At 67.1% G+C, this 56010-nt stretch carries 54 protein-coding genes and 1 tRNA gene (1 of these 55 running past the window's edge); 30 read left to right on the forward strand and 25 right to left on the reverse strand.

Annotated elements, in window-relative coordinates; genetic code table 11:
- The 10 genes from ASE66_RS09555 to ASE66_RS09600 form a co-directional block, all read right to left on the reverse strand.
- Window positions 1-390 carry the start of a 2-hydroxyacid dehydrogenase gene (locus tag ASE66_RS09555; RefSeq protein ID WP_057189390.1) on the reverse strand. Its footprint begins 555 nt before the window's first position, so the window shows 390 of its 945 coding nt (coding positions 1-390); it begins with the start codon at window positions 388-390; its stop codon lies beyond the left edge, outside the window.
- A complete protein-coding gene (gene deoA / locus ASE66_RS09560; RefSeq protein WP_057189391.1) occupies window positions 387-1712 on the reverse strand; it encodes a thymidine phosphorylase in 1326 nt (441 codons plus the stop codon). The genes ASE66_RS09555 and deoA overlap by 4 nt, the downstream gene beginning before the upstream one ends.
- Window positions 1712-2473 carry a deoxyribose-phosphate aldolase gene (gene deoC / locus ASE66_RS09565; protein ID WP_057189392.1) on the reverse strand — a complete coding sequence of 254 codons (762 nt, stop codon included), beginning with the start codon at window positions 2471-2473 and terminating at the stop codon, window positions 1712-1714. Before deoC ends, deoA begins: the two co-directional genes overlap by 1 nt.
- Window positions 2474-2477: 4 nt before the next feature.
- Window positions 2478-3290: a purine-nucleoside phosphorylase gene (locus tag ASE66_RS09570; RefSeq protein ID WP_082613317.1), complete on the reverse strand. Its 813-nt coding sequence runs from the start codon at window positions 3288-3290 to the stop codon at window positions 2478-2480.
- A 61-nt stretch (window positions 3291-3351) separates the two neighbouring features.
- Window positions 3352-3762: a cytidine deaminase gene (locus tag ASE66_RS09575; protein WP_057189393.1), complete on the reverse strand. Its 411-nt coding sequence runs from the start codon at window positions 3760-3762 to the stop codon at window positions 3352-3354.
- Between the two features lie 3 nt (window positions 3763-3765).
- On the reverse strand, window positions 3766-4737 hold the full coding sequence (locus ASE66_RS09580) for an ABC transporter permease (RefSeq protein ID WP_057189394.1): 972 nt from the start codon (window positions 4735-4737) through the stop codon (window positions 3766-3768).
- A gap of 3 nt (window positions 4738-4740) precedes the next feature.
- The gene (locus ASE66_RS09585) at window positions 4741-5841 is read right to left on the reverse strand and encodes an ABC transporter permease (protein WP_057189395.1); all 1101 of its coding nucleotides are present in this window, start codon (window positions 5839-5841) and stop codon (window positions 4741-4743) included.
- On the reverse strand, window positions 5838-7370 hold the full coding sequence (locus ASE66_RS09590) for an ABC transporter ATP-binding protein (protein ID WP_057189396.1): 1533 nt from the start codon (window positions 7368-7370) through the stop codon (window positions 5838-5840). Before ASE66_RS09590 ends, ASE66_RS09585 begins: the two co-directional genes overlap by 4 nt.
- A gap of 13 nt (window positions 7371-7383) precedes the next feature.
- Entirely contained in the window at window positions 7384-8385 is a 1002-nt protein-coding gene (locus ASE66_RS09595) for a BMP family lipoprotein (RefSeq protein ID WP_082613318.1), read from the reverse strand.
- 132 nt (window positions 8386-8517) lie between these two features.
- Complete coding sequence (locus ASE66_RS09600) at window positions 8518-9288, reverse strand: SDR family oxidoreductase (RefSeq protein WP_057189397.1); 771 nt, start codon at window positions 9286-9288, stop codon at window positions 8518-8520.
- 127 nt (window positions 9289-9415) lie between these two features.
- Between ASE66_RS09600 and ASE66_RS09605 the strand changes: the two genes are divergently transcribed.
- The gene (locus ASE66_RS09605; RefSeq protein WP_057189398.1) at window positions 9416-10204 is read left to right on the forward strand and encodes a HesA/MoeB/ThiF family protein; all 789 of its coding nucleotides are present in this window, start codon (window positions 9416-9418) and stop codon (window positions 10202-10204) included.
- Here ASE66_RS09605 and gshB read toward each other — a convergent pair whose 3' ends face one another.
- From gshB to rsmI, 3 genes are all read right to left on the reverse strand, one after another.
- On the reverse strand, window positions 10205-11152 hold the full coding sequence (gene gshB, locus ASE66_RS09610) for a glutathione synthase (protein WP_057189399.1): 948 nt from the start codon (window positions 11150-11152) through the stop codon (window positions 10205-10207).
- Window positions 11153-11223: 71 nt separating this feature from the next.
- A complete protein-coding gene (locus ASE66_RS09615) occupies window positions 11224-11604 on the reverse strand; it encodes a YraN family protein (protein WP_057189400.1) in 381 nt (126 codons plus the stop codon).
- On the reverse strand, window positions 11601-12512 hold the full coding sequence (gene rsmI, locus ASE66_RS09620) for a 16S rRNA (cytidine(1402)-2'-O)-methyltransferase (protein WP_413814256.1): 912 nt from the start codon (window positions 12510-12512) through the stop codon (window positions 11601-11603). The genes ASE66_RS09615 and rsmI overlap by 4 nt, the downstream gene beginning before the upstream one ends.
- Window positions 12513-12704: 192 nt before the next feature.
- Here rsmI and ASE66_RS09625 point away from each other — a divergent pair, with 192 nt between their 5' ends.
- A complete protein-coding gene (locus ASE66_RS09625; protein ID WP_156412085.1) occupies window positions 12705-13913 on the forward strand; it encodes a penicillin-binding protein activator in 1209 nt (402 codons plus the stop codon).
- A gap of 131 nt (window positions 13914-14044) precedes the next feature.
- Here the strand turns inward: ASE66_RS09625 and ASE66_RS09630 are convergent, their stop codons facing one another.
- Together ASE66_RS09630 and ASE66_RS09635 are read right to left on the reverse strand one after the other, a co-directional pair.
- Window positions 14045-16333 (reverse strand): NADP-dependent malic enzyme, encoded by a 2289-nt coding sequence (locus ASE66_RS09630; RefSeq protein WP_057189452.1) that lies wholly within the window; start codon window positions 16331-16333, stop codon window positions 14045-14047.
- Between the two features lie 132 nt (window positions 16334-16465).
- A complete protein-coding gene (locus tag ASE66_RS09635) occupies window positions 16466-18292 on the reverse strand; it encodes a methyl-accepting chemotaxis protein (RefSeq protein ID WP_057189403.1) in 1827 nt (608 codons plus the stop codon).
- A gap of 105 nt (window positions 18293-18397) precedes the next feature.
- On the opposite strand from ASE66_RS09635, the gene mutS reads away from it, so the two are divergent.
- Window positions 18398-21124, forward strand: coding sequence for a DNA mismatch repair protein MutS (mutS, locus tag ASE66_RS09640; protein WP_057189404.1), 2727 nt, complete (start codon window positions 18398-18400; stop codon window positions 21122-21124).
- A gap of 95 nt (window positions 21125-21219) precedes the next feature.
- On the opposite strand, the gene ASE66_RS09645 is transcribed toward mutS, so the two are convergent.
- Together ASE66_RS09645 and ASE66_RS09650 are read right to left on the reverse strand one after the other, a co-directional pair.
- Window positions 21220-22452 (reverse strand): NAD(P)/FAD-dependent oxidoreductase, encoded by a 1233-nt coding sequence (locus ASE66_RS09645; RefSeq protein ID WP_057189405.1) that lies wholly within the window; start codon window positions 22450-22452, stop codon window positions 21220-21222.
- The gene (locus ASE66_RS09650) at window positions 22449-23492 is read right to left on the reverse strand and encodes a GMP reductase (RefSeq protein WP_057189406.1); all 1044 of its coding nucleotides are present in this window, start codon (window positions 23490-23492) and stop codon (window positions 22449-22451) included. The genes ASE66_RS09645 and ASE66_RS09650 overlap by 4 nt, the downstream gene beginning before the upstream one ends.
- Window positions 23493-23682: 190 nt before the next feature.
- On the opposite strand from ASE66_RS09650, the gene ASE66_RS09655 reads away from it, so the two are divergent.
- The 3 genes from ASE66_RS09655 (at window position 23683) to ASE66_RS09665 (ending at window position 25246) form a co-directional block, all read left to right on the forward strand.
- A complete protein-coding gene (locus tag ASE66_RS09655; protein WP_057189407.1) occupies window positions 23683-24036 on the forward strand; it encodes an ArsR/SmtB family transcription factor in 354 nt (117 codons plus the stop codon).
- Window positions 24033-24506 (forward strand): SRPBCC family protein, encoded by a 474-nt coding sequence (locus ASE66_RS09660; protein WP_057189408.1) that lies wholly within the window; start codon window positions 24033-24035, stop codon window positions 24504-24506. The genes ASE66_RS09655 and ASE66_RS09660 overlap by 4 nt, the downstream gene beginning before the upstream one ends.
- A gap of 65 nt (window positions 24507-24571) precedes the next feature.
- Window positions 24572-25246, forward strand: a complete 675-nt coding sequence (locus ASE66_RS09665) for a glutathione S-transferase family protein (protein WP_057189409.1) — start codon at window positions 24572-24574, stop codon at window positions 25244-25246.
- A gap of 1 nt (window position 25247) precedes the next feature.
- Here ASE66_RS09665 and ASE66_RS09670 read toward each other — a convergent pair whose 3' ends face one another.
- Entirely contained in the window at window positions 25248-25766 is a 519-nt protein-coding gene (locus tag ASE66_RS09670; RefSeq protein ID WP_057189410.1) for a winged helix-turn-helix transcriptional regulator, read from the reverse strand.
- Window positions 25767-25876: 110 nt separating this feature from the next.
- On the opposite strand from ASE66_RS09670, the gene ASE66_RS09675 reads away from it, so the two are divergent.
- From ASE66_RS09675 to phoB, 14 genes are all read left to right on the forward strand, one after another.
- Window positions 25877-26353 carry an SRPBCC family protein gene (locus ASE66_RS09675; protein WP_057189411.1) on the forward strand — a complete coding sequence of 159 codons (477 nt, stop codon included), beginning with the start codon at window positions 25877-25879 and terminating at the stop codon, window positions 26351-26353.
- Window positions 26354-26498: 145 nt separating this feature from the next.
- Window positions 26499-28292 carry an ABC transporter ATP-binding protein/permease gene (locus ASE66_RS09680; protein ID WP_057189412.1) on the forward strand — a complete coding sequence of 598 codons (1794 nt, stop codon included), beginning with the start codon at window positions 26499-26501 and terminating at the stop codon, window positions 28290-28292.
- A gap of 69 nt (window positions 28293-28361) precedes the next feature.
- Window positions 28362-28925, forward strand: coding sequence for a hypothetical protein (locus ASE66_RS09685; protein WP_200964571.1), 564 nt, complete (start codon window positions 28362-28364; stop codon window positions 28923-28925).
- A 44-nt stretch (window positions 28926-28969) separates the two neighbouring features.
- A complete protein-coding gene (locus ASE66_RS31310) occupies window positions 28970-29839 on the forward strand; it encodes a phosphotransferase (protein WP_210178639.1) in 870 nt (289 codons plus the stop codon).
- 299 nt (window positions 29840-30138) lie between these two features.
- A complete protein-coding gene (locus ASE66_RS09700) occupies window positions 30139-31662 on the forward strand; it encodes an ABC-F family ATP-binding cassette domain-containing protein (RefSeq protein WP_057189415.1) in 1524 nt (507 codons plus the stop codon).
- A 340-nt stretch (window positions 31663-32002) separates the two neighbouring features.
- Entirely contained in the window at window positions 32003-32950 is a 948-nt protein-coding gene (locus ASE66_RS09705) for a lysylphosphatidylglycerol synthase domain-containing protein (protein ID WP_057189416.1), read from the forward strand.
- Window positions 32951-33068: 118 nt separating this feature from the next.
- Entirely contained in the window at window positions 33069-34184 is a 1116-nt protein-coding gene (locus ASE66_RS09710) for a helix-turn-helix transcriptional regulator (RefSeq protein ID WP_057189417.1), read from the forward strand.
- A gap of 99 nt (window positions 34185-34283) precedes the next feature.
- Window positions 34284-35336 (forward strand): ATP-binding protein, encoded by a 1053-nt coding sequence (locus ASE66_RS09715; protein ID WP_057189418.1) that lies wholly within the window; start codon window positions 34284-34286, stop codon window positions 35334-35336.
- Between the two features lie 108 nt (window positions 35337-35444).
- Window positions 35445-36470: a phosphate ABC transporter substrate-binding protein PstS gene (gene pstS / locus ASE66_RS09720; protein WP_057189419.1), complete on the forward strand. Its 1026-nt coding sequence runs from the start codon at window positions 35445-35447 to the stop codon at window positions 36468-36470.
- 110 nt (window positions 36471-36580) lie between these two features.
- Window positions 36581-37549 carry a phosphate ABC transporter permease subunit PstC gene (gene pstC / locus ASE66_RS09725; RefSeq protein ID WP_057189420.1) on the forward strand — a complete coding sequence of 323 codons (969 nt, stop codon included), beginning with the start codon at window positions 36581-36583 and terminating at the stop codon, window positions 37547-37549.
- 15 nt (window positions 37550-37564) lie between these two features.
- Complete coding sequence (pstA, locus tag ASE66_RS09730; protein ID WP_082613324.1) at window positions 37565-38455, forward strand: phosphate ABC transporter permease PstA; 891 nt, start codon at window positions 37565-37567, stop codon at window positions 38453-38455.
- 22 nt (window positions 38456-38477) lie between these two features.
- Window positions 38478-39284, forward strand: a complete 807-nt coding sequence (gene pstB / locus ASE66_RS09735) for a phosphate ABC transporter ATP-binding protein PstB (protein WP_057189421.1) — start codon at window positions 38478-38480, stop codon at window positions 39282-39284.
- A 39-nt stretch (window positions 39285-39323) separates the two neighbouring features.
- Complete coding sequence (gene phoU, locus ASE66_RS09740) at window positions 39324-40046, forward strand: phosphate signaling complex protein PhoU (RefSeq protein WP_057189422.1); 723 nt, start codon at window positions 39324-39326, stop codon at window positions 40044-40046.
- A 28-nt stretch (window positions 40047-40074) separates the two neighbouring features.
- On the forward strand, window positions 40075-40773 hold the full coding sequence (phoB, locus tag ASE66_RS09745) for a phosphate regulon transcriptional regulator PhoB (protein WP_057189423.1): 699 nt from the start codon (window positions 40075-40077) through the stop codon (window positions 40771-40773).
- 9 nt (window positions 40774-40782) lie between these two features.
- Here the strand turns inward: phoB and ASE66_RS09750 are convergent, their stop codons facing one another.
- The 3 genes from ASE66_RS09750 to ASE66_RS09760 form a co-directional block, all read right to left on the reverse strand.
- The gene (locus tag ASE66_RS09750) at window positions 40783-41103 is read right to left on the reverse strand and encodes a YnfA family protein (RefSeq protein ID WP_057189424.1); all 321 of its coding nucleotides are present in this window, start codon (window positions 41101-41103) and stop codon (window positions 40783-40785) included.
- A 13-nt stretch (window positions 41104-41116) separates the two neighbouring features.
- The gene (locus ASE66_RS09755; protein WP_082613325.1) at window positions 41117-41557 is read right to left on the reverse strand and encodes an NUDIX hydrolase; all 441 of its coding nucleotides are present in this window, start codon (window positions 41555-41557) and stop codon (window positions 41117-41119) included.
- 86 nt (window positions 41558-41643) lie between these two features.
- Window positions 41644-42192, reverse strand: a complete 549-nt coding sequence (locus ASE66_RS09760; RefSeq protein ID WP_057189425.1) for a GcrA family cell cycle regulator — start codon at window positions 42190-42192, stop codon at window positions 41644-41646.
- Window positions 42193-42736: 544 nt separating this feature from the next.
- Here ASE66_RS09760 and ASE66_RS09765 point away from each other — a divergent pair.
- From ASE66_RS09765 to ASE66_RS09775, 3 genes are read left to right on the forward strand one after another with little or no spacing between them, the layout of a single operon-like run.
- The gene (locus tag ASE66_RS09765) at window positions 42737-43957 is read left to right on the forward strand and encodes an aspartate aminotransferase family protein (RefSeq protein ID WP_057189426.1); all 1221 of its coding nucleotides are present in this window, start codon (window positions 42737-42739) and stop codon (window positions 43955-43957) included.
- Between the two features lie 2 nt (window positions 43958-43959).
- Window positions 43960-44889 (forward strand): ornithine carbamoyltransferase, encoded by a 930-nt coding sequence (gene argF, locus ASE66_RS09770; protein WP_057189427.1) that lies wholly within the window; start codon window positions 43960-43962, stop codon window positions 44887-44889.
- Complete coding sequence (locus ASE66_RS09775) at window positions 44889-45887, forward strand: Hsp33 family molecular chaperone (RefSeq protein WP_057189455.1); 999 nt, start codon at window positions 44889-44891, stop codon at window positions 45885-45887. Before argF ends, ASE66_RS09775 begins: the two co-directional genes overlap by 1 nt.
- Before the next feature lie 112 nt (window positions 45888-45999).
- Here ASE66_RS09775 and argE read toward each other — a convergent pair whose 3' ends face one another.
- Together argE and apaG are read right to left on the reverse strand one after the other, a co-directional pair.
- The gene (gene argE, locus ASE66_RS09780; protein ID WP_274532946.1) at window positions 46000-47175 is read right to left on the reverse strand and encodes an acetylornithine deacetylase; all 1176 of its coding nucleotides are present in this window, start codon (window positions 47173-47175) and stop codon (window positions 46000-46002) included.
- Window positions 47172-47564 carry a Co2+/Mg2+ efflux protein ApaG gene (gene apaG / locus ASE66_RS09785; protein WP_057189428.1) on the reverse strand — a complete coding sequence of 131 codons (393 nt, stop codon included), beginning with the start codon at window positions 47562-47564 and terminating at the stop codon, window positions 47172-47174. Before apaG ends, argE begins: the two co-directional genes overlap by 4 nt.
- A gap of 227 nt (window positions 47565-47791) precedes the next feature.
- Here apaG and ASE66_RS09790 point away from each other — a divergent pair, with 227 nt between their 5' ends.
- The 3 genes from ASE66_RS09790 (at window position 47792) to ASE66_RS09800 (ending at window position 49726) form a co-directional block, all read left to right on the forward strand.
- Window positions 47792-48955, forward strand: coding sequence for a 2'-deoxycytidine 5'-triphosphate deaminase (locus ASE66_RS09790; protein ID WP_082613326.1), 1164 nt, complete (start codon window positions 47792-47794; stop codon window positions 48953-48955).
- A gap of 261 nt (window positions 48956-49216) precedes the next feature.
- On the forward strand, window positions 49217-49522 hold the full coding sequence (locus ASE66_RS09795) for a hypothetical protein (protein ID WP_057189429.1): 306 nt from the start codon (window positions 49217-49219) through the stop codon (window positions 49520-49522).
- A 129-nt stretch (window positions 49523-49651) separates the two neighbouring features.
- A tRNA-Gly gene (locus ASE66_RS09800) sits at window positions 49652-49726 on the forward strand.
- A gap of 251 nt (window positions 49727-49977) precedes the next feature.
- Here ASE66_RS09800 and ASE66_RS09805 read toward each other — a convergent pair.
- Window positions 49978-50901: a class I SAM-dependent methyltransferase gene (locus tag ASE66_RS09805; protein ID WP_057189430.1), complete on the reverse strand. Its 924-nt coding sequence runs from the start codon at window positions 50899-50901 to the stop codon at window positions 49978-49980.
- A 302-nt stretch (window positions 50902-51203) separates the two neighbouring features.
- Window positions 51204-52088, reverse strand: coding sequence for a LysR substrate-binding domain-containing protein (locus ASE66_RS09810; RefSeq protein WP_057189431.1), 885 nt, complete (start codon window positions 52086-52088; stop codon window positions 51204-51206).
- A 109-nt stretch (window positions 52089-52197) separates the two neighbouring features.
- Here ASE66_RS09810 and psrA point away from each other — a divergent pair, with 109 nt between their 5' ends.
- The 4 genes from psrA to phnE all read left to right on the forward strand — a co-directional run bounded on the left by psrA (window position 52198) and on the right by phnE (window position 55899).
- Window positions 52198-53286: an iron-containing alcohol dehydrogenase PsrA gene (gene psrA / locus ASE66_RS09815; protein WP_057189458.1), complete on the forward strand. Its 1089-nt coding sequence runs from the start codon at window positions 52198-52200 to the stop codon at window positions 53284-53286.
- 78 nt (window positions 53287-53364) lie between these two features.
- Window positions 53365-54240, forward strand: a complete 876-nt coding sequence (phnD, locus tag ASE66_RS09820) for a phosphonate ABC transporter substrate-binding protein (protein ID WP_057189432.1) — start codon at window positions 53365-53367, stop codon at window positions 54238-54240.
- Between the two features lie 30 nt (window positions 54241-54270).
- The gene (gene phnC / locus ASE66_RS09825; protein WP_057189433.1) at window positions 54271-55080 is read left to right on the forward strand and encodes a phosphonate ABC transporter ATP-binding protein; all 810 of its coding nucleotides are present in this window, start codon (window positions 54271-54273) and stop codon (window positions 55078-55080) included.
- Window positions 55081-55095: 15 nt separating this feature from the next.
- The gene (gene phnE / locus ASE66_RS09830) at window positions 55096-55899 is read left to right on the forward strand and encodes a phosphonate ABC transporter, permease protein PhnE (protein ID WP_057189434.1); all 804 of its coding nucleotides are present in this window, start codon (window positions 55096-55098) and stop codon (window positions 55897-55899) included.
- Window positions 55900-56010 lie beyond the last annotated feature (111 nt).

Genomic DNA, 56010 nt, shown 5'->3' on the forward strand with positions numbered 1-56010 from the left:
CGCCGGCTGGTGGCGATCGTCGTCCCAGAGCTTCTCGCGCTGCTGCCGGTCGTAGCGGCGTTGCTGGCGCAGCTGCATCAGGCAGTGCATGACGACATATTCGCTCATCCGCGTCGTCAGGTCGGGATCGATCACCCGGGCGATCGGCGCCTGCGGCAGCCGGCTGTCGGTGAAGAGATGGTCGACGCCGGCGCCGAGCGAGAAGATCGCGGCGAGATTGGGCAGGCCGGCAAGGCTCCCCTCGGGATGCTTCCAGCTCGCGACATAATGCACGGCGCGCCGGTCGAAGGGCTCGCCGAGCGTGACGATCGGTAATTCCGGCAGCAGTGCTGCGAAGCGCTTGCGCCAGCTCTCGACATGCCAGCCGGTGATCGCCAGAAGCAGGCTCATGGGCGAATACCTTCCGAAGCAGGGATGATCAGGGGCCCACGCGTAACAGCGGTGTCGCCGCGGCGATAGGCGCTCTTCAGGCGGATGCGGGCGGCGTCGAAGCCGGCCTCGCTGCGGGCATGGATGATGCCGAGCGGCCGGTCCGGTCCGACCCGCTCGCCGAGCCCGGCGAGCTCGGTGATCCCCACGGCATGGTCGATTTCGTCCTGCGGGCGGGTGCGGCCGCCGCCGAGCGCGACCACGGCGAGGCCGATGCCGCGCGTGTCGATCGCCTCGACCAGCCCGGCCCGGTCGGAGAAGACCGGCCGGACGATCGGTGCGCGGGCGAAGTGCCGCTCGGGATGCTCCAGCAGGTCGGCAGGGCCACCCAGCGCCGCGATCATGTGGATGAAGCGCTCCGCCGCCGCGCCGCTGGCGAAGGCGTCCTCGATCCGGGCGACAGCCTCCTCGCGCGTCGCCGCCAGCCGGCCGAGCAGCAGCATCTCGGCGGAGAGCGCCACCGTGACCTCGTGGAAACGCGGCTCGCGCCGGCGCCCGGTCAGATGGTCGAGCGCATAGGCGACCTCGAGCGCATTGCCGGCGGCCGAAGCCAGCGGCTCGCTCATATCGGTGAGCAGGGCCCGCGTCGGCAGGCCGGCTCCGTTGCCGACATCGGACAGGCTCTGCGCCAGTGCCTTGGCTCTATCGAAATCGGGCAGGAAGGCGCCGGAGCCGAATTTGACGTCCATGGCCAGCCCATGCAGCCCCGCGGCGAGCTTCTTCGACAGGATCGAGGAGACCAGCAGTGGGATCGTCTCCACGGTCGCGGTCACGTCCCGGATCGCATAGAGCCGCTTGTCGGCCGGTGCGAGGTCGGCGGTCTGGCCGATGATGGCGCAGCCGACCTCGCGCACGACGTGGCGGAAGAGGTCGATCCCCGGCTGGGTGACATAGCCCGGCACCGCGTCGAGCTTGTCGAGCGTGCCGCCGGTATGGCCGAGGCCGCGGCCCGAGATCATCGGGACATAGCCGCCGCAGGCCGCGACCGCCGCGGCGAGCGGCAGCGAGACCGTGTCGCCGACGCCGCCGGTCGAGTGCTTGTCCAGCGCCGGACCCGGCAGGTCGCGCCAGTCCAGTACCGTGCCGGAATCGCGCATGGCGAGCGTCAGCGCGACGCGCTCCTCGGCATCCATGTCGCGGAAGAAGATCGCCATGGCGAAGGCGGCCGCCTGGCCCTCGCTGACCGAGCCGTCGGTCAGCCCCGCGATCATCTGGCGGATATCCTGGGCATTGAGGCGCTCGCCGTCGCGCTTGGCGGCGATGATCTCCTGCGGCAGGCGCATCAATAGGCTCCGTCGGTCCGTTCGGCCGGGGCGGTGCCGGCGATGATGTCGGCGAGCACGCCGTAGAGGCCGCTGGCGCCGAAGCGGAAGGTCTTCTGCGTCGCCCAGCCCGGACCCATCAGCTCGCCGGCGAGGTCGAGATAGCTCTTCGCATCGGCGAGCGTGCGCAGGCCGCCGGACGGCTTCAGGCCGACCGGCCTGCCCGAGGCTTTTATCGCCTCCAGCATGGTGCGAGCGGCCTCCGGCGTGGCCGAGGTTTTGGTCTTGCCGGTCGATGTCTTGATGAAGTCGGCGCCGGCCGCGATGGCGAGTTCGGACGCGGCGCGGACGGAAGCCCGATCCGGATATTCGCCGGTTTCAAGGATGACCTTGAGCGGCTTGTCACCGCAACTGCCGCGCGCCTCGGCGACCATCTCGCGGGCGATCTCGACATCGCCGGCGAGCAAGGCGCGCCAGGGCAGCACGAGGTCGATTTCGTCGGCGCCGTCGGCGATCGCCTCGTTGATATCGCTGCCGATCAGGCTGCAATTGCTATTGCCGGCCGGGAAGTTGATCACGGTCGCGATCCTGACCGGGGAAGCCTTCAGCGTCTGGCGCGCCAGCTTGACGAATTGCGGCCAGATGCAGATCGCCGCGACCGGGCCGGGCGCTGCGACGGCGCGAGCACAGAGCTGCAGCGTGCCGGTCTCGCTGGCTTGGTCGGACAGATCCGTCAGGTCGAGCAGGCGCAGCGCGCGCAAAGCGAGGTCGGCATCCGTCATGATCTCAAAGCTCCGTCAGGAAGGAGCGTAGCACGCGCCGCAGCGCGGTGGTCGCTGTCGCGGCGACGTCGCGCGTCTCGCCATGGCTAGGGGCGCCACCGAGAATGCCGGCACCCATATTGGTGACGATCGAGATGCCGGCGACGCGCAGGCCGTAACGCCGCGCCAGGATCACCTCCGGCACGGTCGACATCCCCACGAGATCGGCGCCCAGCATCTTGGCCATCTTGACCTCGGCCGGCGTCTCGAAGCTCGGGCCCGAGAACCACATATAGACGCCCTCGCCCATATTGGCGCCGCTGGCGGCGGCGGCCTTTTTCAGGCGGGCGCGCAGATGCGGGTCATAGGCGTCGATCATCGGCACGAAGCGGCCATCCCCGACATCGCCGACCAGCGGGTTCGGGCCGTTGTAGTTGATGTGGTCGGTGATCAGCGCGAGGCTGCCTGGCCTGAGATCGGGCCTGAGCGAGCCGGCGGCGTTGGTCAGCACCAGCGGCGGCGAGCCGAAGGCGGCGAGCATGCCGAGCGGCACGCGCATGATGGCGGGGTCGCCGGTCTCGTAGAAATGCGCGCGGCCCTCGAAGACCAGCACGCGCTTGCCGTGCAGCACGCCATAGCTGAGCCGCTTGGCATGGCCGGAGACCGAGCCCTTCGGAAAGCCGGGGATTTCCTCGAACGGGACCGAGATCGGATCGACCATGTCGTCGATGATGCGGCCGAGCCCGGTACCGAGCACGATGGCGCAGTCGATGCCGCCATCGATGCCGCGATCGATCAGTGTCGATGCCGCTTGGTCGAAAAGCGCATCCGCCGCCATGTTGTCTGCTCCATCGGCGCGTTTTCCGCGCTCATCGGACTGCCATACTGGCGCCCGCAAATCAGGTCGGCAAATTGGCTGGTCCGAACGAGGCTGGCAACAGCTCGGCCAATGAAAAGCGCGCGCGGATGCCGTCGGGTCCGGCGATGACGATCGGTGTCTCCGGCGCGGCGAACTCGCGGATGCGCTGGCGGCAGGCGCCGCAGGGCGTCACCAGCTCGGCCCCGTCGCCGATGACGAGGAGCGCCCGGATCGCGCGCGCGCCGCCCGCGATCATCGCCGAGATCGCGCCGGCCTCGGCGCAGGCTCCGACCGGATAGGCGGCGTTCTCGACATTGCAGCCGGGATAGACCTTGCCGTCATCGGCCAGGATGGCGGCGCCGACCTTGAAGCGCGAATAGGGCGCATAGGCTCGGCTCTGCGCCGCCTGAGCCCCGGCGAAGAGCGCGTCGAGATCGGGTTCGGCGGGCACCTCTCAGCGCTCCTTCACATAAGGCAGGCCCGAGGCCTTCGGCGGCGTCGCCTTGCCGATGAAGCCGGCGAGCAGCACGACCGTCATCACATAGGGCAGGGCCTGGATCGCCTGCACCGGCACCAAGCCGATGCCGGGCAGGCTGACGCCTTGCAGTCTTATCGCGACCGCGTCGAGCAGGCCGAAGAGCAGGCAGGCGAACAGAGCCGGCCAGGGCCGCCAATTGGCGAAGATCACGGCAGCGAGCGCGATGAAGCCCTTGCCGGCCGTCATCTGCGGCAGGAAGCCGGCCGATTGCGAAACGGCGAGATAGGTGCCGCCCAGCCCGCAAAGCGCCCCGCAGATGATCACCGCGGCGTAGCGCAGTCCGGCGACGGAGACGCCGGCGGTGTCGACCGCGGCCGGATTCTCGCCGACGGCGCGCAGGCGCAGGCCGAAGCGCGTGTGCTTCAGCGTCAGCGCCGTCAGCACGAGGGCGAGCACCGCGAGATAGACCGGCGCGGCATGGCCGGAGATCGCGATGTCGTAGATCGGGCCGAAGACCGGGATGTCCTTGAAGGTCCCGACCAGAGGCAGGTCGAGTTCCGGGAAGCGTGCTGGTCCTTCAAGGTTAGGGGTGCGCCCGCCCTGACCATACCACGCATTGCCGAGAATGGCGGTGAGTCCGACCGCCAGCATGTTGATCGCGACGCCGGAGACGATCTGGTTGCCGCGCCAGGTGATCGCAGCAAAGCCGTGCACCAGCGACAATGCGATGGCGGCAAGCATGCCGGCGCCGAGGCCCGCCCAGGCCGAGCCGCTCTGGTAGGCGACGACGGCCGAGGCGAAGGCGGCGATCAGCATCTTGCCTTCGAGGCCGATGTCGACGACGCCGGAGCGCTCTGACCACAACCCGGCGAGCGCGGCGCAGAGCAGCGGGATTGATAGCCGGATCGTCGAATCGAGGATGACGGCGAGGGTCTGGACGATCTCCATCGCCTAGCCTCCGCGCCCGAGATTGAGCACGCCGGCGACAAGCCGCCGGAACAAGCCGTCGAGCGCGCCGGCGAAGAGGATGACGATGCCGCCGATCACCACGACCATGTCGCGGGTGATGGTCGGCTTGTCGAAGGAGAGCTCCGCCCCGCCCTGGTAGAGCACGCCGAAGAGCAGCGCCGCGAGTCCGACGCCGACCGGGTGGCCGCGGCCCATCAGCGCCACCGCGATGCCGACGAAGCCGTAGCCGGCGGTGAAGTCGAGCACCAGCCGGTGCTGCACGCCCATGGCTTCGTTGACGGCGAGCCCGCCGGCGAGAGCACCCGAGATTGCCATCGCGACCATGGTGATCCGGGCGGGCGAGATGCCGGCATAGGCCGCCGCACGCGGATTGGCGCCGACGGTGCGGATCGCATAGCCGAGCCGCGAGCGGTAGATCAGCGCCCAAACCGCGACGAGGGACGCGAGCGCCAGCAGGAACGAGGTGTTGAGGGGGGTGGAGGGCAACTTCAATCCGAAGGCGCCGAGCAGTTCGTGGATCGGCGTCAGCACCGCCTGCTTCGGGAAATCCGGGGTTTCCGGCTGCATCGAGCCTGTCTTCCCCATCACCTCGACCAGGAGGTAGACGATCAGGGTCGCGGCGATGAAGTTGAACATGATCGTGGTGATCACGACATGGCTGCCGCGCGTCGCCTGGAGGTAGCCGGGAATGAAGGCCCAGAGCGCCCCGCCCGCGGCTGCGGCGAGAATGGTGAGCGGCACCAGGAGGATGCCGGGCAGCGGCGCGAGCCAGAGGCAGGCGAGCGCGGCGAAGATGCCGGCGACCGTGGCCTGGCCCTCGCCGCCGATATTGAACAGCCCGGCATGGAAGGCGACCGCGACGGCGAGGCCGGTGAAGATGAAATTCGTGGTGTAGTAGAGCGTGAAGCCGAGGCTCTCCAGGCTGCCGAGCGAGCCCTTCAGCAAGAGCGCCGTCGCCTCCAGCGGGCTTTCGCCGATCGAGAGCACGACGAGCCCGGCAACGACGAGTGCCGCCGTGACCGAGACCAGCGGCACCAGCGCCGTATCGGCCCAGCGCGGCAGGTCGAGCGGGGCGGCGCTCATGCCGCGCGCTCGCTCACACCCGCCATCAGCAGGCCGAGATCGCGCTCGTCGGTCGTGGTTGCCTCGCGCTCGCCGGTGATCTGGCCGCCGCAGAGCGCCAGGATCCGGTCGGAGAGCGCCATCACCTCCTCGAGCTCGACCGAGACGAGCAGGATGGCGACGCCGGCGTCGCGCAGGGCGATCAGGCGGCGATGGATGAACTCGATCGCGCCGATATCGACGCCGCGCGTCGGCTGGCCGACCAGCAACACCTTCGGCGCCCGCTCGATCTCGCGTGCGAGCACGATCTTCTGCTGGTTGCCGCCGGAGAACTTGGCCGTCTTCAGGGCGGGGTCGACCGGGCGGACGTCGTAATCCTGCATGCCGGCGCGCGCATGCTTCTCGACCAGGCTTGGCGACAGGAAGGGGCCGGGTCCAAAGGCCGGATCGTCATGATAACCGAGGATGGCGTTCTCGGCCGCGGCGAAGGCGGTGACGAGGCCGGTCCGCAAGCGATCCTCGGGGATGTGCATCAGGCCGAGCCGGCGCAGATTGGCCGGGTTGCGGTCGGCGGCATTGAGGATTGTCCCGTCGAGCCGGATCACCCCGCGCGCCGGTTGGGTCAGGCCCGCGAGCACGTCGAGCAATTCGCTCTGGCCGTTGCCGGCGACGCCGGCGATGCCGACGATCTCGCCTTCGTGGAGGGTGAGCGACCCATCGCGCAAGGTCTCGTGGCCGCGTTCGTCGATCACGGAGAGGCCGGCCGCTTCGAGCACCGGCGCGCCGCGCTTTCGCGGGCTCTTCTCGACGCGCAGCAGCACGCGCCGGCCGACCATCGCCTCCGCGAGTTCTGCCGGCGAGGTCCTGTCCGTCTCGACATGGGCGACCATCTCGCCGCGCCGCATCACAGAGACGCGATCGGTCACCGCCATGATCTCGCGCAGCTTGTGGGTGATCAGGATCACCGTCTTGCCCTGCGCCTTCAGCGCCCGCAGCAATTCAAAGAGTTGGTCCGCTTCGGCCGGGGTCAGCACCGCGGTCGGCTCGTCGAGGATCAGGACCTCGGCGCCGCGATAGAGCGCCTTCAGGATCTCGACGCGCTGCTGCAGGCCGACAGAGAGCGTACCGACGATCGCGTCGGGATCGATGGCGAGGCCGTATTCCTCGGAAAGCCGCGCCAGCTCCGCCCGTGCCTTGGCGATGCCGCGCTTGAGCAACGCGCCGCCCTCGGCGCCGAGCACGATGTTCTCGACCACGCTGAGCGGCTCGACCAGCATGAAATGCTGGTGGACCATGCCGATCCCTGCACCGATCGCATCCGAGGAGGAGCGGATGCGCCGCGCTTCGCCACGGACCCGGATCTCGCCGGAATCGGCCTCGTAGAAACCGTAGAGGATCGACATCAGCGTCGACTTGCCGGCGCCATTCTCGCCGACGATGCCGTGGATCGAGCTGGCGGCGACCGACAGCGAGACGTCCTTGTTGGCCTTGACCGGGCCGAAGCTCTTGCTGATCCCGGTCAGTGCGATGGCTGGGGGCGTGCTCGTCACCGGCTGGGCCGGCTCACATCGTGCACTTGGAATCCGACATGTAGTCGTGGACCTTGACCGTGCCGGCGATGATGTCGGCCCGCGCCTTGTCGGCGGTCGCCTTCATCTCGGGCGTAATCAGCGCCTTGTTATTGTCGTCGAGCGCCCAGCCGACGCCGTCCTCCTTCAGCCCGAGCACGGAGACGCCTGGCTTCCAGGTGCCGTCGCGCGCTTCCTTGAACGAGCTGTAGGCGGCGACGTCGACGCGCTTCAGCATCGAGGTCAGCACCTTGCCGGGATGCAGCATGTTCTGGTTGGAGTCGACGCCGATGCCGAGCTTGCCGGCGTCGGCCGCGGCGCGTAGCACGCCGATGCCGGTGCCGCCGGCGGCGTGATAGATCACGTCGGCGCCGCGGTCGATCTGCGACTTGGCGAGCTCGCCGCCCTTGACCGGGTCGTTCCAGGCTGCCGGGGTCGAGCCGGTCATGTTCTGGAAGATCTCGGCGTCCTTCTTGCCGGCCTTGACGCCCTGGACGTAGCCGCAGGCGAATTTGCGGATCAGCGGGATGTCCATGCCGCCGACGAAGCCGACCTTGCCGGACTTCGAGGCGAGGCTGGCGATGAGCCCGACGAGATAGGAGGCTTCATGCTCCTTGAACACGACAGACTGCACGTTCGGCAGCTCGACCACCATGTCGATGATCGTGAACTTCAGGTTCGGGAACTCGGCAGCGACCTTCTGCAGTGCGGTCGCCTGCGAGAAGCCGACGGCGATGATCGGCGAATGGCCGTCGCGGGCGAAGCGGCGTAGCGCCTGCTCGATCTGCGCGTCGTTTGTCGGCTCGAAATCGCGGAACTCGACGCCGGTCTCGGCCTTGAACTTCTCGGCCCCGACGAAGACGCCCTCGTTGAAGGATTTGTCGAACTTGCCGCCCTTGTCATAGACGATCGCCGGCTTGATCGCGGTCTGGGCCATGGCGGCCATGGCCGAAAGGGCGACGCCCGCCAGAGCGAGCGCGAGAGATTTCAGTTGCATCGAGCCGTTCCCCTGTCACGCGCGGAATGGTTGCCCCATCCCTGCCTGCGGTCACGATGGCACGGCTTTCGGGCGGGGCCAAGCGGGCTTGAAGGCCCGCTTGGCGATATATGTCACATATGAACGGTTCGCTCAGCCGCGCTGGATCGAGACGCCGCCATCGGCGAGGAACGCCGTGCCGGTGACGAAGCTCGACGCGTCGGAAGCGAGGAACAGCGCGGCGCGGGCGATCTCCTCGGGCTGCGCCATGCGCTTCAACGCATGGATACCCTCGACGAAAGCGGTGACCTCGGGACCGGAGGCCGGATCGTTGGTGATGCTCGCCGGCGTGTCGGTGCCGCCCGGCAGCAGCGCATTGACCCGGATGCGCTTGCCGCCGAGTTCGGCTGCGAGTGCTTTCACAAGGCCGATCTGCCCGGCCTTGCTGGCGGCATAGGCCGACATGCCGGCGAGCCCGGCGGTGTAGCCGACGAAACTCGCGGTGAAGATCAGCGAGCCGCCGCCGCGGGTCTCGAGCGCTGGCGCCTGATACTTCGCGCCGAGGAAGGCGCTGGTCAGGTTGGTTTCGATCAGATTGCGCCAGCTCTCGCTCGCCATCTGCCCGATCGGCCCGAGCTCGCCGACGATACCGGCATTGTTGAAGCCGATATCGAGCTCGCCGAAGCGCTCGGTCGCGATCTCCACCAGCCGCTGCGCCAGCGCCTCCTCGCGGATGTCGCCGGCGATTGCGACCGCCACACCGCCCTCGGCCTCGATCTCCCCCACCAACGCGTCGAGCTCGGCCTGTCGCCGTGCGGTGACGACGAGCTTGGCGCCCTCGGCCGCGAACAGCTTCGCCGCTGCCCGGCCGATGCCGGAGCTCGCGCCGGTGACGATCGCGACCTTGTCCTTGAGTGCCGTCATGTCCCGTTCCTCCGTGCAGACGATGAGGCACGGGTGATCGCAGGCGCATGGACGGTGCAGACACCCGCTTCCTGTCACGGCATCGCACCCGATTGCTGGTGCGAGCAGATCAGCCTAGCTTGCCGCCATGACGCTGAACGACGCCGAGATCGAGCGCTATGCCCGCCATCTGGTGCTGCCGGAGATCGGCGGCCCCGGCCAGGCGAAGCTGAAGCGCGCCCGCGTTCTGGTGATCGGCGCGGGCGGCCTGGGCGCGCCGCTGATCCCCTATCTTGCGGCGGCTGGCGTTGGCACGATCGGCATCGTCGACGACGACCATGTCTCGCTCTCGAACCTGCAGCGGCAGATCATCTTCGGGGCGGAGGATATCGGGGCGCGCAAGGTGGTCGCGGCCGCCAATTTCGTCACGCGGCTCAACCCGCGGGTCGAGATCGAGGAATACGTCACGCGGATCGACCCGCATAATGCGCGCGCGCTCGTCGCCTTCTACGATGTGGTCGCCGACGGCTCGGACAATTTCGCGACGCGCTATGCCGTCTCGGATGCCTGCTTCCACGAGAAGAAGCCGCTGGTGACGGCGGCGCTCGGCCGCTTCGACGGCTCGCTGACCACGATCAGGGCGCATGAGAAGGCCTCGGACGGGCGGCCCAATCCGACCTATCGCTGCCTGTTCCCGCAGGAGCCGCCGGCCGGCACGGTCGCGCCTTGCGCCGAGGCCGGCGTGCTGGGTGCGCTCGCCGGCGTGATGGGCTCGATGATGGCGCTGGAGGTGATCCGCGCGATCACCGGCTTCGGCGAGCCGCTGGTCGGCAAGCTCCTGCTCGTCGACGCGATGGCGATGCGCTTCGAGACGATGAAATACGGCTGGGACCCGGATAATCCGCTGAACGGGACCGCGGCCGGCGTCGCCGCCTAGCTATTTCCCCGCGCGTTTCGTCTCGATCACATCGAAGAGCTGCGCGGCCAGATCCGGCCCGCCGAGCTTCTTGATGGCGCGTACGCCGGTGGGCGCGGTGACGTTGATCTCGGTCAGCTTGCCACCGATCACGTCGATGCCGACCAGCAGCAGGCCGCGCTCCCTCAAAGCCGGGCCGATGCGCTCGCAGATTTCGAGCTCGCGCTTGGAGAGATCTGTTGGCTTCGCCGCGCCGCCGCGCACCATATTGGCGCGCAGATCGCCCACCGCCGGCACGCGGTTGACCGCGCCTGCCGCCTTGCCATCGATCAGGATGATGCGCTTGTCACCTTCCGAGACCTCCTTCAGGAAGGCCTGGACCACCCAGGGCTCGCGGAAGAGGTTGGAAAACAGGTCGTAGAGCGAGCCGAAATTCGGGTCGCCCTTGCCGGTCTTGAACACGGTCGCGCCGCCATGGCCGTAGAGCGGCTTCATGACGATCTCGCCGAACTCCTCACGGAAGGCCTCGATCTCGGCGCGGTCGCGCGTGATCAGCGTCGGCGGCATCAGGTCCGGGAAATGCGTGACGAAGAGCTTTTCCGGCGCGTTGCGGACCTCCGCGGGATCGTTGACCACCAGCGTCTTCGGATGGATGCGCTCGAGCATATGCGTCGAGGAGACATAGGCCATGTCGAAGGGCGGGTCCTGGCGCAGCAGCACCACGTCCAGCGTCGAGAGGTCGGTGCGCTCAGGCTTGCCGAGGGTGAAGTGATCGCCCTCGACATCGCGCACCTCGACCGGATTGATCACGGCCGTGACCTTGCCGTCGCGCAGGGTCAGCTTGTCGGGGGTATAGGTGAAGAGCCGGTGCCCGCGCGCCTGCGCTTCCAGCATCAGCGAAAAGCCGGTGTCGCCGGCGATGCGGACCTTCTCGATCGGGTCCATCTGGATGGCGACGTTCAGCTTCATGGGCGTAAGCTCCGGTTGCGGCCGTTATATCGGCTGCGTGACCATCGCGGCGCAAGAGGGCTGGCCTTGCGTCAGAGCACGAGCTCGAACACGCGGGGCACATGGCGGGGCAGGCGCCAGGGCGCGAGGAAGACGGCGTCGGCGCGAAGGTTGCGCTGCATCGCCCAGGAATTGCGCGCCAGCCATTGCCGGATGCGGGCTTCGATCAGCCGGCGCTTGTCCGGCGTGATCGCGGTCGCCGCATCGTCGAGCGTGGCGCGCGCCTTGACCTCGACGAAGACGATGTCGTCGCCACGGGCCATGATCAGGTCGATCTCGCCGCCCTTGCCGCCGAAGCGGCGCTGCAGCAGGCGGTAGCCCTTGAGGGTGAGGAAGACGACGGCGAGCCATTCGCCGCGGCGGCCGGCAAGGCCTGACAGGCGCGCGCGCCGGCTGCGTAGCGCCTCGCTCATGGCGTGCGGGTCAATTCGAGGGCGCGGGCATAGACGACGCGGCGCGGCTGCCCGCTCGCGGCCGTGACCTGTGCGACCGCCTCCTTGAGCGAGACCTTTTCGAGTGCCATCCGCAGCGCCTCGTCGAGCGTGTCGCCTTGCACGGCTTGGGCCGAGGCATCGGGCGGGCCGATCACCACCACGATCTCGCCGCGCGCCTCCTCGGCTTCGGCATAGTGGGCGGCAAGATCGGGCAGGGGGCCGCGGCGGACATTCTCGTAATACTTGGTCAGTTCACGCGCGACCGCCCCAGCCCGCGCACCCAGCACCACGGCGGCGTCGGACAGCATTTCCGCGAGCCGGCGCGGCGATTCGAAGAAGACGAGCGTGCCCGGAATGGCGGCAAGCTCGGTCAACCGCGCTTTACGACCGGCGCTCTTCGGCGGCAAAAAGCCTTCGAAGAAGAAGCGGTCGGTCGGCAGCCCCGCCAGCACCAGCGCTGCCAGCACGGCCGAGGCACCGGGAATGCCGGTGACCGGCAAACCTTCCGCGACGACCTCGGCGACGAGCTTGTAGCCGGGATCGGAGACCAAAGGCGTGCCGGCATCCGAGATCAGCGCGAGCTTGCCGCCCTGGCGCAGCTTGTCCAGGATCTTCGGGCGCATCTGCGCGGCGTTGTGCTCGTGATAGGGCAGGAGCGGCGTCGCGATGCCGTAATGCGCCAGCAGCGTCTTCGAGGTCCTGGTGTCCTCGGCCAGCACGACATCGGCGGCGGCGAGCGTCGACAGCGCCCGGAACGAGATGTCCTTGAGGTTGCCGATCGGCGTCGCGACGATATGGAGGCCGGGCGAGAGCGGTTCGGCCTCGGCCCGGAGCCCGAAGGCCGCATAGCTTGGGGCGCGGCCGGGGGCGGGCGGGGCGGAAGACATGCCTGACATGGCGGCGAAACTGCCACACCGGCCGAGAAGATGCCACCATTCCCCGACGTTTCGCCCGGGAACCTAGAGTTAACAACTTGAAAATAGCCTTGCTGACTGGCAGGACTTGTCCACGGTTCGGGACAAGACATTCAGCTGGTGTGAGCTTGCCTTGCGCCTCGCCGAGGACTGGAGACGAAAACCGTGTCGCGTCACTTGAAGCTCCTCGTCCCGCCGAGCCGCCGACTGATCCTGCTATCCGGCGTTGGCGCCGTGCTATCTGCCTGCAGCGGCGGAACCGGTGGCTTGCCCGGCTTCGACAGCACGGCGACGCCGCAGGGCGGCAGTGCTCAGCCGAGCGGCCCGACCATCGGCGCCGGCTCGGTCAAGGTCGGCCTGATCCTGCCGCTGACCGCCGAAGGCCAGGGCGCGACCATCGGCAACTCGCTCAAGAATGCTGCCGAGATGGCGCTCGCCGAATTCCCCGGGGCCGATCTCACCTTGCTGGTCAAGGATGATCGCGGCACACCGGACGGCGCCCAGGCCGCGACGCAGGAAGCCCTTCGCGAAGGCGCCGAGCTGATCATCGGTCCGCTCTTCGCGCCGTCGGTGCAGGCCGTCGGCCAGGTCGCCCGCGGTGCCGGCAAGCCGGTGATCGCCTTCTCCAGCGACAGCAATGTCGCCTCGCGCGGCATCTACCTGCTCTCCTTCCCGCCCGAGAACGACGTCAACCGCGTCATCGCCTATGCCTCGGCGCAGGGGCGTAAATCCTTCGCGGCGCTGGTGCCCGAGACCGCCTATGGCAAGGTCGTCGAAGGGGCGTTCCAGCAGGCCGTGGCCAATCACGGCGCCCGTGTCGTGGTGATCGAGCGCTTCGGTTCCGACCAGAACAGCATGCGCGCTGCCGCCACCCGCCTCGTGCCGGCGCTGCAGCAGGCGGATGCGCTGTTCGTGCCGGCCGATGCCGCAGCGATGCCGAGCCTCGGCCTCGTCCTGCAGCAGGCCGGCTACGATCCTGCCAAGATCAAGCCGCTCGGCACCGGCGTCTGGAACGACGCCAATGTCGCGCGCGTCCCGGCGATCCAGGGCGGCTGGTTCGCCTCGCCCGATACCGCCGGCTTCAACGCCTTCTCCGGCCGCTACCAGAAACGCTTCAACAGCGCCCCGATCCGCACCGCCACGCTGTCCTACGATGCGGTCTCGCTGGCGGCGGCCCTTGCCCGCACCCAAGGCAGTCAGCGCTTCTCGGAGAGCGTCTTGACCAATGCTTCGGGCTTTGCCGGTGCCGACGGCGTCTTCCGCTTCCGTCCGGACGGGCTTAACGAGCGCGGCCTTGCCGTGCTCGAGCTGCGCAACGGCCAGATCGTCACGGTCAACGCCGCCCCGCGCGACCTCGGCCCGCGCACGAACTGACGCGCCGAAGGCGTGTCATTCTCGGCCGAAGCGTAGCGAAGAGCCGAGAATCTCTTGCAGGATGAGGCGCCCTTCAAGGGCGCTTTTTTTGTCGTGAGATGCTCGGGTCAAGCCCGAGCATGACGGCAGTGTCACCCGCCGATATTGAACGCCGCCAGCGCCGCCATGTTGACGATGTCGGAATCCTTGGCGCCGAGCGGGACGATCTGCACCGGCTTGTCGAGGCCGACCAGCAGCGGGCCGATCACGGTGGCGCCGCCGAGCTCCTGCAGCATCTTGGTCGAGATCGAGGCCGAGTGGAACGCCGGCATCACCAGGACGTTCGCCGGCCCGGTCAGGCGGCAGAATGGGTACTGCGCCATCAGGTCGCGATTGAGCGCGACATCGGCGGCCATCTCGCCATCATACTCGAAGTCGACGCGCTGGCCGTCGAGGATGCCCACCGCCTCGCGCACCTTCTCGGAGCGCTCGCCGGCCGGATGGCCGAAGGTCGAGAAGGCGAGCATCGCGACCTTCGGCTCATAGCCGAGCCGGCGGGCGACGCCGGCGGCCTCGATGGCGATCTCCGACAGCTCCTGCGCCGTCGGCATCTCGGTGATCGCGGTGTCGGCGATGAGCACGGTGCGCCCACGCGTGATCGCGATCGAGACGCCGATCAGGCGGTGGCCCGGCCGATCGTCGATGACGCGGCGGACTTCTTCCAACGCGATCGAGTAGTTGCGGGTGACGCCGGTGACCATTGCGTCGGCGTCGCCGAGCGCGACCATGGCCGCGGCGAAATGGTTGCGGTCCTGGTTGATCAGGCGCTGGCAGTCGCGGAACAGGTAGCCGTGCCGCTGCAGCCGCTCGTATAGGTATTGCGCGTAGGCGGAATTGCGGTGCGAGAGCCTGGCGTTCTGGATCTCGATGCCCTTGGCGGCGAGGTCGACGCCGAGATGCTCGGCGGTCTCGTTGATGCGCTCCTCACGACCGACCAGGATCGCCTTGCCGAGCTCCTGATTAACGAAGGATGCCGCGGCGCGGATGACCTGCTCCTCCTCGCCCTCGGCGAAGACGACGCGCTTGGGATAGCGCCGGACGCGCTCGAAGATGCGGTTGAGCGCGCCGGTGACCGGGTCGCGCCTTGCCGAGAGCTGCGCCTTGTAGGCGCCGGTGTCGACGATCGGCTTGCCGGCGACACCCGTCTCCATCGCCGCCTTGGCGACCGCCATTGGCACGACATGGATCAGCCGCGGATCGAACGGCACCGGGATGATGTAGTCCTTGCCATAGCGCGGACGCGCGCCCTGATAGGCGGCCGCGACCTCGTCGGGCACGTCCTCGCGGGCGAGTTGTGCCAGCGCCTCGGCAGCAGCGATCTTCATCTCCATGTTGATCGTGGTGGCACGGACGTCGAGCGCGCCGCGGAAGATGAAGGGGAAGCCGAGCACGTTGTTGACCTGGTTCGGATAATCCGAACGCCCGGTCGCCATGATCGCGTCGTCGCGAATGGCGGCGACTTCTTCCGGCGTGATCTCCGGATCGGGATTGGCCATGGCAAAGATGATCGGATTCTCTGCCATCGAGGCGACCATGTCAGGTGTGACGGCGCCCTTCTGCGACAGGCCGAAGAAGGCATCGGCTCCCTTCAGCGCTTCCGCCAGCGTGCGCCGGTCGGTGATGGCCGCATGCGCCGACTTCCACTGGTTCATGCCCTCGGTGCGGCCCTGGTAGATTACGCCCTTGGTGTCGCAGAGGATGACGTTGCTGGGCTTGAAGCCCATCGCCTTGAGCAGCTCGATGCAGGCGATCGCAGCGGCGCCGGCGCCGTTGATCACGAGCTTGGTCGTCTGGATGTCGCGCTCCGTCAGGTCGAGCGCGTTGATCAGGCCGGCAGCGGCGATGATCGCCGTGCCATGCTGGTCGTCATGGAAAACCGGGATGTCCATCAATTCGCGCAGGCGCTGCTCGATGATGAAGCATTCCGGCGCCTTGATGTCCTCCAGATTGATGCCGCCGAAGGACGGGCCGAGATAACGCACGGCGTCGATGAACTTGTCGGCATCCTCGGTATCGACCTCGATATCGATCGAATCGACATCGGCGAAACGCTTGAACAGGATCGACTTGCCTTCCATCACCGGCTTGGAGGCGAGCGCGCCGAGATTGCCGAGGCCGAGAATGGCGGTGCCGTTCGTGATGACCGCGACGAGATTGGCACGGGCGGTGTAGTCATAGGCGCGGCTGGGATCCTCGGCGATGGCGAGGACCGGTACCGCGACACCGGGCGAATAGGCCAGCGACAGGTCGCGCTGCGTTGCCATCGGCACGGTAGGAATGATCTCGAGCTTGCCCGGCCGCCCCTGTGAGTGGAAGAGCAGCGCCTCCTGGTCGGTGAAGGTCGGGCGGGTGCGCTTGGGCGGCGGAGAGCGATCGTTCATGCGCTTGTTCTTTTTCACAGGCGTTTCCTCGGAGGGAAACGACCATAGGGCAGCCCCGCTTTCCTCGACAAGGCGCGATCGCGCGACAGCAGTCTTACCGTGGCAGCAGGGATTGGAGCGGGTCTGCAGACGTCAGAGGCCGGCGCGCATGCGCGCGACGCTGTCGCCGACATAGCGGTCGAGCTCGACCGCCTGCTCGCTGACCAGGCGCGCCGCCTCGACGACGCGCGCGGCGGCCTGGCCGGTGGCGTGCGCCTCGCCGCCGGCTCCGGCGACGTTTTCGGTGACGGTCGCGGCCGAGCCGGCGACGGCCTGGGCGTCGAGGGCGATGCCCGAGGCGATCGCGCCCTGGCCGGTGACGACTTGCGCGATGGTGTCCGAGGTCGTCTCGATCGTCCCCATCGTGCCTTCGATCTGCCCGACGGCATCGGCGACGGCGGCGGCCGCGCCGCGAATCTCCTGCAATGTCGCGGCGATGTCCTGCGTCGCCTGCTGCGTCTGCTCGGCGAGGTTCTTGACCTCGCCGGCGACCACCGAAAAGCCGCGCCCGGCGGCACCGGCGCGCGCCGCCTCGATCGTCGCGTTGAGCGCTAGAAGATTGGTGCGCACCGCGATGTCCTCGATGAAGGCGAGCACCGCGCCGACCTTGTCGGCGGCGACTGCGAGCCCATCGACATCGGTCCTGGTCGAGCGGACATGCCTAGCCGCCTGCCGGGCGGTCTCGGCGGCGAGATCGGTCTGGCGCGTCAGCTCGCGGATCGAGGCGTCGATCCGCTCGGCCGCATGGGCGACGCTGCCGATGCGCTGCGAGGCGAGCTCGGCCTGCTGCGTCGCTTCTCCGGCGCGGGCCGTGGTGCGGTTGGCATTGGCGGCCATGCCCTGCGCCGCCTCGAGCATGCTGTGGGCTGAATCACCAACCTGGCGCAGCGCCTTGCCCACCGTCACCTCGAGATTCGCGGCGAGCTCCTCGAGCGCCGAGCGGCGCAGGGCCTCGATCCCGTCACGGCGGGTCTCCAGCGTCTTTTCGGGGGTGACGTCGAGGAGGATCCCGTCCCAGATCATCGTCCCGTCTGGCTGGCGCCGCATGGTCGCTTCGCTGCGCAGCCAGACGATGCCGCCATCGGGCGCGGCATAACGCGCCTCGAAGCGCCAGACGTCATCAGGACCTGTCAGAGCGGCGCGTGCGGCCTCGAAGCGTTGCCGATCCTCCGGCAGCATCTTGCCGAGCCAGGTTTCGGGGTCGCGCTCGACCTCTTCCTTGCTGATGCCGAGCAGGCGGTCGATGGCGAAGGAGGCGAACTGGTAGCGCAGCGTGCCGTCCGGCAAGACCATGCGCTGGTAGAGCGTCCCGGGCGCGCGCTGGATCAGCGTGCGCAGGCGGTAGGCGGTCTCGCGGCGGTCATTGTCGTTGATGAAGAGGAAGCCGGTCAGGAAGATGCCGACCGTTCCGACCAGAATCATCACCGGAACGGCCTCGCGCAGAAAGCGCTCGCCAGCTTCACCCGGAATGAAAGCAGCCGATCCCAGGAGACAGAGCGCGTCGATCACGCTCAGCGCGACGAGATCGCGGCCCGCCAATGAGCGTCCGCGCCGGCGCAGCCAGATCGCATAGGCGATACCAATCGCTGCGCGCATGACGATGCCGTTGATGCCGGTGACCATGCCGACGCCGCCGGTCAAATAGCGCATGACGACGAGTGGAGCCGCGGTAATCAGCGCCGCGATCGGGCCTCCAAGCGGTCCGGCCAGAATCGCGAAGCTGTTGCGGGAATCGATGAGCAAGCCCGGGTAGATTTGGGAGGGATTGGCCATGCTAATCAAGGCGCCGGTCGCGAACAGCAGGCCGACGAGCACCTGCCGCAGCCAAGGCCGGTGATGGACCCAAGGGCCGGCCACGACCAGGAGAAGTCCTGCCAGCAGCAGAAAGAACAGGCTCTGGGCGAGATTGATCAGCAGCAACTTTGCAACTTTCGGCCGCTCGGGTGAGGCGTATCCTGCTTTCGATTGTTGAAAGCCGTCCTAACGGATGGTCTTGCTGGCGCATTTTGCTAGCGTGCCGGGCCCATGCGCCACACCTCGCCCCCCGACGTCGTCAAAACCCCGCCCACAACCGTGGCGGATCCCGCCCGCGTCACGCCGATGATGGCGCAGTACGTCGAGATCAAGGCCAATAATCCCGATTGCCTGCTGTTCTACCGGATGGGCGATTTCTACGAATTGTTCTTCCAGGACGCCGAGATCGCCTCGCGCACGCTCGGCATCGTGCTGACCAAGCGCGGCAAGCATCTCGGCGAGGACATCGCCATGTGCGGCGTCCCGGTCGAGCGCGCCGACGACTATCTGCAGAAGCTGATCGCCGCCGGCCATCGCGTCGCCGTCTGCGAGCAGACCGAGGACCCGGCCGAGGCCAGGAAGCGCGGCGCCAAATCGGTGGTGAAGCGCGACGTCGTCCGTCTCGTCACGCCCGGCACCATCACTGAGGAGCGCCTGCTCGATCCCGGCCGGGCGAGCCTGCTCGTCGCCGTGGCGCGCCGTCGGCTGAGCGACGAGGTTTTTGCCTACGGTCTCGCTGCGCTGGACATCTCGACTGGCCGTTTTGCCGTACTCGAAACCGACCAGCGCGGCCTCTCGGTCGAGCTAGCCCGCCTGGAGCCGCGCGAAATCGTCTGCCCCGACGCGATCCATGACGATCCCGAGCTGAAGGAATTCTGGCGCGACGTCGCAGCGCCCGTGACGCCGCTGGCGCGCGAAGGGCTCGATCCGGCCTCCGGCGAGCGCCGGCTGAAGGAATTCTTCGGCGTCGCCACGCTCGACGCCTTCGGCGCCTTCAGCCGCGCCGAGATCGCCGCCGCCGCCGCTGCGCTTGCCTATGTCGAGCGCACCCAGCTCGGCGCCCGCCCGCCTCTGTCGCCGCCCGTCCGCGAAGGGCAGAGCGCGACCATGCTGATCGACGCGGCGACCCGCGCCAATCTCGAACTGACCCGCACCCTCGCTGGTGAACGCTCGGGCAGCCTGCTCGCCACCATCGACCGCACCGAGACGCCGGGCGGCAGCCGCCTGCTCGCCGAGCGCCTCGCCGGGCCGTTGACCGATTCAGCTGCCATCGGCAGGCGGCACGATGGCGTCACGCTGCTGGTCGAGACGCCTTCGCTGCGCGACGCGCTGCGGCGCGATCTGTCGCGTGTGCCCGATATCGCGCGGGCGCTGGCCCGGCTCTCGCTCGACCGCGGTGGTCCGCGCGATCTCGCCGCGCTCGGCGCCGGGCTGGAGGCGGGGCGCGGCGTCGCGGCGGCGCTGCTGCGCCAGGGCGATCTGCCGGACGAATTGCGCGAGGCGGCGCTGGCGCTCGGCCGCACCGATCCTGATCTGGCGATGCGGCTATCCACGACGCTCGCCGACGAGCTGCCGCTGCTCAAGCGCGACGGCCGCTTCGTGCGCGAGGGTTTTGATCCGGCGCTCGACGAACTCAGGCTGCTCCAGGTCGATTCGCGCAAGGTGATCGCGCAATTGCAGGCGCGCTATGCCGCCGAGACCGATTGCCGGACGCTGCGGATCAAGCACAATTCCATGCTCGGCTATTTCGTCGAGGTGCCGCAGGCGGTCGGCGAAACTTTCCTCAGGGAGCCCTGGCGCGCGGTCTTTGTTCACCGCCAGACCATGTCGGATGCGATGCGCTTCTCCTCGGTCGAGCTCGGCGAGCTCGAAGCCAAGATCGCCTCCGCCGCCGATCGGGCGCTGAAGCTCGAGCTCTCGATCTTCGCCGCATTGACGGAGGCTGTGCTGGCGCAGGCCGAGCCGATCAAGGCGGCGGCGCAGGCGCTCGCGGTGATCGATGTCGCCGCGGCCCTGGCCGAGCTCGCCATCGACGGTGGCTGGACGCGGCCCATCATCGATGACGGTGCCGCCTTCACCATCAAAGCCGGCCGGCATCCGGTGGTCGAGGCGGCACTGAAGCGCCAGGGCCAGCCCTTCGTCGCCAATGACAGCGAGCTCTCGGCGGCGGGCAAGGAGCCGGATGGCCGCATCTGCCTGATCACCGGCCCGAACATGGCGGGTAAGTCGACCTTCCTGCGCCAGAACGCGCTGATCGCGGTGCTCGCCCAGATGGGCTCCTTCGTGCCGGCCTCGAGCGCCCATATCGGCGTGGTCGATCGGCTGTTCTCGCGCGTCGGCGCCGCCGACGATCTGGCGCGGGGACGCTCGACCTTCATGGTCGAGATGGTCGAGACCGCCGCGATCCTCAATCAGGCCGGGCCGCGCGCCCTCGTCATTCTCGATGAGATCGGCCGGGGCACCGCGACCTTCGACGGGCTCTCGATCGCCTGGGCCGCGATCGAGCATCTGCACGAGGCCAATCGCTGCCGGGCGCTGTTCGCGACGCATTATCACGAGCTGACGGCGCTGGCCGACCGGCTCGACCGCGTCGCCAACGCGACCGTCCGGGTTACCGAATGGAACGGCGAGGTCGTCTTCCTGCACGAGGTCGTGCCCGGCGCGGCCGATCGCTCCTACGGCATCCAGGTCGCCAAGCTCGCCGGCCTGCCGCCGGCGGTGGTCGAGCGGGCGCGCGCCATCCTCTCCGAGCTGGAGAAGAGCGAGCGCGAGAAGCCGGTCGCGGCTTTGGTCGACGATCTCCCGCTCTTTGCGGTGCAGATGCGCAGACCCGCGCCGGTTGCAGTGTCAGCTTCGGAGCCCGACAAGCTGCGCGAGGCACTGGGTGCGTTCGACCCCGACGAGATGACGCCGCGGGAGGCGCTGGAAGCGCTCTACAAGCTCAAGCGCCTGAACTGATCAAGCGTCATTCTCGGACGGAGCGTAGCGCAGATCCGAGAATCTCACGACGAGAAGGCGCCGATCGGAGCCTCCTCCGGCCTGAGAGGCTCGGGTCAAGCCTGAGCGTGATGCGCGTCGCTGAGGAACTTTCCAATTCCCTCGGCCGCCACGACACCCGTGGCGAAGGAGCCTTGCAGCAGGTAGCCGCCGGTTGGCGCCTCCCAGTCGAGCATCTCGCCGGCGATGAAGGTGCCAGGCAGGCGCTTCAGCATGAAATCCTGGTCGATCTCCTCGGCGGGAACGCCGCCGGCGGTCGAGATGGCGCGGGTGAGCGAGGCCATGCCAGTCAACCGCAGCCGCGCGGTCTTGATCAGTTGCGCGAGCGCTTCCGGCGCGGCCGGCAGCGGCCCGCTTGCCGTCTCGCGCAGCACCGCCGCGGCCACCGGAGAGAGCCCCGCAGCTTTGCGCAGGTGGTTGCTCAGCGTCTCCCCCGGGCGGCGCTTCGCCAACCTGTTCGCAAGATCCGGCTCGGTCAGGTCCGGACGCAGATCGATCGCCAGGGTCGCCTCGCCATCGCGTTCGATGGCCTCGCGCAGCGGCCCCGACAGCGCATAGATCGCCCCGCCCTCGATACCTCCTGCGTCGATCATCGCCTCGCCCATCACGCGCTGGCCGGCAAAGCTCAGCGCGATCCGCTTCAGCGGCTGCCCGGCGAAGCGCTCGCGCATCACAGGCGACCATGCGACGGCGAAACCGGCATTGGCCGGACGCAGAGGCGCAATGGCGATGCCCTTCTGTTGCAGCAGCTCGACCCAGGACCCATCCGAACCGAGTCGCGGCCAGCTCGCGCCGCCCAGCGCCAGCAGGGTCGCGCGCGGCTTCACGATCTCCTCGCCACCATCGCGCAAGGCGAAACGCAGCGCCCCGTTCTCGTCCCAGCCGGTCCAGAGCCTGCTCGCCTGCAGTGTCACGCCAAGTCCATCGAGCCGCGCCAGCCAGGCGCGCAGCAGCGGCGAGGCCTTCATCGCCCTGGGGAAGACCCGCCCGCTCGAGCCGATGAAGCTCTCGGCGCCGAGCCCGTCGGCCCAGTCGCGCAGTGCTTGCGGTGGAAAAGCGTGGATCGCCGGCTCCAGCCAGGTGCGCGCTTCGCCATAGCGGTCGAGAAGGGCGTCGGTCGGCTCGGAATGCGTCAGGTTGAGCCCGCCGCGGCCGGCGAGCAGGAATTTGCGCGCCGGCGAGGTCATACGCTCATAGATCGCGACGTTGTGGCCGGCTCCGGCCAGCTTCTCGGCCGCGATCAGCCCAGCCGGGCCGGCGCCGATGATGGCGACGTCCGGTCCGCTCAATTGCCGAACACGGTGTTGAGCTGGCTGCCGACCATGATGAAGGTGGTGCGCTTCGGCATCTCCTTGAGCCTGACAGCGCCGATATAGGTCATCGCCGAACGCACCCCGCCCATCAGTTCCTGCATCGTGCCCTCGACCGGGCCGCGATAGGGCACCTCGACGGTCTTGCCCTCGGAGGCACGGTACTTGGCGACGCCGCCCGAATATTTCTTCATCGCCGTGTCCGAGGACATGCCGTAGAACACCATCGCGACCGGCACCTTTTCGCCGTCATGGGTCTCGTAGCGGATCTCGCCCTCGCATTCGTCATGGCCGGCGAGCATGCCGCCCATCATCACGAAATCGGAGCCGCCGCCATAGGCCTTGGCGACGTCGCCGGGCACGGTCAGGCCGCCATCGCCGCAGACCAGGCCCTTCAGGCCGTGGGCCGCATCCGAGCATTCGATGATCGCCGAGAGCTGCGGATAGCCGACGCCGGTCATCTTGCGGGTGGTGCAGACCGAGCCCGGGCCGATGCCGACCTTGACGATGTCGGCGCCGGCCAGGATCAGCGCTTCCGTCATGTCTCCGGTGACGACGTTGCCGGCCATGATCGCCGCATTCGGGAAGGCGTCGCGCGTCGCCTTGACCGTGTCGACGAACTTCTCGGTGTAGCCATTGGCGACGTCGAGACAGATCTTGTCGATCGGCGCCTTGGCGTGGACGGCCTTGAGCTTGTCATGGTCGGAATCGGTCGTGCCCAGCGAATAGAAGGCGTTGGCCGAGCCGGGTTCCTTGAAGAAGCCGATCAGCTCGTCGGCGTCGTAATGCTTGTGCAGCGCGACCATGGCGCCGTGCTTCAAGAGGGCGCGCGCCATCGCCATGGTGCCGACCACGTCCATGTTCGCGGCGATCAGCGGGAAGCCGGTCCATTCGCGGCCGGTATGCGCGAAGCGGAAGCTCCGGTTGACGTCGACCTCGGCGCGGCTGCCGAGCGTCGAGCGCTTCGGACGGATCAGCACGTCGCGGAAGTCGAGTTTCGGATCGTTCTCGATGCGCATGGGCAAAGCTCCGGCGGCTGGCGCAGGTCAAAAAAGGCGCACGCGGCGTGAGGGAGCGTGCCGGGATTCATAGCCGCTCGAACCCTTCGGAGCAATGCGGGGGATGTCGTTCGGATGCCGCAGGCCAGACACTTTAGCGATCTCTAAAGTTTTTGCTGGACAGCCCCTTCGCGCCGCAATACTTAAGCGCATGCTTCACCAACCAGAGCAGCTCGATCTTATGTTCCAGGCGCTGGCGGATCCGAACCGCCGGCAGATGGTGCAGCGGCTCTGCGAGGGGCCTGCGAGCGTCAGCGAGCTCGCTCAGCCATTGCAGATGACATTGTCGGCGGTGGTGCAGCATCTCGCGGTTCTGGAAGGGGCGGGGCTGGTGCGGTCGCAGAAGATCGGGCGGGTTCGCACCTGCCAGCTCGACACGCAGGCGCTGCGGGCGGCGGAGCGTTGGATCAGCGAGCGCCGTGCACTCTGGGAGCGACGTTTCGACCGGCTCGGCGCCTTCCTTGCCGAGCAGGACCAGAATCTGAAGGAAGAAGGCGGAGCATGAAAGACAGAACCGTCGTCCACGCCGATTTCACCATCGAGCGCCGCTACGATGCGAGCCCGGCCCGCGTCTTCGCCGCCTTCGCCGATCCGGTGGCGAAGCGGCGCTGGTCGGCCTGCCATGATGCGGGCGGGCTCGGCGAGCACAGGCTCGATTTCCGCGAGGGCGGCCGCGAGACCATGCGCGGCGCCCCGGCGGAAAGCGGCGTCTACGCCATGAACGCGACCTTCGCGGAGATCCTGCCGGAGCAGCGCATCATCTACAGCTACGAGTTGCTGCGCGACGATATCCGCCTGTCGATCTCGCTGGCGACGATCGAGTTCCATCGCGACGGCGCCGGCACGCGGCTGCTCTTCACCGAGCAGGCGGCCTTCCTCGACGGCCATGACCGGCCCGAATGGCGCGAGCAGGGCTCGCGCATCGGTTTCGACCGGCTGGCCGAGTATCTCGCGCAGGAGCAGGCGCCAGCCTGAACCGCAGCCATCGTCGACCAAAACCCTTTCAACCCGCTCCTTTCCAGAAGCAGGAATGCACAATCATGTCCCTGACGCTCTATTTCCACCCGCTCTCTGGCTTCTGCCAGAAGGTGCTGGTCGCACTCTACGAGAACGAGACGCCATTCACGCCGCAGCTCGTCAATTTCGGGGATTCCACCGAGCGCGCCGATTTCCTGAAGCTCTGGCCGATCGGCAAGTTCCCGCTGCTGCGCGACGACAGCCATGGAAGCCTGGTGCCGGAGACCAGCCTGATCATCGAATATCTCGCCTTGCACTATCCCGGCAAGGTGGCGTTGCTGCCGGAGAATCCGGTCGAAGCGCTCGAAGTCCGGCGGCTCGACCGGCTCTTCGATCTCTATGTCGCCATTCCCATGCAGAAGGTGATCCTCGACCGGCTGCGCCCGGAGGGCAGCCATGACCCGGTCGGCGTCGCCGAGGCCAGGGCGACGCTCGCTTCGGCTTATGACGTGCTGGAGGCGGAGATCGGCGGACGACAATGGGCGCTCGGCGACGCGTTCAGCCTGGCCGACTGCGCGGCCGCACCGGCGCTGTTCTATGGCGAGCGGGCGCTGTCCTTCCGCGACAGCCATCCACGGCTTTGGGCTTATTTCGACCGCCTGCGCACGCGGCCGTCCTATGCCCGCGCTCTGGCCGAGGCCGAGCCCTATTTCCAGTTCTTCCCGCGCGGAGAGGGTGATGCCGGCCTGTCGCGCTAGCTCAGCTGGCGGCCCGGGTCTCGGCTGCCTGCTGCGCCACGACCTCCTCATAGGCCGCGCGCAGCCGCGCCACCACGCGCGGCCCGTCCTGCGGACGTGGAATGCCGAGATGGCTCTCGCGCAGCTCGTCCATGAAGTCGTCGAGCAAGGGTTGCCCGCCATCCTGCAGGATCTGGGCGCGCACCGCCATGTCCGGAGTCACCGGCTGGAAGCGCAGGCCCCAGCTCGACAACTGCGCCAGCACCGGCAGCAGCTGGATGCCCTTTTCCGTCAGGCTGTAGATCGCCTTCTGCTTGTGGCTGGGGTCATCGGCCTTGGTCAGGACGCCCACCGCCAGCAGCGTCTTCAACCGGTCGGCCAGGATGTTCGAGGAGATGCCCTCCTGCGATTTGAGCAGGAGCTCACGGAAATGGCGGCGGCCGCCGAACATCATGTCGCGCAGGACCAGCAGGCTCCAGGCGTCGCCGACGACTTCCAGCGTCAGGTTGATCGGACAGCCCGAGCGGGGATTCGCGTTCATCTCGATCTCCAGAAAACTGCTTGCAATATTGCATCAGTCTACTTATCTCGCAACCAGTTGCAAATCGCAATCAACTAACCACGCCCACCACACTGCTCGAAGGAACGATCATGACCGCCAACCCCGTCGTCCATGCCAGCTTCACCATCGAGCGCAGCTACGCCGCCTCGCCCGCCCGTGTCTTCGCCGCCTTCGCCGACCCCGCCCAGAAGCGCCGCTGGTTCGCCGAGGGGGAGGGCTGGGAGGTCGAGCAGTTCGATGTCGATTTCCGCGTCGGCGGCCATGAGCGCAGCCGCTTCCGCTTCCAGGGCGGCCCGCCGATCACCAATGATACCGTCTACCAGGTGATCCAGCCGAACGAGCGCATCATCCTCGCCTACGCCATGGCGATCGACGGCGCGCCGCTCTCGGGCTCGCTGCTGACGATGGAGTTCGTGCCGGAGGGCGCCGGCACCAGGTTCGTCTTCACCGAGCAGGGCGCCTATCTCGACGGCAAGGATGGGCCGATCCAGCGCGAGGAGGGCTCGCGCGAGCTGCTCGAAAGCCTAGCGAAGCTGCTGGGCGAGCCGGCCGACGCGGCCGCCTGAGGTCCTGCTCAGGCTGAATGGAAGATCAACTCCATTCAGCGACAGTTCATCCCCGGCCGGCTAACCGGCATTCTGGCGGCATCCGAACCGGGAAGACCCGGCGGATGCCGCTTCCGATGTCGCGATCCGGGGGGATCTCTCGACTGTGCTGAAGGCCGTCGATCCGAACACCGTGCCTGCCGGCCCGCCATCCGATTGGCAGGTCACCGGGAACTTCGCCCGTCTCACCGGCGGCTTCTGGCGCGGCGGCACAGCCGGCCGGGCCTGGTTCTGGTCGCTCGCGCTGGCGAGCGCGATCATCCTCTCCGTCTTCGCCAACGTCACCGTCAACCGCTGGAACGGCTGGTTCTTCGATGCGCTCGAGAAGAAGGATGGCGAGAGCGCGCTGATCGCCATGGCGGTCTTCCCGGTGCTGGTCCTAATCGCAGCGGGCCTCGGCGTCATCATCCTGATCTCGCGTGAGACCTTCCAGGTCCATTGGCGCGCCTGGGTCACGGCCAAGCTCGCCGATGGCTGGATCGGCGAGCGTAGATTCTACCGGCTCGGCCTCTCCGGCTACGAGCCGGCCAATCCGGAATACCGGATCGCCGACGATGTCCGCTGGGCGACCGAGCCGGTCGTCGACTTCGCCATCGGCCTGCTCTCGGCCGTGATCACCGCGATCACCTTCATCGGCATCCTCTGGTCGATCGGCGGCTCGCTCAGCGTCGAGATCCGCGGCGTCGCCTTCGAGATACCGGCCTATATGGTGCTCGCGGCGATTGTTTATGCGGTGCTGGTCTCCGGCCTGATCACCTGGATTGGCCGGCCGCTGCCGCGCTTGATCGCCGCCCGCAACGAGGGCGAGGCGCGCCTGCGTTTCGCGCTGATGCGCATCCGCGACCATGGCGAGACCATAGCGCTCTCGCGCGCCGAGGCGGGCGAACGCCGCGCCGTCGCTACGACCTACGACACGCTGGTCACGCGCTGGCTCGCCATGATCCGCCAGCGCGGCCGGCTGACCTGGATCACCAATGGCAGCGGTGCCCTCGTCCCGGTCGTGCCGCTCCTGCTGGCCGCGCCAAAGTACCTGTCCGGCGAGATGTCGCTCGGCGACGTCGTCCAGGTCGCCGCCGCCTTCGTCGCCGTGCAGAACGCCTTCAACTGGGTGCTCGACAACTTCATGCGCATCGCCGAGTGGCTGGCTTCGGCACGCCGCGTCAACGAGCTCGCCATCGCGCTCGGCGCGATCGAGGCCGGCTCGGCGGAAAGCGACATCGTCGTCCTGTCGAGCGAGGAGGGTGGCCTGCGGCTGGAGGATCTGACTCTGACCGATCGCGACGGCCGCACGCTGCTCGCCGATTTTGACTTGGCGCTGCCGGCCGGTGCGACGATCCATGTCGCCGGCGAAATGGGCCACGGCAAGGGCGCTTTGATCCAGGCCGTCGCGGGTCTCTGGCCCTGGGGCCGCGGCTCCGTCGCACTGCCGGATGAGGCGCGCATCGCGGTGCTGCCGCAGCATCTGCACCTCTCGGAAGGCAGTCTTCGGGCCGCGCTCGATCCGATCGGCGGCCATGTCGCCGAACAGGCAGGCGAGGTGCTGCGACGCTACGGCCTTTCAGGTCTCGTGCCCCAGATCGATCTGTCGCGCGATTGGGACAAGGCGCTCACCACCGGCGACCGCCAGCGCCTCGCTCTGGCAAGGGCCGAACTGGCCGAGCCCGACATCCTCGTGCTCGACGAAGCGACGAGCGGGCTCGAGACCGATGCCGCGCTGGAGCTGCTGGCACGGCTGAGGGCCGCCCGGCCGCAAGCGGTCATGTTGCTGATCGGTCAGAGCCCCGGCTTTGCCGAGGCCGCCGACCGCCACCTCACAATGCGCCGGGCCGGAGGCGTAGCGCGCATCGCTTCCAGCGATGGCGCGCGTCCGGCAGCGCTCGCCGAAGCCGGCGGTAGCTGAGCTTCGGGCGCAATCTGGATCGATCCATTCAGCGCCGGCTAGACCGGCCTTTCAAAACGGAGCTTTGTTATGTTGAACATCTGGGACGTCTATTGGGGCCTGCGGGTCGAGCAGTGCCCCTGCGACGTGCATTTCGTCGAATGGCTGGAAGAGCAGGGCCTGACCGGCAAGCGCATCTATCATTTCGGCACCGGCGGCCACCATTATGTCGGCATCCGCTGCGCCGAGCCGGAATTCGACAACACGGTGCTCGGCATCACCGCCTCGCCGAAGGAATACGAGGCCTTCGTCAAGCTCGCGATCGACAATCCGACGATCACCAAGACCTATTCAGCCTATTTCGGCGACATCTACACCAGCAATGCCCGGCTGCTGCCGCGCTTCGACGTCGTCACGCTGTTCCACTCCTGCGAGTTCCGCAGCGAGAAGAACGACGCCTATGGCGCGCTCACCGATCTCGAGGTGATGCAGCTCTTCACCGACCAGACCGACGCTGGCGGCTATATCCTGTTCTACACCGGCTCCTTCGCCTATGAGGCGGCCAAGCCGATCATCGCGGACTGGGCGACGTCGCATGCGGTCGAGGAGATCGGCGAGTTCAAGACGCTCCGCGTCTTCCGCAAGACCGCCTGATCGAGCAGGCCGAGCCCGTAGAGCATGTGCCCGTGCGTCCGAGTTTGGATGAGATAGCGTCCGCCCTCGGACGCCCTGAGGTTCTGTCAGCAGTCGTCATCGAGCGCGGACAGAACAATCTCGCGCTCGACACCGGGGAGCTGATCATTCGGCTTCCCCGGCACGATGACGCGCGTCGCGATATCGTGCAGGAAGCGAAGACCCTTGCGGCACTCGCCAGCCGGTTGCCGCTGCCTATCCCAAGCGTAAGCATCATCAGGCTTGCTTCTGGCATTGCCGCCACGCACGCGAAACTGGCCGGAACGCCTCTGCTGAATCTCGCCGGTATGAGCGATGTGCAACGTCGACGGCTGGCAAGCACGCTCGCCGGCTTCCTCCTCGCCTTGCACGCGCTGCCGCTCGATACGCTCGGCGTGCCTGCCGGAACGGACGATCCCCTGGGGGAGTGGCACGAACTCTTGGCCAAGACTGACGAAAAGGTCCTGCCACTGCTGCCTGCCGACACTGCCGCCGCGGTCCGGGGTGTGTTCGAGCAATTCCTATCAGCCGATGATCTGCCGCACGCTGCGGCGATCATCCATGGCGATTTCGGCACGGGGAACATACTCGTCGATGACGGGCAGGTGTCTGGCATCATCGACTTTGCCGGGTGCGCGATCGGCGACCCCGCCTATGACCTTGCCAGTCTGTCGGCGGGTCTGGGTGACGATTTCCTTGCGCTCTTGCGGCCGCATTATCCCGGAATCGATGCCATGTGGGATCGGATCCGCTTCTATCGCAGCATATTCCCGTTGCTGGATGTCCTCTTCGGTCTGGACCATGGCGATGAGGGCGCGCTGAATGCCGGGCTTGAGGAACTCCTGCGTCGCGAGTGCTTGCCGCCTCGACTTGTACAACCCGGCGATTGGCGCTAGCTCTCGGCCGTCGATCCACTTGGAACCGAGGGCTGCGTGATCACGTTCTTTCGTCACCATCGTCAGCGCGGCCCCGTTCAGGCCCTGCAAGCCGGCTTGCAGGGCTGACCGCACAGGCGATCCCCACGGTTCTCTTTTCGGTCTGCCCTTCGTGAGGGCGTAGCGTCTTCGAGCCCAGAGCTCGGCTCAGCTGCGCCTGATCCCCTCATCGAGCCAGGCGTTCCGCATTCGTGATGCTCCGGGGCAAGGACCCCCGGGCCGAATGACGGCGCGCGGCTCGGGCAGTTCCGAGACCGACCATGACCCTGATCACCCTGCGCAATCTGAGCGTCACGCTGGGCGCGCCCCTGTTCTCCGACCTCTCCCTCTCCCTCGTTGGCGGCGACCGCCTCGGCCTCGTTGCCGCCAACGGCCGCGGCAAGTCGACCTTGCTGCGCTGCCTCACCGGTTTTCTCGAGCCGTCAGCCGGCGAGGTCACGCGTTCGCGCGGCCTGCGCATCGGCCATGTCGAGCAGGACGCTCCGCCGCATTTGCTGGGCCAGCCCGTCGACCAATTGCTGCTCGAACAGTTGCCGGCCGACCAGCGCGAGAGCGAGCATTGGCGCGTCGACGTCGCGCTCGACACGCTCGCCGTGCCGGCGGAGTTGCGCCGACGCCCGCTCGGGCAGTTGAGCGGCGGCTGGCAGAGGCTCGTCCTGCTCGCCCGCGCCAGCATCGCCGAGCCGGATCTGCTCCTGCTCGACGAGCCGACCAACCATCTCGATCTCGCCCGCATCGGCCTGCTGGAGGGCTGGCTCGCCGCCCTGCCGCGCGACATGGCCGTGATCCTGTCGAGCCATGACCGCGCCTTCCTCGATGCGACGACCAGCCGGACGCTGTTCCTGCGCCAGGAGCGCTCGCAGCTGTTCGCGCTGCCCTATTCGCTGGCTCGCGCGGCCCTGGACGAGAGCGACGCCGCGGCGGCACGCCAGCACGAGCGCGACCTCAAGAGCGTCCAGCACATGCGGCGGCAGGCGGCGAAGTTGAACAATCTCGGGATCAATTCGGGCAGCGATCTCCTGTTGAGCAAGACCAAGCAGCTGAAGCGGCGGGCCGATGAGCTCGAAGCGGCGGCGCGTCCGGCCCATCGCGAGCGTTCCGCCGGCGCGATCAGGCTCGCCGGCAGCGCGACGCATGTGCGGGCGCTGGTCGAACTCGATGACGTCGCGATCGAGACGCCGGACGGGCGTTTGCTGTTCAGGAGCGGCAAGCGCTGGATCAGCCCCGGCGACCGGATCGTGCTGCTCGGCCTGAACGGCGCCGGCAAGTCCCGCTTCATCGGCATGCTCCACAAGGCGATTGCCGGTGACGATCAGGCCGGCGTCAGGCCGACGCCTTCGCTGGTCCTCGGCTATGCCAGCCAGGGTCTCGGCGAATTGCCCGATCACGATACGCCGCACGGGCTGATCAGCCGGCGCTTCGATGTCGGCGACCAGCCGGCGCGCGGCCTGCTCGCGGGCGCCGGCATCGTGATCGATCGCCAGACCGGGCCGATCGGCGCGCTCTCGGGTGGGCAGAGGGCGCGGCTCGCCATGCTGGCCCTGCGCCTCGCCCGGCCGAATTTCTACCTGCTGGACGAGCCGACCAACCATCTCGACATCGACGGGCAGGAAGCGCTGGAGGCCGAGCTCACAGCCGGCGAGACCAGCTGCCTCCTCGTCTCGCATGATCGCAGCTTCGTGCGGGCCGTCGGCAATCGCTTCTGGCGGATCGACAGGCGGCGGCTGGTCGAGGTCGATGATCCCGAAGCCTTCTTCCGGGAGGCGATGGAGGCGGAGGGCTGACCGCCTCGATCGTAGCCGTCATGAAGCGGCCGACGCGTCCTGCGCCGGCCTCATGGCGCGTATTCGCCGCGGCACACCGTCTTGTGCATCGCGGCGAAGGCGCTATCTCTCGGGTCCGGCCGCCAAGGCCAGCCGCTAGAGCAGGATGCGAAAAAGTGGGAACCGGTTTTTCGCATCCTGCTCTAATTCTTAGATAAGAGACGGATTCAGATTTCAGATGGAACCGCAAAGCGATTCCATCTGAAATCATCCGGCTCTAGCAACCCGCCTTGCCCGCTGCATTCAGCGCGGGCGCAACCCGACAAGAGCACTGATGTCGTTCGGCCCGCACGAGCCAGGAATGCCGTTGCGCAAGCGCAGCCGCTGGTGGTGGCTCGGCCCGCTCGCCTCGTCGGTGATCTTCATCGCCTCGCTGGTGGTGCTCTACTACATCGTCCGTGAAATCGAGCCGGCCGAGATCGCCAGCACCTTCTCGCGGACGAGCTGGCGCCAGATCGGATTGGCGCTCGGCTTCACCGCGCTGAGCTATCTGCTGCTCACCGGCTATGACGCATTGGCGCTGAAGCGGCTCGGCCTCTCGATCCCCTATCGGACCACGGCGCTCGCCTCCTTCACCAGCTATTCCGTCGCCTTCACCCTCGGCTTTCCGATCGTGACCGGCGGCACGGTGCGCTACTGGGTCTATTCGGCCAAGGGTGTGCGCGCCTCCGAGGTCGCGAGCCTCACCGTGATCGCCGGCCTGACCTTCTGGCTCGGCCTCGGCATGATCCTGTGCGCCAGCCTGTTCTACGCGACGGAGCCGGTGGCACAGCTGGCGCGAACCTCGCCGCTGGTGATCCAGGCGGTCGGTGTCGCCGTCGCGTTCGGGACGATCGGCTATCTCGCCTGGGTCGCGACCGGCGAGCGCACCTTGCGGGTCCGCGGCTGGAACCTGCCGCTGCCGGGTCTCGGCGTCACGCTGGCGCAGATGCTGCTCGGCGCCGCCGAGGTCTGTGCTGCCGCTGCCGTGCTCTTCGTCCTGCTGCCGGGCGGGCACAACCTCGAATACCCGGCCTTCCTGGCCGCCTATATCTTCGCCTGCCTGATCGGCATCGCCAGCCATGCGCCCGGCGGTGCGGGCGTGTTCGAGGCGACCATGCTGCTGGCGCTCAACCGGCTGCCCTATGAGCAGGTGGTCGGCGCGCTCGTGCTGTTCAGGATCATCTACTACATCCTGCCCTTCATCCTGGCGCTGGCGCTGCTGGCGCTGAACGAGATGATCCGGCGGATCAGGCGGCACGAGATCTGAGGCGCAGCCTCGTCGAGCATGATCAGGCAAGCGCAAACCTTGACGCGGCCGCCCGCCGACGCCAACTCGTTTGAACCGGGTGCGCGTCGAGGAAGTCGTCGGCCCGCGGGGGGAGCCTTTGGACGCGACGAACCTCATCGAAGAGATCTACGAGGCCGCCGTCGTGCCGGAGAGATGGGCGGGTGTGCTCGACCGGCTGGCGGCGCGGGCCGGCGGTGTCGGCACGATCCTGTTCGCGGCCTCGCCGAACCGGTTCCAGTGGACTTCGTCCAAAGCCATTCACGCCGTCACGGCCGAATGGGTGGCTTCGCCCTTCGCAGCGGAGAATTTGCGGGGCAGGCGCCTGGTTCCGCTCTACGAGCCACGTTTCCTGACGGATCTCGACGCGATCACGCCGGACGAGATCGAGCAGGATCCGTTCTATCGCGATTTCCTCAGGCCGCGCGGCTGGGGCTGGTGCGTCGGGACCTCGATCCGCTCGACCAGTGGCGACAGCATCGTCTTTTCGATCGAGCGCCTCCACGCGGATGGCCCCGTTCCACGCGAGACGGCGGCGGCACTCGATCAGTTCCGGCCTCATCTCGCCCGGGCCTCGATCATCTCTGCGCGCCTCGGCCTCGAGCGGGCGCGTGCCAGTGTCGCGGCCCTGGAACTGGTCGGCCTGCCGGCGGCCATCATCACGGGCCGCCACAGCGCGCTCGCGGCCAATGATCTGATCGTGAAATGCGCGGCGTTCGAGATCGGTGCCTTCGATCGCGTGCGTCTCACCGATCCCGCGGCGAACGAGCGCCTGCAGCGGCATCTCGATGCGGCCGGAGACGCCGGCTTGTCGTTCCCGATCCGGGCGTCCGGCGGGCGGCCCGCCTTCGTGGCCCATCTGGTCCCGCTCAGGCGGGCCGGGCTCGACGTCTTCTCCGGCGCGGCGCAGCTGTTCTATCTCACCGAGGTCGGTCGCGGCGAAGCGCCGTCCGCCGCCATCCTCGAAGCCCTCTTCGATCTCAGCCCGGCCGAAGCGAAGGTCACGCGGCTCTTGCTGGCGGGCGGCACGGTCGCCGGTATCGCAAGCAGTCACGGGATCCGGCCCGAGACCGTGCGGGGCCAGCTCAAATCCGTCTTCGCCAAGACCGGCGTGCGCCGCCAGGCCGAGCTGATCCAGCTCCTCGGCGGCATTCAGGCCCCGGGCACGCCGGGCTTCGGCCTGTCGGGAGTCGCCGGGATCGGCACGCGTGGATAGCGCTTCGTCGTCCGGTCGTGCAGGAGGAGAATTGCGCTGCGCCACCGCTCCGGCCTAAGACGCCTGGCCGCAGATCACGCATCGGAAGGCAGGAGCCGCATGCACGCTTTGGTCGATCCTAGGGCGCCGGTCACCGCGGCGCTGATCGAGGCCATCGGCGTCCCCGCCGTGCTGCTCGACCCGCAGGGCGTGATCCAGGCGCTGAGCCCGACGGCGCCGGCGCTGGTCACCGCGCTCGCCAAGGGCAAGCCGCTCGCCCTCGTCATGCGCGACCCAGATCTGATCGACGCGATCGAGCAGGTCTCGCGCCATGGCGGCCGCCGCGCCGTCGAATTGATCGAGCGCGTGCCGGTCGAGCGTACCTTCCGCATCCATATCGCCGCACTCGCCGGCAGCGGCTGGCGGCGAGCGGTGCTGCTGACTTTCGAGGATCTCAGCGAGCAGCGCATGACCGAGCGCATGCGCGTCGACTTTGTCGCCAATGCCAGCCACGAATTGCGCACGCCGCTCGCCTCCGTGCTCGGCTTCGTCGAGACCCTGCAGGGACCGGCGCGCAACGATGCCGTCGCCCGCGATCGCTTCCTGGCGATCATGCGCGAGCAGGGCCTGCGCATGGCGCGCCTGGTCGACGACCTGCTCTCGCTTTCGCGCATCGAATTGCGCGCCCACCTCGCGCCGGAGACGCCGGTCGACCTCTCCAGCATCGCCCGCGAGATCCTGGATTCGCTTGTGCTGATGGCGCGCGAGCGCGAGGTGACGCTGAAGCTCGACATTCCGCAGCACCCCGTCACCGTCGCCGGGGACCGCGACGAATTGCTGCGGCTGATGGAAAACCTCGTCGAGAATGCGATCAAATACGGCCAGCGCGGCGGCGAGGTCGGCATCGCCATCGGGATGTCGGGCGAGGAGGCCAGCCTCAGCGTGCGGGACGACGGGCCCGGCATCGCGCCGGAGCACCTGCCGCGCCTGACCGAGCGCTTTTACCGCGTCGATACCGCTGCAAGCCGAGAAGCCGGCGGTACGGGCCTCGGTCTCGCCATCGTCAAGCACATCGTCCTGCGCCATCGCGGCAGGCTGACCATCGAGAGCGTCGTCGGCCAGGGCGCGACCTTCCGGGCGGTCCTGCCGCGCTTGCCGGAGGCGACCCGTTAACGATTTGTGACGAGGCGCCGGCCGCTTTCATGACTGTGTGTCATCCAGCTGTCATACAGCCGGTGTTCTAGCAGGGCCGCTGCACTTGCGATCCAGAGAGGACATCTGATGCGCAAACTTCTCATTCTCACGGCCGCTGCCATCGGCCTGTCGGGCGCTGCCCAGGCTGCCGACATCACCGGCGCCGGCGCAACCTTCCCCTTCCCGATCTACTCGAAATGGGCCGAGGCCTATAAGAAGGAGACCAATATCGGTCTCAACTATCAGTCGATCGGCTCGGGCGGCGGCATCCGCCAGATCAAGGCGAAGACCGTCGCCTTCGGCGCCACCGACGCCCCGCTCAAGGGCGACGAGCTGACCAAGGAAGGCCTGATCCAGTTTCCGACGGTGATGGGCGGCGTCGTCCCGGCGATCAACATCGCTGGCGTCGAGGCTGGCAAGCTGAAGCTGACCGGCCCGGTCCTTGCCGCGATCTATCTCGGCGACATCAAGAAGTGGAACGATCCCAAGATCGCCGCCCTCAATGCCGGCGTCACCCTGCCGGATGCCAACATCAACCCGGTCTACCGTTCGGACGGCTCGGGCACGACCTTCGTCTTCACCGACTACCTCTCGAAGGTTTCGCCCGACTGGAAGTCGAAGCTCGGCACCAACACCGCCGTGCAGTGGCCGGTCGGCATCGGCGGCAAGGGCAATGAGGGCGTCTCGGCTTCGGTGAAGCAGGTCGCCAACTCGATCGGCTATGTCGAGTACGCCTACGCCAAGCAGAACAAGCTCTCCTTTGCCCTGATCCAGAACGCCGACGGCAACTTCCCGGCCCCGGACGACAAGGCCTTCCAGGCCGCTGCAGCCAATGCCAACTGGAACGAAGCTCCCGGTTTCGGCATCTCGCTGAACAACCAGAAGGGCGCCGACGCCTGGCCGATCACCGCCGCGACCTTCCTGCTGATCCACGCCAAGCCGGAGAAGCCGGAAGAGACCCAGGCCGCGCTGAAGTTCGTCGACTGGGCCTTCAAGAACGGCGACAAGCTCGCCCTCGACCTCGACTATGTGCCGCTGCCGGCCGGCGTCAAGGACCAGGTCCGCAACGCCTGGAAGGGCGTGACCGACCCGGCGGGCAAGCCGATCTTCTGATCGCTCCCGCACACGAAAACGGGGCGGGGGCCGGTCACGGCCCCCGCTTCCGCGACGACCAGAGTATCGTTTCGCCCCGATAGTCGCCCCCGAGACCGGAGTAACCACGGATGTCTGCCGTGACAGACCAGTTCGCCGCGCCGAGTGCGTCGGTGCGCAAGACCCCGAAGGGGACCTTCGATCTCGTCTTCCGGAATGCGAGCTTCCTGGCGGCGCTGTTCGTGCTGGTGCTGCTCGCCGGCATCATGGCCTCGATGGTCATCGGTGGCTGGCCGGCCTTCCGCGAATTCGGCTTCGGCTTCCTCACCTCCAGTGTCTGGGATACGCAGAACGATCAGTATGGCGCCTGGCCCGCCATTGTCGGCACGCTGTCGACGGCGCTGATCGCACTCGTCGTCGGTGTCCCGCTCTCGCTCGGCATTGCCGTCTTCCTGACCCAGCTCGCCCCGCCCTGGTTCAAGCAGCCGGTCTCGACCGCGATCGAGCTGCTCGCCGCCGTGCCCTCGATCATCTACGGCATGTGGGGATTGTTCGTCTTCGCGCCGCTGTTTGCGGCCTATGTGCAAATTCCGCTCTCGAACATCGTCGAGGGCATGCCGATCATCGGCACGGTGCTCTATTCGCGCTCCCCCTCGGGCCTGGGCATCCTGACCGCCGGGATCATCCTGGCTTTCATGATCATCCCGTTCATCGCCTCGATCACACGCGACATGCTCGACCAGATCCCGTCGGTGCTGCGCGAGAGCGCTTATGGCATCGGTGCGACGACCTGGGAGGTGGTTCGCCACGTCCTGGTGCCGCAGGCTGGCGTCTCGATCATCGGCGCGATCATGCTCGGCCTCGGCCGCGCGCTCGGCGAGACCATGGCCGTGACCTTCGTCGTCGGCAACGCCAACCGGCTCTCGGCCTCGGTCATGGATCCGGGCTCGACCATCGCCTCGCGCATTGCCAACGAGTTCAACGAGGCGCTCGGCCTGCAGCTCAACTCGCTGATCGCGCTCGGCTGCATCCTGTTCTTCGTCACCTTCGTCGTCCTCGTGATCGCGCGGCTCCTCGTCGCGCGGGTCAAGCGCTACTGAGCGGGAGATTCGACAATGACCATGACGACACCCGCCAGGACCACGACCATGCCGCATGTCGAATGGGGCCGCGTCCGCCCGGCGCGCCGGACCGCCGACCGGCTGATGAAGATCATCGCGACGAGCTTCACCCTGATCGCGATCTTCGTGCTGTTCTGGATCCTCGGCATGCTGATCGTGAAGGGACTGGGCGGGCTCTCCGTCGCGACCTTCACCCAGGTCACCCCCGGTCCCGGCACGGAGGGCGGCGGCCTCGCCAACGCCATCGTCGGCTCGATCGTGCTGACCTTCCTCGGCATCGCGGTGGCGACGCCGATCGGCGTGCTCGCCGGCACCTACCTCGCCGAATACGGCAGGGACTCGAAGCTCGCCGGCCTGATCCGCTTCATCAACGACATCCTGCTCTCGGCGCCCTCGATCCTGATCGGCCTGTTCGTCTATGTGATCCTGGTCGAGCCGTTCCGTGGCTATTCGGGCTGGGCCGGCGGTGTCGCGCTCGGTATCATCGCGATCCCGGTGATCGTGCGCACCACCGAGGACATGCTGCGTCTCGTGCCCGGTCCGCTGCGCGAGGCCGGCGCCGCGCTCGGCGCTCCGCCTTCCGTCGTGATCACCTCGATCACCTGGCGGGCGGCGAAGTCCGGCATGCTCACCGGCATCCTCCTGGCGCTCGCCCGCATTGCCGGCGAGACCGCGCCGCTGATCTTCACCGCGCTGAACAACAACTTCTGGTTCTCGCCGAACCTGATCGGCGGCGTCTCGAACCTCCCGGTGACGATCTACCAGTTCGCCTCCGCCCCTTACGAGAACTGGCAGCAGCTCGCCTGGGCGGGATCGCTGATCATCACCGTCTCAATCCTCGTGCTTTCCATCATCGCCCGGCGCATCGTGCGCGGCGGCAAATGATCAGCGTCCGATCGGAAGGACCATGCAGATGCTTTCGACCCTGGAATTGAGCCCGCAGACGCTGGACGCCGAGGCTCCGGTCCGGATTGCCGTCAAGAACCTCGACTTCTACTACGGCGAGCACAAAGCGCTTAAGAACGTCAACCTCGACTTCCGCGACCGCCATGTCACCGCGCTGATCGGCCCCTCGGGCTGCGGCAAGTCCACGCTGCTGCGCATCTTCAACCGAATCTACTCGCTCTATCCGGAGCAGCGCGCCACCGGCGAGGTCCTGCTCGACGGCCGCAACGTCATCTCCAATCAGGTCGACGTGAACGAGCTCCGCTCGCGCATCGGCATGGTCTTCCAGAAGCCGACGCCGTTCCCGATGTCGATCTATGACAACGTCGCCTTCGGCATCCGCCTCTACGAGAAGCCGCCGAAGTCGGAGCTAGACGACCGGGTCGAGGGGGCGCTGCGCCGCGCCGCGCTCTGGGACGAGGTCAAGGACAAGCTCAAGGCCTCGGGCATGGGCCTCTCCGGCGGCCAGCAGCAACGCCTGTGCATCGCCCGCACCATCGCGCAGAAGCCCGAGGTCATCCTGTTCGACGAGCCGACCTCTGCGCTCGACCCGATCTCGACCGGCAAGATCGAGGACCTGCTCGAGCAGCTCAAGACAGACTTCACCATCGTCATCGTCACCCACAACATGCAGCAGGCGGCGCGCATCTCGCAGTACACCGCCTTCATGTATCTCGGCGAGGTCATCGAGTTCGCCGCCACCAACACGATCTTCATGAACCCGCACAAGAAGCAGACGCAGGACTACGTCACCGGCCGTTTCGGCTGAGCTCCCAGCGTCTCAGCCAGCCCCGAAGGATACGCCCCGATGTCCGACCATATCGTCCGCTCCTACGACGCCGATCTCGAAGGGCTGCGCCGCAGCATCGCCGAGATGGGCGGCATGTCCGAGCGCATGCTCGGCGACTCGACCGTGGCGCTGGTGCGCCGCGACACCGCGCTCGCCCAGAAGATCATCAGCGCCGACCAGCGCCTCGACAACCTCCAGCGCGATGTCGAGGAGAAGGCGGTGCTGACCATCGCCCGGCGCCAGCCGCTCGCCAATGATCTGCGCGAGCTGATCTCGGCGATCCGGATCGCCGCCGATATCGAGCGCGTCGGCGACCTCGCCAAGAACATCGCCAAGCGTGCCGTCGCCATCTCCGGCCAGTTCTCGCCGCCGCATCGCGCCGTCGTCGGTCTCGAGCATATGAGCCGCCTGGTCCAGGCCCAGCTCAAGGACGTGCTGGACGCCTATGCCGCCAGCAACGAGCAGAAGGCGATGGATGTCTGGCGCCGCGACGACGAGATCGACGCGCTCTACACCTCGCTGTTCCGCGAGCTCCTGACCTATATGATGGAGGATCCGCGCAACATCACCTTCTGCACGCACCTCCTGTTCTGCGCCAAGAACGTCGAACGCATCGGCGACCACACCACCAACATCGCCGAAACCATCCATTACCTCGTCACGGGTCAGTCGATCGACGAGACCCGGCCGAAGCTCGACACCACCAACATCCTCGTCGACCTGCCGGCAGCCAACGGCTGAGCCGGCGGAGGTTTGAACGGACGCTGACATGCCCGCACGCATCCTGATCGTCGAGGACGAGGAGCCGCTCACCCTGCTGCTCCGCTATAATCTCGAGGCCGAGGGCTTCGAGGTCGACAGCGTGGCGCGCGGCGACGATGCCGAACTGCATCTGCGCGACCACACGCCCGATCTCGTCCTGCTCGACTGGATGCTGCCGGGCCTGTCCGGCATCGAGCTTTGCCGGCGCCTGCGCACCAGGCGCGACACCGAGCGCGTGCCGATCATCATGCTGACGGCTCGCGGCGAGGAGACCGAGCGCGTGCGCGGCCTCGCCACGGGGGCCGACGACTATGTCGTCAAGCCGTTCTCGCTGCCCGAGCTGATCGCCCGCATCCAGGCGCTGCTGCGCCGCGCCAAGCCCGGCCATGTCGCCGGCCTGCTCGCCGCCGGCGATCTCGAGCTCGACCGCACGACGCGGCGCGTCCGCCGGGCGGGTGCCGAGCTGCATCTCGGCCCGACCGAGTTCCGCCTGCTCGAATTCCTGATGCAGGCGCCGGGCCGGGTCTATTCGCGGGCCCAGCTGCTCGATGCCGTCTGGGGCCGCGACGTCTACATCGACGAGCGCACCGTCGACGTCCATGTCGGGCGCTTGCGCAAGGCGATCACCCCGACCAATTCCAAGGACCCGCTGCGCACCGTGCGCGGCGCTGGCTACGCCTTCGACGAGACCTTCGCGCGCAGCTGACGGTCCTCGTCAGCGCGGCACGGCGATGATGACTGCCGCACCGGCGAGGCAGAGCGCGGCGCCGGCAAGATCGTATCGGTCGGGCGCGACCTTTTCGATCAGCGCCATCCAGGCCAGTGATGCCACGATGTAGATGCCGCCATAGGCGGCATATGCGCGGCCGGCCGCGGGATTGTCGACCAGGGTCAGCAACCAGGCGAAGGCCGCGAGCGAAACGAGGCCCGGCAGCAGCCACCAGGCGGATTTACCGAGCTTCAGCCAGGCCCAGAAGGCAAAGCAGCCGGCGATCTCCGCCAAGGCCGCGCCTGCATAGATCGCAATCGCCGTCATGCTTCCCGCTCGACTACGCGCCTGGCTCGAAGACCGCGGCCAGCTGCGCGAAGACCGGGCGATAGGCCTCGGACACCAGGGGCGTCAACGATCGGGCCTCGCTGAGCGCGAACCAGCGGATCTCGCTGTGCTCGTCATTGGCGATCCTGGGCTCGCCGCCGGTCCATGCGCTGACCGTGAACAGATGCCAGAGCGCGGGGGTGACGCCATCCGTCTCGGTCGTCTCGATGGTCTCGAAACGGCGGAAAGCCGTCGGAGTTATGCCGAGTTCTTCCTGAAGCTCGCGGACGAGAGCCGCCTCGGCGGTCTCGCCTGTCTCGACATGACCGCCGATCGTGTCCCAGCGCGACGGGCGGTTCCGGCGATGCGGGGCCCGCAAGCCCAACAGGAGTCGCTGCTCCCTTATTGGCAGCGCGCAGGCATACTCGATCGGGCCAAGTCCGGACGTGGTCATGTATGCCTCGTGCATTGAGCCCGTCGGGCTACAAAAAAAGCCGGCCCAAAGGCCGGCTTCTGTAAGCATTTCACGAGCGCCTGTCGTCAGGCGCGGATGACCTTGCGGTCGCGGCGGCGGTCGGCGGCCGGCTGGTAGGCGATGCGGGCGTGATAGGCGCAATAGGGCATTCCGGTCGCCGAACGGCCACCGCAGAAGCGGAACTCCGGGGTGGTCGGATCGCCCATCGGCCAGCGGCACATATATTCGCGCAGATCCATGATCGTGACCCGCTCGGAGAACGGTACGACCACATCTTCCGCCGGTGCCGGCGCGCGTTCGACCTGCGCCACGGCTTCGATTTCGGGCGAAAACTGCGGGGCGAGCGCGGTGTTGCCGCGGGTCAGCCCGACGCCGCCGTTCTGATGGCCGGCCGGATGGCTCGGCGGACGGGCAACCGGCTTGCGCGGACGCGGCGCGGCCGAGCCCGGGCTCTTGGCCCGGCCGGACAGGCCGAGGCGGTGAACCTTACCGATGACGGCATTGCGCGTGACGCTGCCGAGCTCGGCTGCGATCTGGCTCGCGCTCAGCCCGTCATTCCAGAGCTTCTTCAGTAGTTCGACGCGTTCGTCGGTCCAGGCTCCGGCTTCGCTCATGGATGGCACCTGTCTTCGTCATGCTTCGCCAGCGGGCCGGCGAGGCATAGGGAGAGATCATGGCGGAATCCGATACCGGCAGCTGCCGTCGCTAAACGGAAGCCGTTACGCCCGGAACTGACGATACTGGAGACGCCGCACGAGATGTCGTATCTGACGAAAAAGACCATACAAGATAGCCTGACTCGGCCACAAGAGTCGCCGAATCAGAAATCGGCTTTTCCCCAGCCAATCGAGTCAAGCTCTGATGCGGTGAGTCTATTCGGCAACGCTGCCGCGAGGTCAGCTGCAATTGACAGGTCGGGGTCGGTTTTGCATAGTCGCCCGACGCAGCCGCCCTCGAGGGCGGCGCTTATGTTTTTGAGCGATCAGGATTTTCCTTCGATGCGGCTTGACGCGCGACGAGACGGCGGGAACGGCCAGCGACGATAATGTCGCCGGCGGGTCGCATCGTGCCGGCATCATGCCGCCTTGCGTCCCACCCTGCCGTTCCCGGCCTGAAATTCCGCGCTACCTTCCTGTCTCGCCGCAAGGATTTCGCTCCATGAGCACTGCTTCCGTTTCTGCCGCGTCCTCTGTTCTCCTGCCGACCTATGCTCGCGCCCCGATCGCGCTCGAGCGTGGCGAAGGCGCCTGGGCGATCACTGCCGACGGCACCCGTTATCTCGATTTCGGCGCCGGCATCGCCGTCAATTCGCTCGGCCATGCGCATCCGCATCTGGTCGAGGCGCTGACTGCCCAAGCCCAGCGGATCTGGCACACCTCCAATCTCTACACGATGCCCGAGGGCGAGAAGCTCGCCCGCCGGCTCTGCGAGGCGACCTTCGCCGAGCGCGTCTTCTTCACCAATTCGGGCGCCGAGGCGAATGAGTGCGCGATCAAGATGGCGCGCAAGTACCACGCCGCGAAGGGTCATCCCGAGCGCTACCGGATCGTCACCTTCGAGGGCGCCTTCCATGGTCGCACGCTCGCAACCATCGCCGCCGGCGGCCAGCAGAAATATATCGACGGCTTCGGCCCGAAGGTCGACGGCTTCGACCAGGTGCCCTTCGATGACGAGACCGCGCTGAAGGCCGCGATCGGGCCCGAGACCGCTGCCCTGATGATCGAGCCGATCCAGGGCGAGGGCGGTTTGCGCTCGGTGCCGGTGCGTGTCCTCAAGCAGCTGCGCGAGCTTTGCGACGAGCATGGGCTGATGCTGATCTTCGACGAGATCCAGACGGGTGTCGGCCGCACCGGCAAGTTCTTCGCCTATGAGCATTACGGTGTCGCCCCTGACATCATGTCGATCGCCAAGGGCATCGGCGGCGGCTTCCCGATGGGCGCCTGCCTCGCGACTGAAGCGGCGGCCTCCGGCATGACGCTCGGCACGCACGGCACCACCTTCGGCGGCAACCCGCTCGCCATGGCGGTCGGCAATGCCGTGCTCGACATCATCCTGGCGCCGGGCTTCCTCGATCAGGTCCAGAAGACGGCGCTGCGCCTGCGCCAGTCGCTGGCCCAGCTCAAGGATCACCACCCGGACGTGATCGAGGAGATCCGCGGCGAGGGGCTCATGCTCGGCCTCAAGCTCAAGACCCTGAACACCGATTTCGTCGCCCAGGCCCGCGCGGCCGGCCTGCTCGTCGTCGCCGCCGGCGACGATGTCGTGCGCCTGCTGCCGCCGCTGATCATCGGCGAGAGCGAGGTCGCTGAAGCGGTGGCGCGGCTCGACAAGGCGGCGGGCGCGGTCGGGGCGGAGCTCGCCCGGCCGGCGGCGGAGTGAGCATGATGTCTGCGACGCGTCACTTTCTCGATCTCTCGGATTTCTCAGCCGGGGAACTTCGCGCCATCCTCAAGGCCGGCGAGGACATCAAGGCCCGTCGGCGCACGCCCGCGGCTGCCGGTGACCGTCTGCTCGAGGGCAAGGTCATCGCCATGATCTTCGAGCAGCCCTCGCTCCGGACCCGCGTCTCTTTCGACGTCGGCATCCGCGAGCTCGGCGGCTCGCCGATGATGGTGACCGGCCAGGAGATCGAGCTTGGCGAGCGCGAGACCATCGCCGACACCGCCCGCGTGCTCTCGCGCTATGTCGACGCGATCATGATCCGCATGCTCGACCACGACGCCGTGGTCGAGATGGCGAAATACGCCACCGTGCCGGTGATCAACGGCCTGACCAAGCGCCAGCATCCCTGCCAGGTCATGGCTGATGTCATGACCTTCGAGGAACGCAAGGGCTCGATCCAAGGCAAGCGCATCGCCTGGACCGGCGACACCAACAACGTCCTGACTTCCTGGGTCCATGCTGCCGGCCGGCTTGATTTCGAGCTCGCCATCGCAACACCCGAGGAGCTGGCGCCGCCGCCGGCCTTGCTCGACTGGGCCCGCAAGCAGGGCGCGAAGCTGACCCTGACCTCGCGTCCGGAGGCTGCGGTCGAAGGCGCCGATTGCGTCATCACCGATTGCTGGGTCTCGATGGGCGACGACGAAGGCACCCGCCACAACCTGCTGCGGCCTTATCAGGTCGACGAGCGCCTGCTCGACCGTGCCGAAAAGGATGCGATCTTCATGCACTGCCTGCCAGCCTCGCGTGGCGAGGAAGTGACCGATCAGGTCATGGACGGTCCGCAATCGGCGGTGTTCGACGAGGCCGAGAACCGGCTGCATGCCCAGAAGGGCATCCTGGCCTGGTGCTTCGGCGGCGTGGCGGCCTGATGGCCGACGCCTCGCCAGCGGGCGCACCCGACGATCGGGTGCTGCCCTTCGCCGTGCCGAAGCTCGATGTGCGCGGCCGGGTCGTCAGGCTCGGCCCCTCGCTCGACCAGATCCTCGAGCGGCACCACTACCCCGAGCCTGTCGCGCGCGTCCTTGCCGAGGCCGCGGCGCTCGCCGTCATGCTCGGCACCACGCTGAAGGGCGAGGGCCGCTTCCAGCTCCAGACCAAGAGCGACGGGCCGGTCTCGATGCTGGTCGTCGACTTCAACGCGCCCGACTGCTACCGCGCCATGGCGCGCTACGACGAGGGCCGGCTAGCGGCTGCGATCGACGCGAACTCGGTCTCGACCGGCGAACTGCTCGGCAAGGGTCATCTCGCCATGACCGTCGACCAGGGCTCGGAGGCGACGCGCTATCAGGGCATCGTCGCGCTCGACGGCCAGGGGCTCGAGCAGGCGGGCCATCAGTATTTCCGCCAGTCCGAGCAGATCCCGAGCCGTATCCGCCTCGGCGTCGGCTCGGTCCTGACTGGCGCGGGCCTCTCCTGGCGCGCCGGCGGGCTGATCGTCCAGTTCATGCCGCATTCGCCCGAGCGCATGCGCGCCGCCGATCTCTATCCCGGCGATGCGCCCGAGGGCCACGAGATCCTCGCTGCCGGCGACGATGACGGGGTGAGCGACGACGCCTGGACGGAGGCACGTTCCCTCGTCGAGACGATCGAGCATCACGAGCTGCTCGATCCGCTGCTGGAGAGCGAGCAATTGCTCTACCGGCTCTTCCACGAGCGCGGCGCCCATGTCTTCGAATCCATCGCGGTGCACGAGGACTGCCGCTGCTCGCGCGAGCGCGTGCTCGGCATGCTCAAGGGCTTCTCGGCCGACGACCGCAAGGCGATGATCGCCGATGACGGTACGCTCGGTGTCACCTGCGAGTTCTGCTCGCGCCGCTACAATTTCGACCCGGCCGAGGTCGAGGCGGAGATCTCGGCGGGAGAGTAAACGCGGTACGTCATGCTCGGGCTTGGCCCGAGCATCTCAGGCCGGAGAAGGCGGAGGTCGGCGCCCTTTTGTCAGGAGAGTCTCGGGTCAAGCCCGATAATGACGGCGTTGTTTACGCCCGGCACTCCGCCATCAACCGGCGCATGAAGGCCTCGCCGGCGGCGAACTGCTCCAGCGTGATGTACTCGTCCGGCTGATGTGCCTGGTCGATCGAGCCGGGGCCGCAGACGATCGTCGGCAGTCCCGCGCGCTGGAAATGGCCGGCCTCGGTGGCGTAGGCGACGGCGATCGTGCGGTTGCGGCCGGCGAGCCGCATCACCAGCGTCTCGGCCTCCGAGCCGGGATCGGGCGCCAGGCCCGGCACGTCAGAACTCATCACCGTCTCGATCGACGCCGACGGCGCGGTCCTGCGCATGTGTGCCAGCACCTCCTGCGACAGCGCGGCGAAGCGCGACGGCACGTCCTGCGGGTCCGAGCCCGGCAGCGTGCGCACCTCCCAGGCGAGATCGGCGCGATCGGCCAGGATGTTGCGGGCAATGCCGCCATGGAACTTGCCGATATGGATGGTGTCGTAGGGCGGGTCGAAGCGGCCGCTCTCGTCGATGCGGCCCTCGCACTCGTCGGCCATCGCGACGAGGCCGGCGGCGAGCCGCGTCCCGCCATGGACCGCGCTGGCGCCGAGATGCGGCTTGGAGGAATGCGCGGCAAAGCCGGTGATCGTGGTGAAGAAGGTGCGGATGCCCTTATGCGCGTCGGCGAGTTCGAGCGAGGTCGGCTCGCCGACGATGACGGCGCGGGGCTTGGGCAGGCTCTTGCCCATCGCGGCGATGCCGTCGATCACGCCGAGGCAGGTCACCTCCTCGTCATAGGAGAAGAACAGGTGGATCGGGGTCTTGAGGTTGGCCGCGAGGAAATCCGGCACCAGCGCCAGCGCCAGCGCGACGAAGCCCTTCATATCGACCGAGCCGCGGCCATAGGCCTTGCCGTCCTCGACATGCAGGCTGAACGGATCACGCGACCAGGCCTGGCCCTCGACCGGCACGACGTCGGTATGGCCGGAGAGCACGATGCCGCCCTTGTCCTGCGGTCCGATCGTGGCGAACAGCGCCGCCTTGTCCCCGGTCGCATTCGGAAAACGCACAGAGGGCACGCCCCAGCCCGTGAGGTAGCCCTCGACAAAGGCGATCAGGTCGAGATTGGATTTGTGGCTCACCGTGTCGAAGGCGACGAGGCGGGCGAGCATGTCGAGCGGCTGGTAGCGCTGCCCGGTCGGGGTTGCGGTATTCAATGCAGGACCTTCTTCACATAGGGCGAGTCGAGCGGGAAGAGCGGGACCGCGACATCGAAGATCACACCGTCCTCGCCGAGCATGGCGTAAAAGCCGCTCATGCTGCCGTCGGGGGTCATCAGCGGGCAGCCCGAGGTATAGCTGAAGCGCTCGCCGGGCTGCAGCACCGGCTGCTGGCCGATCACGCCCTCGCCGCGGACCTCGTGCACCTCGCCACGCCCGTCGGTGATGAACCAGTGGCGCGTCATCAGTTGCATGGTGCGGGGCGACAGGTTCTCGATCTCGATCGTGTAGGCCCAGAAATAGCGGCTCTGGTCGGGCGTGGACTCGCTGTCCATGAATTTGGGCGAGGCGGTGACGCGCACGCCATGCGTTTCAGCCTGGTACATGATCGCGGTTCCGTGCCGGCAGGGCGGAGAGGCCTTGTTATGACTTGGCGCGGCACAGCGTCAATGCCGCCCAGCAGTTGCACTTGCGCGCCCGTCCGGCAGCGAGCGGGCATGTGGACAACCCGCCGCCGGACTCGCCAGCCGCGTCCCGGCACGGCAAGAAGGGCGATCAATCTCGCGGCGGGCTTGGCTTTGCGCCGCACTTCACAAGGTGGTCTGATAGCGCCATGGCGACATCGCCCGACATGCCGGCCGAGATCGCGACCGCCCCGGCTTCGCTCGCCGGCCCATCCGGCGTGCTGCCGCGCCAGGACATCCGCAAGCTCGTCCATCGCGGCATGGTCCGCTCGACCTCAGGCGCCTTCGCCGAGAGCCAATACCAGCCGGCGAGCCTCGACCTTCGGCTCGGGCACAAGGCCTATCGCGTGCGCGCCAGCTTCCTGCCGGGACCGAACAAGAGCGTCGCGCAGATGCTCGCCGACCTGACCCAGGACGAGGTTTCGCTCGAGCACGGGGCGATCCTTGAGAGGAATTGCGTCTATGTCGTCGAGCTGATGGAATCGCTGCACGAGTTGCCGGCGACGATCTCTGCCTTCGCCAATCCGAAGAGCTCGACCGGCCGGCTCGATGTCTTCACCCGCCTGATCGCCGATCGCAGCGAGGCCTTCGACAGTGTCGCCGGCGGCTATTCCGGCAAGCTCTACGCCGAGATCTCACCGTCGAGTTTTTCGATCAAGGTGCGTAAAGGTAGCCGCCTCAACCAATTGCGCTTCCGCCGCCGCGGCTCCGGCCAGGAGGAAGCGGAGGGGTTTCGCGTCTCCGACCGCGAACTTCGCGAGGTTCATCGCCGCACGCCGCTGGTCGATGGGCCGGCCGCGATCCGCAACGGCCTCTTGTTCAGCATCCATCTCGGCGACGCCGAGGGAGAGATCATCGGCTACCAGGCCCAGCGCTTCGCCGATGTCATCGATGTCGACCGTGTCGGCGCGTACGAGATCGACGATTTCTGGACGCCGATCCCGGCCAAGCGCAAACGGCTGATCCTCGACCCGCACCAGTTCTACATCCTCGCCTCCAAGGAGCGGCTGCATATCCCGCCGGCCTTCGCCGCCGAGATGGCGCCGATCGACCCGGCCATGGGCGAGTTCCGGGTACACTATGCCGGCTTCTTCGACCCGGGCTTCGGCGTCGGCACGGACGGGGTGCCCGGCAGCCGCGGCGTACTCGAGGTCCGGAGCCACGAAGTGCCCTTCCTGCTCGAGGACGGGCAGGTGGTCGGACGCCTCGCCTTCGAGCGCATGGCGGCCGAACCAGACGCCCTCTACGGCGCGATCGGCACCTCGAACTATCAGGGCCAGGCGCTGAAGCTCTCCAAGCATTTCCGCAGCTAGATCGCGAAACAGTGCCCTGTCCTGCTCGGCCGGTTCAACGCTTCGTTAGCCGCGAATCCGCAGCCTGAGCAGCAAGATTGTCCCGAGCGCAACCTGCGGGGCGACAAAATGGCGATTCCGTGTCAGATGGCTGCAAGCGCCGATGGCGTTGCCGGCCGCTGGTCTGCGGCGTGTTCATGCTCGTGTCACCAACGGGAGGCAGTTGACCGCTTCCCGTTTCATGGCTTTCGTGGCCAAACGTCTACAGGGAAAGGATTTCTCATGCGCGCCCTCATCATCGCCGGCGTTCTCGCCGCCGGCCTCGCCGGCTGCCAGTCCGTCGAGCAATCGGCGGCCGAGTCCGACCAGGTCTGCATCGATGCCGGCCATCGCCCCGGCACCCGCGCTTTCGAGCGCTGCCGCAGCGAGGTCTTCCAGAGCTTCCGTCGCTCCAACGCCCAGGCGAGCAACGCGGTCGCGGCCGGCGTCGTCGCCGGTGCCGTCGGCGGCGCGGTCATCGCCGCGTCCTCCCGGCGCAGCTACGGCTACTACGGCTACGGCGGCTGCGGCTATTACGGCTGCTGGTAAGACGTCCCGCGTCTGACCAAGCCGCGCCGGGCGACAGGGGTCCGGCGCGGTTTTTTCTGGTCCACGGTCGGGAATCTCCGATCGGCCGGCTTGCGGCCGGCATCCCGGCCCGGCTATACGGGCAGGAGTGCGGGCGTAGTTCAGTGGTAGAACGTCAGCTTCCCAAGCTGAATGTCGTCGGTTCGATCCCGATCGCCCGCTCCAAATTCCCTTTGAACCTCAGCCGGCTTCTGAATCTGGTCGGGGCTCTCGGAGGCGCGTGGCTCGCCATTGGCGATGAACGGCGGCGATTGTCGGACCGGCGCAATCGGAGGCCGAATGACTCCTGCCGCCTTCGGGGTCGATCGCCCCAGCCGACCGGCCGGGCTCTGCCTCAATGCAAAGCGGAGCTTTTTTCAGAGAGGCATGCACTGTCGGCCCACCGGCTGGGGGTGATACCATCGGGGACTCAAGACCTAGACCTTTGATTCTGCCCCCGGCTTGACCGCTTCGGCGTATAGCGAGCGCCACCACTGGACGGTGTCGAAAACGGTCGTATCTCTCATGACATGAGCTAGGCTTTGCCCGAAGGCTGAGGGATAGGCGTTGAAGCCGACAGCGATCAGCTCAGCGACGACTTTCTCAGGTGTCCACCAGCTGACATGGTTCGGCTTAACCCGATTGCGCTCATAGTCGACATACTCGCAGATCTGGTCGAGTGCTTCCGCCATCGGCTTCTCGCTCAATATCTTACGAGCCTCCTCGGTCGAAATCTTGAACCCGGGAATCTCAGTCTCGCAGTCTGACAGCATCGACGCGAACTCGTAGACAAGAACCTGCTCGAGGCTGTGCTTTTCGACCAGTTCGGGATACGGGAAAAAGCGCCCGTCGCCGCGCTTGTAGGCGCCATAGTAGAGATGAAAATTGGGTGTGATGAATCGGACGATCCCGCCGGGCTTGAGAATGCGATAGCATTCGCGAAAAATGTGCCGGTCGTGCTCAGGCAACAGGTGCTCGATTGTATGACTGCAAAAGATCAACTCGATAGAGTTATCCTCTACAGGGATCGGTCTTGTCGAAGTCGCGTCCCATTCGATATCGACATTATCTTTGAGGTCGTTGGCATAATGCTCTGTTGGGTACTCGACATTTTGCCAGACTGGATGCTTCCAAGACCCAGCGCCAATGTTGAGAAAGCGCCTCTGATCTACAGAGTCCTCTCCATAGATTTTCTTATAGAGAGCGATATCTTTATGGGGAGGTGTTGCCGTTTCGACTAAGGCGATCGGCTCTGGTTCCGGCGCAGGTGCTTGAACCTCTGGCTCCGGCCTGCGCTTGACGATGTCATAGCCCAGCCATCGAACCGGTTCCAACACGGATCGCTTCAGGATCCCAACCATATTTCGCCTCCCCGTCGATCATTCCTTGGCGAATATTAATAAGCACCGCCATAGAAAAGCAAGTGTGATGCTCACTTGAGTGCGTCGACAAGCGGCCAGTGTGCTGGATTTACAGTGTCGAATTAGTCCAGATTCTGCATTGTTGCCGTTACGGAACATCCTATGGTGGATGCGACAATCTGTAAGAAATCTGCGACCTCAAGCGCACGTTCCACTTTATTGCTTGTCCCCCAGTTGATATGCCGCTTCGGCGTAAGACACTGCAATTCTCGATCCTGCCGACTCCCGCCGCGTCACGGACCCTACGGGCCGACGCCCGGGGCATCGCGCGTGCGCTGGACGGCATCGAGGAAGGCCTTGATGATCCGGCTGGTCTGCCGCTGCTTCAGCACGACCACATGCGCGTAGGTGTAGACCTCCGCTCCCTCGATCGGGATCAGCCGAAGCGCCTCGTCCGGAACGAACTCGGCCTCCGAGACATAGCTGATGCCGAGCCCGCGGATCACCGCCTCGCGGATGGCCTCGCGGCTGCCGATCTCCATGACGAGACGGGGCCTGGTGCCTGTCTCGGCGAGTGCCCTCTCGAAGGCGCGCCGCGTCGTCGAGCCCTGTTCGCGCGCGATCACCGGCTCGCCGTCCAGTTCCGTTAGCCGGATGCTGCGGCGCCCCGCCAGGCGATGGTCGCGCCGCACGAAGACCGCAACCGGATGGCGGCGATAGGGGATGGTCAGCAGCCGGTCGTCCTCGTCGATATAGGCGAGCACCGCAACGTCGCATCTGTAGCTGGCGAGATCGCCCAGCACCTCGGTGGAGTTGCCGATCTTCACCGCCAGTTCGATACCGGGATAGGCCTGGTTGAAGGCGGCGAGCATCTCCGTGACGTGGAACGGCCCGACCGCTCCGATCGAGAGTCGGCCGGTCCTGAGCTCGCGCGTCTCCGTCAGGAAGGCGAGCGCCTCGGCCTCTTCGGCAAAGAGGCGGGTGGTGATGGCGAGCAGCTGGCGACCGGTCTCGCTTAGTTCGCGCCGCCGGCCGCGCTTGACGAAGAGTTCGACGCCGAACTCCTCCTCCAGCGCGCCGACCTGGGCGGTCAGGGTCGGCTGGCTGATGTTGAATGCATCGGCCGCGGCGTTGAAGCCGCCCGCGTTCGCAACATTGTGGAAGGATCTGAGCTGAGTATGACGCATAGATAATTGCTATCTATTCGGTTCGAAAAATCAATTTGTTATAGAAACACAGCTCTGTGAGCATCCTTCGCAACGAGGCCGGCAAGGCGCATTGCGAGGGATGGACCGCATGAACTGGGCGTACTGGAACCCCGTGAAGATCCGGTTCGGGAACGGCCTCCTCGACGAGGTCGCCGGGCTGATCGGCAACCGTCGCTGGGCCCTCGTCACCTATGACCAGCCGCTGTTTCGTGAATTTTCCGCCCGGTTGACGGCGGTCGCCGGCGCGCCGGTTGTCTCGATCACCAATATCGAGACCAATCCGGACTGCGCCGATCTCGCCGAGTCCTGCCGCCAGTTTGGCGCGGCGGAGCCGGCAGAGGTCATCGTCGCGCTCGGTGGCGGCTCGATGATCGACGCCGCGAAGGTGCTGGCCGCCAGCAACGGCGATTTCGAGACCGTGCGCAGCCATCTCGTCGAGAAGAAGCCGCTCGTTGAGGCCGCGATCATCCCGATCATCGCCGTGCCGACGACAGCCGGTACCGGCAGCGAGGTCACCTCCTGGGCGACGGTCTGGGACTCGGCCAATGGCAGCAAGTACTCGCTCGCCCATCACCGGCTCTACCCTGAAACCGCGGTGCTCGATCCCGCCTTGACGGTCGGCGCGCCGCGCGGGCTGACGCTGGCGACCGGGCTCGATGCCCTCTCGCATGCGCTCGAAAGCATCTGGAACGTCAACGGCAATCCGGTCTCGGCGAACTACGCCGTCGAGGCAGCCCGCGAGATCATCGAGACGCTGCCGCGGCTGCTGGAACGTCTCGACGACGTCGATCTCCGGGTCCGGCAGATGCGCGCCAGCCTGCTGGCGGGCCTCGCCTTCTCCAACACCAAGACGGCGCTGGCCCACAACATTTCCTACGACATCACGCTGAAGAGCGGCACGATCCACGGCATCGCCTGCTCCTTCTCGCTGCCGATGGTGATGCGCTGGGCGATGGGTGCGCAGCCGCAATGCGATGCGGCGCTGCGCCGGGTCTTCGGTCCCGACCTTGAAGCGGGAGCCGAGCGGCTTGGCGCCTTCCTCCGGGATCTCGGCGTCGCGACCGATCCGGCTGCCTATGGCGTCTCGGCCGGCGAGTGGAACCGCCTCGTCGGCAAGGCCCTCGAAGGCGAGCGTGGCCGCAACTTCATCGGACGGCAGGCGGCGATGGCTGCCTGAGAACAAGCACCGGGCATCGACGCCCATAACGGCTCACCGGCAGATCAAAAGATCGCCGGATCATCTTGGGAGGATGACATGACCATCACGCGTCGGACGATTCTTGGAAGCTCGCTGAGCGCTGGAGCGCTGCTGGCGGCGCCGGCCCTGGTCCGGGCTCAGACGAAACTCATCCGCGTCGGGCTGATTCCGTCCGAGGATTCGCGGGCAATGCTGGAATCGAGCGCGCAGCTCCTCGCCGCACTCCAGAAGAATCTCGGCATCCAGGTCCAGGGCTTCGTCGCCTCAGACTATAACGGAGTGATCGAGGCGATGCGCTCGAACCATGTCGACGTCGCCTATCTTGGTCCCTTCTCCTACGTGCTGGGCACGACGGTCGCGGCCATCGAGGCCTTCGCGACCGCAGAGACGGCCAAATCGAGCCGCAGCTTCTATCGCAGCCAGATCATCGCGCGGAAGGATAGCGGCATCAGCGATTGGAAGGACCTGAAGGGGCGCACCTTCGCCTTCGTCGATCCGTCCTCGACCTCCGGCCACCTCTTTCCGAAGGCCGGGCTGATGAAGCTCGGCTTCGATCCCGAGAAGGATTTCGGCCGCGTCCTCTTCACCGGCTCGCACGACGCCAACGCGCTCGCCGTCGCCAACAAGCGCGTCGACGCCGCGACGATCGCCGATCGCATCCTCGATGCGGCCGTGCAGAAGAAGCTGGTCGATCGCGCCGACATCCATGTTGTCTGGGAGTCGGACCCGATTCCGGAATCGCCGACCTGCTGGCGCAAGAACCTGCCGGAGGAGCTGAAGGCGAACATCAAATCGGCCTTCCTCAACATCCGCGACATCACCTGGGCCGACCAGGGCAAGCTCAACCGCTTCGTCGAGACCAACGACCAAGCCTACGACATCATTCGCGAGACCGCGAAGGTGCTGAAGCTCGATCTCACCAAGATGAAGTAGTCGCGGAACGCGACCGGCGGAGGAAGCGGCATGATCAAGATCGAAGGGCTGAAGAAGTCCTATGCGGGCCGCCCGGTCCTGCAGGGCATCGACCTCAGCGTCAAAGCCGGCGAGTTCCTCGTCGTGCTCGGCCCGAGCGGCGCCGGCAAGTCGACGCTGCTGCGCTGCATCAACGGGCTGGCTGAGCCTGATGCGGGGCGGACCGTCATCGACGGCAAGGTGCTCGACCTGAAGCGCGGCGCGGCCGGCAAGCGGCCGGTGGCGATGATCTTCCAGCACCATAACCTGGTGAAGCGCCTGTCGGTGCTGAAGAACGTGCTGGTCGGCCGGATGGCCGGCCTGTCGTCCTTTCTCAGCATGCTCCAGCTCTTCCCGAGAGAGGATGTCGCGATCGCGATGGACTGCCTGGCCCGGGTCGAACTCGCCCAGAAGGCGAATTCGCGCGGCGACCAGCTCTCCGGCGGCGAGCAGCAGCGCGTCGGCATCGCCCGGGCGCTGGCGCAGCAGCCGGCGGTGATCCTCTGCGACGAGCCGGTGGCGAGCCTCGATCCCAAGACCTCGCGCATCGTGCTCGGCTACCTCAAGGCGATCTGCAAGGAGGAGGGTATCGCGGTGATCTGCAACCTCCACCAGGTCGACTACGCCGTCGAGTTCGGCGAGCGCATCGTCGGCCTGAGCGGCGGCCGGGTGGTCTTCGACGACACGCCCGACCAGCTGACCTCCGAGATCGTCCACCAGATTTATCCCGGCCTCGAGGACCCCGGCATCAGCCGCGTCCTCAAGCCGCGTCCGGCCAGCCAGCCCGTGCTGGCGCCGATGATCGCCACCGCAACCGCCTGACGGGGAGGGCAAGCCATGTCGTTCGGAACGCTGCAACTCGTCCTTCGTCCCCCGCAGGGCCGCTTCGGCTGGTGGGGTGTCGGCTCCATCGTGCTCGCCGTGCTGGTCTTCCTCTGGTGGGCCGCGGTCGGCTCACAGATCAACGCCAGCAATCTCTGGAACGGCATCCCCTATATGGTGGACTTCCTCGTCCGGATGATGCCGCCCAATCCGGAGTTCCTGGAGCGGCTCTGGCAGCCGGCTCTGGAAAGCCTGCAGGTCGCGGTCTGGGGCACGCTGCTCGGCGTCGTCATCGCCTTGCCGGTCTGCTTCTTCGCGGCGCGCAACCTGAGCCCGAGCCCGGTCGTCTTCCATGCGACGCGACAGCTGCTCAACTGCATGCGCGGCATCAACGAGATCATCCTGGCGCTGATCTTCGTCGCTGCCATCGGCCTCGGCCCCTTCGCCGGCGTGCTGGCGCTCGCCATCCACGGCGCCGGCATGCTCGGAAAATTCTTCGCCGAGGCGATGGAGGACATCGACGAGGGGCCGCTGGAGGCCTTCCGCTCGGCCGGCGTCGGTCCGTTCAAGACCTTCTTCTTCGGGGTGCTGCCACAGGTTCTGCCGACCTGGCTCGGGACGATCTTCTACCGGCTGGAAACCAATGTGCGCCAGTCGACCGTGCTCGGCATGGTCGGGGCCGGCGGCATCGGCTTCGAGCTCGTCTCCTCGATGAAGCTCTTCAAATACCAGGACACCGCGACCTGCATTCTTGTCATCCTGGCGATGGTGTTGGTGGCCGATCTTATCTCGTCCCGCGTCCGGGCGCTGATCCGCTGATCGGCGCCGGCACAAGGAATTTCGTCATGAACATGCATTCTTCGGTTGGCGCGGACGTTGTTGTGAACGGTCGGGGTTATGCCCGTCCGCAACGCCCTACAGTTGTGATCT

This window comes from Allobosea sp. Root483D1 (genome assembly GCF_001429505.1).
Lineage (GTDB): Bacteria > Pseudomonadota > Alphaproteobacteria > Rhizobiales > Beijerinckiaceae > Allobosea.

Coding starts and splice junctions, on each gene's coding strand:
- ASE66_RS09570 (WP_082613317.1), bottom strand. CDS start 3,290: ATGGCGGCGGATGCGCTTTTCGACCAAGCGGCATCGACACTGATCGAT.
- ASE66_RS09750 (WP_057189424.1), bottom strand. CDS start 41,103: ATGACGGCGATTGCGATCTATGCAGGCGCGGCCTTGGCGGAGATCGCC.
- phoU (WP_057189422.1), top strand. CDS start 39,324: ATGTCCGACCATATCGTCCGCTCCTACGACGCCGATCTCGAAGGGCTG.
- ASE66_RS09665 (WP_057189409.1), top strand. CDS start 24,572: ATGTCCCTGACGCTCTATTTCCACCCGCTCTCTGGCTTCTGCCAGAAG.
- mutS (WP_057189404.1), top strand. CDS start 18,398: ATGCGCCACACCTCGCCCCCCGACGTCGTCAAAACCCCGCCCACAACC.
- ASE66_RS09660 (WP_057189408.1), top strand. CDS start 24,033: ATGAAAGACAGAACCGTCGTCCACGCCGATTTCACCATCGAGCGCCGC.
- ASE66_RS09615 (WP_057189400.1), bottom strand. CDS start 11,604: ATGAGCGAGGCGCTACGCAGCCGGCGCGCGCGCCTGTCAGGCCTTGCC.
- ASE66_RS09585 (WP_057189395.1), bottom strand. CDS start 5,841: ATGAGCGCCGCCCCGCTCGACCTGCCGCGCTGGGCCGATACGGCGCTG.
- phnE (WP_057189434.1), top strand. CDS start 55,096: ATGTCGTTCGGAACGCTGCAACTCGTCCTTCGTCCCCCGCAGGGCCGC.
- ASE66_RS09675 (WP_057189411.1), top strand. CDS start 25,877: ATGACCGCCAACCCCGTCGTCCATGCCAGCTTCACCATCGAGCGCAGC.
- ASE66_RS09705 (WP_057189416.1), top strand. CDS start 32,003: ATGCCGTTGCGCAAGCGCAGCCGCTGGTGGTGGCTCGGCCCGCTCGCC.
- ASE66_RS09775 (WP_057189455.1), top strand. CDS start 44,889: ATGGCCGACGCCTCGCCAGCGGGCGCACCCGACGATCGGGTGCTGCCC.
- ASE66_RS09595 (WP_082613318.1), bottom strand. CDS start 8,385: ATGCAACTGAAATCTCTCGCGCTCGCTCTGGCGGGCGTCGCCCTTTCG.
- ASE66_RS09755 (WP_082613325.1), bottom strand. CDS start 41,557: ATGACCACGTCCGGACTTGGCCCGATCGAGTATGCCTGCGCGCTGCCA.
- deoA (WP_057189391.1), bottom strand. CDS start 1,712: ATGCGCCTGCCGCAGGAGATCATCGCCGCCAAGCGCGACGGCGAGCGC.
- ASE66_RS09765 (WP_057189426.1), top strand. CDS start 42,737: ATGAGCACTGCTTCCGTTTCTGCCGCGTCCTCTGTTCTCCTGCCGACC.
- ASE66_RS09810 (WP_057189431.1), bottom strand. CDS start 52,088: ATGCGTCATACTCAGCTCAGATCCTTCCACAATGTTGCGAACGCGGGC.
- ASE66_RS09685 (WP_200964571.1), top strand. CDS start 28,362: ATGTTGAACATCTGGGACGTCTATTGGGGCCTGCGGGTCGAGCAGTGC.
- gshB (WP_057189399.1), bottom strand. CDS start 11,152: ATGAAGCTGAACGTCGCCATCCAGATGGACCCGATCGAGAAGGTCCGC.
- ASE66_RS09630 (WP_057189452.1), bottom strand. CDS start 16,333: ATGAACGATCGCTCTCCGCCGCCCAAGCGCACCCGCCCGACCTTCACC.
- argF (WP_057189427.1), top strand. CDS start 43,960: ATGATGTCTGCGACGCGTCACTTTCTCGATCTCTCGGATTTCTCAGCC.
- ASE66_RS09790 (WP_082613326.1), top strand. CDS start 47,792: ATGGCGACATCGCCCGACATGCCGGCCGAGATCGCGACCGCCCCGGCT.
- phnC (WP_057189433.1), top strand. CDS start 54,271: ATGATCAAGATCGAAGGGCTGAAGAAGTCCTATGCGGGCCGCCCGGTC.
- pstS (WP_057189419.1), top strand. CDS start 35,445: ATGCGCAAACTTCTCATTCTCACGGCCGCTGCCATCGGCCTGTCGGGC.
- rsmI (WP_413814256.1), bottom strand. CDS start 12,512: ATGTCTTCCGCCCCGCCCGCCCCCGGCCGCGCCCCAAGCTATGCGGCC.
- ASE66_RS09795 (WP_057189429.1), top strand. CDS start 49,217: ATGCGCGCCCTCATCATCGCCGGCGTTCTCGCCGCCGGCCTCGCCGGC.
- ASE66_RS09760 (WP_057189425.1), bottom strand. CDS start 42,192: ATGAGCGAAGCCGGAGCCTGGACCGACGAACGCGTCGAACTACTGAAG.
- ASE66_RS09580 (WP_057189394.1), bottom strand. CDS start 4,737: ATGGAGATCGTCCAGACCCTCGCCGTCATCCTCGATTCGACGATCCGG.
- ASE66_RS09655 (WP_057189407.1), top strand. CDS start 23,683: ATGCTTCACCAACCAGAGCAGCTCGATCTTATGTTCCAGGCGCTGGCG.
- ASE66_RS09605 (WP_057189398.1), top strand. CDS start 9,416: ATGACGCTGAACGACGCCGAGATCGAGCGCTATGCCCGCCATCTGGTG.
- ASE66_RS09600 (WP_057189397.1), bottom strand. CDS start 9,288: ATGACGGCACTCAAGGACAAGGTCGCGATCGTCACCGGCGCGAGCTCC.
- ASE66_RS09805 (WP_057189430.1), bottom strand. CDS start 50,901: ATGGTTGGGATCCTGAAGCGATCCGTGTTGGAACCGGTTCGATGGCTG.
- deoC (WP_057189392.1), bottom strand. CDS start 2,473: ATGACGGATGCCGACCTCGCTTTGCGCGCGCTGCGCCTGCTCGACCTG.
- apaG (WP_057189428.1), bottom strand. CDS start 47,564: ATGTACCAGGCTGAAACGCATGGCGTGCGCGTCACCGCCTCGCCCAAA.
- ASE66_RS09670 (WP_057189410.1), bottom strand. CDS start 25,766: ATGAACGCGAATCCCCGCTCGGGCTGTCCGATCAACCTGACGCTGGAA.
- ASE66_RS09700 (WP_057189415.1), top strand. CDS start 30,139: ATGACCCTGATCACCCTGCGCAATCTGAGCGTCACGCTGGGCGCGCCC.
- pstC (WP_057189420.1), top strand. CDS start 36,581: ATGTCTGCCGTGACAGACCAGTTCGCCGCGCCGAGTGCGTCGGTGCGC.
- phoB (WP_057189423.1), top strand. CDS start 40,075: ATGCCCGCACGCATCCTGATCGTCGAGGACGAGGAGCCGCTCACCCTG.
- ASE66_RS09715 (WP_057189418.1), top strand. CDS start 34,284: ATGCACGCTTTGGTCGATCCTAGGGCGCCGGTCACCGCGGCGCTGATC.
- pstB (WP_057189421.1), top strand. CDS start 38,478: ATGCAGATGCTTTCGACCCTGGAATTGAGCCCGCAGACGCTGGACGCC.
- phnD (WP_057189432.1), top strand. CDS start 53,365: ATGACCATCACGCGTCGGACGATTCTTGGAAGCTCGCTGAGCGCTGGA.
- ASE66_RS09650 (WP_057189406.1), bottom strand. CDS start 23,492: ATGCGCATCGAGAACGATCCGAAACTCGACTTCCGCGACGTGCTGATC.
- psrA (WP_057189458.1), top strand. CDS start 52,198: ATGAACTGGGCGTACTGGAACCCCGTGAAGATCCGGTTCGGGAACGGC.
- pstA (WP_082613324.1), top strand. CDS start 37,565: ATGACCATGACGACACCCGCCAGGACCACGACCATGCCGCATGTCGAA.